At 46.0% G+C, this 55,033-nt stretch carries 68 protein-coding genes and 5 tRNA genes; 11 read left to right on the top strand and 62 right to left on the bottom strand.

Going from position 1 to position 55,033, the window contains the following annotated elements; all coding sequences use genetic code 11:
• Positions 1–180: 180 nt before the first annotated feature.
• The 52 genes from Q3O60_RS15200 to murB form a co-directional block, all read right to left on the bottom strand.
• Positions 181–1,494 (bottom strand): serine hydrolase, encoded by a 1,314-nt coding sequence (locus Q3O60_RS15200; RefSeq protein ID WP_305894793.1) that lies wholly within the window; start codon positions 1,492–1,494, stop codon positions 181–183.
• Between the two features lie 114 nt (positions 1,495–1,608).
• Complete coding sequence (gene rplQ / locus Q3O60_RS15195; RefSeq protein ID WP_305894792.1) at positions 1,609–2,010, bottom strand: 50S ribosomal protein L17; 402 nt, start codon at positions 2,008–2,010, stop codon at positions 1,609–1,611.
• 38 nt (positions 2,011–2,048) lie between these two features.
• A complete protein-coding gene (locus Q3O60_RS15190; protein ID WP_305894791.1) occupies positions 2,049–3,038 on the bottom strand; it encodes a DNA-directed RNA polymerase subunit alpha in 990 nt (329 codons plus the stop codon).
• A gap of 24 nt (positions 3,039–3,062) precedes the next feature.
• Positions 3,063–3,683, bottom strand: a complete 621-nt coding sequence (rpsD, locus tag Q3O60_RS15185) for a 30S ribosomal protein S4 (RefSeq protein WP_305894790.1) — start codon at positions 3,681–3,683, stop codon at positions 3,063–3,065.
• A gap of 33 nt (positions 3,684–3,716) precedes the next feature.
• Positions 3,717–4,106, bottom strand: coding sequence for a 30S ribosomal protein S11 (gene rpsK, locus Q3O60_RS15180; protein ID WP_305894789.1), 390 nt, complete (start codon positions 4,104–4,106; stop codon positions 3,717–3,719).
• Between the two features lie 13 nt (positions 4,107–4,119).
• Complete coding sequence (gene rpsM, locus Q3O60_RS15175; protein ID WP_305894788.1) at positions 4,120–4,476, bottom strand: 30S ribosomal protein S13; 357 nt, start codon at positions 4,474–4,476, stop codon at positions 4,120–4,122.
• 125 nt (positions 4,477–4,601) lie between these two features.
• On the bottom strand, positions 4,602–4,715 hold the full coding sequence (rpmJ, locus tag Q3O60_RS15170) for a 50S ribosomal protein L36 (RefSeq protein WP_091344871.1): 114 nt from the start codon (positions 4,713–4,715) through the stop codon (positions 4,602–4,604).
• Between the two features lie 22 nt (positions 4,716–4,737).
• Positions 4,738–6,063 (bottom strand): preprotein translocase subunit SecY, encoded by a 1,326-nt coding sequence (secY, locus tag Q3O60_RS15165; RefSeq protein ID WP_305894787.1) that lies wholly within the window; start codon positions 6,061–6,063, stop codon positions 4,738–4,740.
• 17 nt (positions 6,064–6,080) lie between these two features.
• On the bottom strand, positions 6,081–6,515 hold the full coding sequence (gene rplO / locus Q3O60_RS15160) for a 50S ribosomal protein L15 (RefSeq protein WP_305894786.1): 435 nt from the start codon (positions 6,513–6,515) through the stop codon (positions 6,081–6,083).
• 3 nt (positions 6,516–6,518) lie between these two features.
• On the bottom strand, positions 6,519–6,701 hold the full coding sequence (gene rpmD, locus Q3O60_RS15155) for a 50S ribosomal protein L30 (protein WP_305894785.1): 183 nt from the start codon (positions 6,699–6,701) through the stop codon (positions 6,519–6,521).
• Positions 6,702–6,707: 6 nt separating this feature from the next.
• Positions 6,708–7,211, bottom strand: a complete 504-nt coding sequence (gene rpsE / locus Q3O60_RS15150; RefSeq protein WP_305894784.1) for a 30S ribosomal protein S5 — start codon at positions 7,209–7,211, stop codon at positions 6,708–6,710.
• 9 nt (positions 7,212–7,220) lie between these two features.
• The gene (gene rplR, locus Q3O60_RS15145) at positions 7,221–7,571 is read right to left on the bottom strand and encodes a 50S ribosomal protein L18 (RefSeq protein WP_305894783.1); all 351 of its coding nucleotides are present in this window, start codon (positions 7,569–7,571) and stop codon (positions 7,221–7,223) included.
• A 9-nt stretch (positions 7,572–7,580) separates the two neighbouring features.
• Entirely contained in the window at positions 7,581–8,114 is a 534-nt protein-coding gene (rplF, locus tag Q3O60_RS15140; RefSeq protein ID WP_305894782.1) for a 50S ribosomal protein L6, read from the bottom strand.
• A 14-nt stretch (positions 8,115–8,128) separates the two neighbouring features.
• On the bottom strand, positions 8,129–8,521 hold the full coding sequence (gene rpsH / locus Q3O60_RS15135) for a 30S ribosomal protein S8 (RefSeq protein WP_305894781.1): 393 nt from the start codon (positions 8,519–8,521) through the stop codon (positions 8,129–8,131).
• 21 nt (positions 8,522–8,542) lie between these two features.
• Complete coding sequence (gene rpsN / locus Q3O60_RS15130) at positions 8,543–8,848, bottom strand: 30S ribosomal protein S14 (protein ID WP_305894780.1); 306 nt, start codon at positions 8,846–8,848, stop codon at positions 8,543–8,545.
• A gap of 11 nt (positions 8,849–8,859) precedes the next feature.
• The gene (rplE, locus tag Q3O60_RS15125) at positions 8,860–9,399 is read right to left on the bottom strand and encodes a 50S ribosomal protein L5 (protein ID WP_305894779.1); all 540 of its coding nucleotides are present in this window, start codon (positions 9,397–9,399) and stop codon (positions 8,860–8,862) included.
• Positions 9,400–9,418: 19 nt separating this feature from the next.
• Positions 9,419–9,733 (bottom strand): 50S ribosomal protein L24, encoded by a 315-nt coding sequence (gene rplX / locus Q3O60_RS15120; protein WP_305894778.1) that lies wholly within the window; start codon positions 9,731–9,733, stop codon positions 9,419–9,421.
• Between the two features lie 9 nt (positions 9,734–9,742).
• Complete coding sequence (rplN, locus tag Q3O60_RS15115; RefSeq protein WP_305894777.1) at positions 9,743–10,111, bottom strand: 50S ribosomal protein L14; 369 nt, start codon at positions 10,109–10,111, stop codon at positions 9,743–9,745.
• Positions 10,112–10,278: 167 nt separating this feature from the next.
• The gene (gene rpsQ, locus Q3O60_RS15110; RefSeq protein WP_305894776.1) at positions 10,279–10,533 is read right to left on the bottom strand and encodes a 30S ribosomal protein S17; all 255 of its coding nucleotides are present in this window, start codon (positions 10,531–10,533) and stop codon (positions 10,279–10,281) included.
• Positions 10,533–10,724 carry a 50S ribosomal protein L29 gene (gene rpmC / locus Q3O60_RS15105; protein WP_305894775.1) on the bottom strand — a complete coding sequence of 64 codons (192 nt, stop codon included), beginning with the start codon at positions 10,722–10,724 and terminating at the stop codon, positions 10,533–10,535. Before rpmC ends, rpsQ begins: the two co-directional genes overlap by 1 nt.
• Positions 10,724–11,137 carry a 50S ribosomal protein L16 gene (gene rplP, locus Q3O60_RS15100; RefSeq protein WP_305894774.1) on the bottom strand — a complete coding sequence of 138 codons (414 nt, stop codon included), beginning with the start codon at positions 11,135–11,137 and terminating at the stop codon, positions 10,724–10,726. The genes rpmC and rplP overlap by 1 nt, the downstream gene beginning before the upstream one ends.
• 12 nt (positions 11,138–11,149) lie before the next feature.
• The gene (gene rpsC / locus Q3O60_RS15095) at positions 11,150–11,860 is read right to left on the bottom strand and encodes a 30S ribosomal protein S3 (RefSeq protein WP_305894773.1); all 711 of its coding nucleotides are present in this window, start codon (positions 11,858–11,860) and stop codon (positions 11,150–11,152) included.
• Between the two features lie 9 nt (positions 11,861–11,869).
• On the bottom strand, positions 11,870–12,202 hold the full coding sequence (gene rplV, locus Q3O60_RS15090; protein WP_305894772.1) for a 50S ribosomal protein L22: 333 nt from the start codon (positions 12,200–12,202) through the stop codon (positions 11,870–11,872).
• A 10-nt stretch (positions 12,203–12,212) separates the two neighbouring features.
• On the bottom strand, positions 12,213–12,491 hold the full coding sequence (rpsS, locus tag Q3O60_RS15085; protein WP_019677720.1) for a 30S ribosomal protein S19: 279 nt from the start codon (positions 12,489–12,491) through the stop codon (positions 12,213–12,215).
• 16 nt (positions 12,492–12,507) lie between these two features.
• Positions 12,508–13,332 carry a 50S ribosomal protein L2 gene (gene rplB / locus Q3O60_RS15080; protein ID WP_305894771.1) on the bottom strand — a complete coding sequence of 275 codons (825 nt, stop codon included), beginning with the start codon at positions 13,330–13,332 and terminating at the stop codon, positions 12,508–12,510.
• 16 nt (positions 13,333–13,348) lie between these two features.
• Positions 13,349–13,651 carry a 50S ribosomal protein L23 gene (rplW, locus tag Q3O60_RS15075; protein ID WP_305894770.1) on the bottom strand — a complete coding sequence of 101 codons (303 nt, stop codon included), beginning with the start codon at positions 13,649–13,651 and terminating at the stop codon, positions 13,349–13,351.
• Positions 13,648–14,253 carry a 50S ribosomal protein L4 gene (gene rplD, locus Q3O60_RS15070; RefSeq protein WP_305894769.1) on the bottom strand — a complete coding sequence of 202 codons (606 nt, stop codon included), beginning with the start codon at positions 14,251–14,253 and terminating at the stop codon, positions 13,648–13,650. The genes rplW and rplD overlap by 4 nt, the downstream gene beginning before the upstream one ends.
• 19 nt (positions 14,254–14,272) lie before the next feature.
• Positions 14,273–14,911: a 50S ribosomal protein L3 gene (gene rplC, locus Q3O60_RS15065; RefSeq protein ID WP_305894768.1), complete on the bottom strand. Its 639-nt coding sequence runs from the start codon at positions 14,909–14,911 to the stop codon at positions 14,273–14,275.
• A 29-nt stretch (positions 14,912–14,940) separates the two neighbouring features.
• Positions 14,941–15,252 (bottom strand): 30S ribosomal protein S10, encoded by a 312-nt coding sequence (gene rpsJ, locus Q3O60_RS15060; RefSeq protein WP_091344848.1) that lies wholly within the window; start codon positions 15,250–15,252, stop codon positions 14,941–14,943.
• Between the two features lie 203 nt (positions 15,253–15,455).
• On the bottom strand, positions 15,456–16,319 hold the full coding sequence (locus Q3O60_RS15055) for a phospholipase A (RefSeq protein ID WP_305894767.1): 864 nt from the start codon (positions 16,317–16,319) through the stop codon (positions 15,456–15,458).
• Between the two features lie 124 nt (positions 16,320–16,443).
• The gene (locus tag Q3O60_RS15050; protein ID WP_305894766.1) at positions 16,444–18,147 is read right to left on the bottom strand and encodes an acyl-CoA dehydrogenase family protein; all 1,704 of its coding nucleotides are present in this window, start codon (positions 18,145–18,147) and stop codon (positions 16,444–16,446) included.
• A 141-nt stretch (positions 18,148–18,288) separates the two neighbouring features.
• The gene (tuf, locus tag Q3O60_RS15045) at positions 18,289–19,473 is read right to left on the bottom strand and encodes an elongation factor Tu (protein ID WP_305894765.1); all 1,185 of its coding nucleotides are present in this window, start codon (positions 19,471–19,473) and stop codon (positions 18,289–18,291) included.
• Between the two features lie 61 nt (positions 19,474–19,534).
• The gene (fusA, locus tag Q3O60_RS15040; protein WP_305894764.1) at positions 19,535–21,631 is read right to left on the bottom strand and encodes an elongation factor G; all 2,097 of its coding nucleotides are present in this window, start codon (positions 21,629–21,631) and stop codon (positions 19,535–19,537) included.
• A 30-nt stretch (positions 21,632–21,661) separates the two neighbouring features.
• Entirely contained in the window at positions 21,662–22,132 is a 471-nt protein-coding gene (gene rpsG / locus Q3O60_RS15035) for a 30S ribosomal protein S7 (RefSeq protein ID WP_091345527.1), read from the bottom strand.
• A 79-nt stretch (positions 22,133–22,211) separates the two neighbouring features.
• Positions 22,212–22,586, bottom strand: a complete 375-nt coding sequence (rpsL, locus tag Q3O60_RS15030) for a 30S ribosomal protein S12 (RefSeq protein ID WP_305894763.1) — start codon at positions 22,584–22,586, stop codon at positions 22,212–22,214.
• A gap of 145 nt (positions 22,587–22,731) precedes the next feature.
• Complete coding sequence (rpoC, locus tag Q3O60_RS15025) at positions 22,732–26,910, bottom strand: DNA-directed RNA polymerase subunit beta' (protein WP_305894762.1); 4,179 nt, start codon at positions 26,908–26,910, stop codon at positions 22,732–22,734.
• Positions 26,911–26,985: 75 nt separating this feature from the next.
• Positions 26,986–31,011 carry a DNA-directed RNA polymerase subunit beta gene (rpoB, locus tag Q3O60_RS15020; protein WP_305894761.1) on the bottom strand — a complete coding sequence of 1,342 codons (4,026 nt, stop codon included), beginning with the start codon at positions 31,009–31,011 and terminating at the stop codon, positions 26,986–26,988.
• Positions 31,012–31,189: 178 nt separating this feature from the next.
• Positions 31,190–31,558, bottom strand: coding sequence for a 50S ribosomal protein L7/L12 (gene rplL, locus Q3O60_RS15015; protein WP_305894760.1), 369 nt, complete (start codon positions 31,556–31,558; stop codon positions 31,190–31,192).
• A 65-nt stretch (positions 31,559–31,623) separates the two neighbouring features.
• On the bottom strand, positions 31,624–32,118 hold the full coding sequence (rplJ, locus tag Q3O60_RS15010) for a 50S ribosomal protein L10 (RefSeq protein ID WP_305894759.1): 495 nt from the start codon (positions 32,116–32,118) through the stop codon (positions 31,624–31,626).
• A gap of 307 nt (positions 32,119–32,425) precedes the next feature.
• Complete coding sequence (rplA, locus tag Q3O60_RS15005) at positions 32,426–33,127, bottom strand: 50S ribosomal protein L1 (protein WP_305894758.1); 702 nt, start codon at positions 33,125–33,127, stop codon at positions 32,426–32,428.
• A gap of 3 nt (positions 33,128–33,130) precedes the next feature.
• Positions 33,131–33,559 carry a 50S ribosomal protein L11 gene (rplK, locus tag Q3O60_RS15000; protein ID WP_305894757.1) on the bottom strand — a complete coding sequence of 143 codons (429 nt, stop codon included), beginning with the start codon at positions 33,557–33,559 and terminating at the stop codon, positions 33,131–33,133.
• A 121-nt stretch (positions 33,560–33,680) separates the two neighbouring features.
• The gene (gene nusG / locus Q3O60_RS14995) at positions 33,681–34,220 is read right to left on the bottom strand and encodes a transcription termination/antitermination protein NusG (RefSeq protein WP_305894756.1); all 540 of its coding nucleotides are present in this window, start codon (positions 34,218–34,220) and stop codon (positions 33,681–33,683) included.
• A gap of 3 nt (positions 34,221–34,223) precedes the next feature.
• Positions 34,224–34,598, bottom strand: coding sequence for a preprotein translocase subunit SecE (gene secE / locus Q3O60_RS14990; protein ID WP_305894755.1), 375 nt, complete (start codon positions 34,596–34,598; stop codon positions 34,224–34,226).
• Between the two features lie 72 nt (positions 34,599–34,670).
• A tRNA-Trp gene (locus Q3O60_RS14985) sits at positions 34,671–34,747 on the bottom strand.
• Between the two features lie 160 nt (positions 34,748–34,907).
• The gene (gene tuf / locus Q3O60_RS14980) at positions 34,908–36,092 is read right to left on the bottom strand and encodes an elongation factor Tu (RefSeq protein ID WP_305894754.1); all 1,185 of its coding nucleotides are present in this window, start codon (positions 36,090–36,092) and stop codon (positions 34,908–34,910) included.
• 70 nt (positions 36,093–36,162) lie between these two features.
• Positions 36,163–36,238, bottom strand: a tRNA-Thr gene (locus Q3O60_RS14975).
• A gap of 13 nt (positions 36,239–36,251) precedes the next feature.
• Positions 36,252–36,326, bottom strand: a tRNA-Gly gene (locus Q3O60_RS14970).
• 28 nt (positions 36,327–36,354) lie between these two features.
• Positions 36,355–36,439 (bottom strand) — tRNA-Tyr (locus Q3O60_RS14965).
• 5 nt (positions 36,440–36,444) lie between these two features.
• A tRNA-Thr gene (locus tag Q3O60_RS14960) sits at positions 36,445–36,520 on the bottom strand.
• Between the two features lie 108 nt (positions 36,521–36,628).
• Positions 36,629–37,324 carry a type III pantothenate kinase gene (locus Q3O60_RS14955; protein ID WP_305894753.1) on the bottom strand — a complete coding sequence of 232 codons (696 nt, stop codon included), beginning with the start codon at positions 37,322–37,324 and terminating at the stop codon, positions 36,629–36,631.
• 65 nt (positions 37,325–37,389) lie between these two features.
• A complete protein-coding gene (gene birA, locus Q3O60_RS14950; RefSeq protein ID WP_305894752.1) occupies positions 37,390–38,391 on the bottom strand; it encodes a bifunctional biotin--[acetyl-CoA-carboxylase] ligase/biotin operon repressor BirA in 1,002 nt (333 codons plus the stop codon).
• On the bottom strand, positions 38,391–39,413 hold the full coding sequence (gene murB, locus Q3O60_RS14945; RefSeq protein ID WP_305894751.1) for a UDP-N-acetylmuramate dehydrogenase: 1,023 nt from the start codon (positions 39,411–39,413) through the stop codon (positions 38,391–38,393). The genes birA and murB overlap by 1 nt, the downstream gene beginning before the upstream one ends.
• A 222-nt stretch (positions 39,414–39,635) precedes the next feature.
• Here murB and Q3O60_RS14940 point away from each other — a divergent pair, with 222 nt between their 5' ends.
• Positions 39,636–40,241, top strand: coding sequence for a YkgJ family cysteine cluster protein (locus tag Q3O60_RS14940; RefSeq protein WP_305894750.1), 606 nt, complete (start codon positions 39,636–39,638; stop codon positions 40,239–40,241).
• A gap of 107 nt (positions 40,242–40,348) precedes the next feature.
• Positions 40,349–40,687, top strand: a complete 339-nt coding sequence (locus Q3O60_RS14935) for an MGMT family protein (protein WP_305894749.1) — start codon at positions 40,349–40,351, stop codon at positions 40,685–40,687.
• A 199-nt stretch (positions 40,688–40,886) separates the two neighbouring features.
• Here Q3O60_RS14935 and Q3O60_RS14930 read toward each other — a convergent pair whose 3' ends face one another.
• The gene (locus Q3O60_RS14930) at positions 40,887–41,123 is read right to left on the bottom strand and encodes a hypothetical protein (RefSeq protein ID WP_305894748.1); all 237 of its coding nucleotides are present in this window, start codon (positions 41,121–41,123) and stop codon (positions 40,887–40,889) included.
• A 209-nt stretch (positions 41,124–41,332) separates the two neighbouring features.
• Here Q3O60_RS14930 and Q3O60_RS14925 point away from each other — a divergent pair, with 209 nt between their 5' ends.
• Complete coding sequence (locus tag Q3O60_RS14925) at positions 41,333–41,584, top strand: hypothetical protein (RefSeq protein ID WP_305894747.1); 252 nt, start codon at positions 41,333–41,335, stop codon at positions 41,582–41,584.
• Positions 41,585–41,745: 161 nt separating this feature from the next.
• Here Q3O60_RS14925 and Q3O60_RS14920 read toward each other — a convergent pair whose 3' ends face one another.
• The 4 genes from Q3O60_RS14920 to Q3O60_RS14905 all read right to left on the bottom strand — a co-directional run bounded on the left by Q3O60_RS14920 (position 41,746) and on the right by Q3O60_RS14905 (position 44,080).
• Complete coding sequence (locus tag Q3O60_RS14920) at positions 41,746–42,453, bottom strand: YEATS-associated helix-containing protein (RefSeq protein WP_305894746.1); 708 nt, start codon at positions 42,451–42,453, stop codon at positions 41,746–41,748.
• Between the two features lie 105 nt (positions 42,454–42,558).
• The gene (locus Q3O60_RS14915) at positions 42,559–43,068 is read right to left on the bottom strand and encodes a hypothetical protein (protein ID WP_305894745.1); all 510 of its coding nucleotides are present in this window, start codon (positions 43,066–43,068) and stop codon (positions 42,559–42,561) included.
• Between the two features lie 97 nt (positions 43,069–43,165).
• Positions 43,166–43,444, bottom strand: coding sequence for a hypothetical protein (locus Q3O60_RS14910; protein ID WP_305894744.1), 279 nt, complete (start codon positions 43,442–43,444; stop codon positions 43,166–43,168).
• Positions 43,445–43,549: 105 nt separating this feature from the next.
• Positions 43,550–44,080 carry a P-loop nucleotide/nucleoside kinase family protein gene (locus Q3O60_RS14905; protein ID WP_305894743.1) on the bottom strand — a complete coding sequence of 177 codons (531 nt, stop codon included), beginning with the start codon at positions 44,078–44,080 and terminating at the stop codon, positions 43,550–43,552.
• Between the two features lie 448 nt (positions 44,081–44,528).
• Here Q3O60_RS14905 and Q3O60_RS14900 point away from each other — a divergent pair, with 448 nt between their 5' ends.
• On the top strand, positions 44,529–44,996 hold the full coding sequence (locus Q3O60_RS14900; protein WP_369812676.1) for a DUF4234 domain-containing protein: 468 nt from the start codon (positions 44,529–44,531) through the stop codon (positions 44,994–44,996).
• 82 nt (positions 44,997–45,078) lie between these two features.
• Entirely contained in the window at positions 45,079–45,315 is a 237-nt protein-coding gene (locus Q3O60_RS14895) for a hypothetical protein (RefSeq protein WP_305894741.1), read from the top strand.
• A gap of 159 nt (positions 45,316–45,474) precedes the next feature.
• Here the strand turns inward: Q3O60_RS14895 and Q3O60_RS14890 are convergent, their stop codons facing one another.
• From Q3O60_RS14890 to Q3O60_RS14870, 5 genes are all read right to left on the bottom strand, one after another.
• Complete coding sequence (locus Q3O60_RS14890) at positions 45,475–46,611, bottom strand: SH3 domain-containing protein (RefSeq protein WP_305894740.1); 1,137 nt, start codon at positions 46,609–46,611, stop codon at positions 45,475–45,477.
• Between the two features lie 169 nt (positions 46,612–46,780).
• Positions 46,781–47,233 (bottom strand): ABZJ_00895 family protein, encoded by a 453-nt coding sequence (locus Q3O60_RS14885; RefSeq protein WP_305894739.1) that lies wholly within the window; start codon positions 47,231–47,233, stop codon positions 46,781–46,783.
• Between the two features lie 368 nt (positions 47,234–47,601).
• Positions 47,602–48,297 carry an SOS response-associated peptidase family protein gene (locus tag Q3O60_RS14880; protein WP_305894738.1) on the bottom strand — a complete coding sequence of 232 codons (696 nt, stop codon included), beginning with the start codon at positions 48,295–48,297 and terminating at the stop codon, positions 47,602–47,604.
• 22 nt (positions 48,298–48,319) lie between these two features.
• A complete protein-coding gene (locus tag Q3O60_RS14875) occupies positions 48,320–48,556 on the bottom strand; it encodes an AbrB/MazE/SpoVT family DNA-binding domain-containing protein (protein ID WP_305894737.1) in 237 nt (78 codons plus the stop codon).
• A gap of 101 nt (positions 48,557–48,657) precedes the next feature.
• Complete coding sequence (locus Q3O60_RS14870; protein ID WP_305894736.1) at positions 48,658–49,227, bottom strand: hypothetical protein; 570 nt, start codon at positions 49,225–49,227, stop codon at positions 48,658–48,660.
• Between the two features lie 122 nt (positions 49,228–49,349).
• Here Q3O60_RS14870 and Q3O60_RS14865 point away from each other — a divergent pair, with 122 nt between their 5' ends.
• The 6 genes from Q3O60_RS14865 to Q3O60_RS14835 all read left to right on the top strand — a co-directional run.
• Positions 49,350–49,952, top strand: a complete 603-nt coding sequence (locus Q3O60_RS14865; RefSeq protein WP_305894735.1) for an AHH domain-containing protein — start codon at positions 49,350–49,352, stop codon at positions 49,950–49,952.
• Positions 49,945–50,514: a hypothetical protein gene (locus Q3O60_RS14860; RefSeq protein ID WP_305894734.1), complete on the top strand. Its 570-nt coding sequence runs from the start codon at positions 49,945–49,947 to the stop codon at positions 50,512–50,514. The genes Q3O60_RS14865 and Q3O60_RS14860 overlap by 8 nt, the downstream gene beginning before the upstream one ends.
• Before the next feature lie 875 nt (positions 50,515–51,389).
• Entirely contained in the window at positions 51,390–51,629 is a 240-nt protein-coding gene (locus tag Q3O60_RS14850) for an HTH-like domain-containing protein (protein WP_305894733.1), read from the top strand.
• Between the two features lie 26 nt (positions 51,630–51,655).
• Entirely contained in the window at positions 51,656–53,482 is a 1,827-nt protein-coding gene (locus Q3O60_RS14845) for an AAA family ATPase (protein ID WP_305894732.1), read from the top strand.
• A 2-nt stretch (positions 53,483–53,484) separates the two neighbouring features.
• Entirely contained in the window at positions 53,485–54,369 is an 885-nt protein-coding gene (locus Q3O60_RS14840; RefSeq protein WP_305894731.1) for a sensor histidine kinase, read from the top strand.
• Positions 54,370–54,371: 2 nt separating this feature from the next.
• Positions 54,372–55,033 (top strand): response regulator (locus Q3O60_RS14835; protein ID WP_305894730.1); only part of this gene is annotated, 662 nt, incomplete at its 3' end.

Below are 55,033 nucleotides of genomic sequence, written 5' to 3'. Positions count from 1 at the left end.
CCACACAGATAATTGATTGCTTATTGTTAAAGAGCGTGCTCTGGTTAGAGAGCTGATGCGGTAGTAGGTTTGTCACCTCTCCGTCATCTGTGGAGCGCATTATAGAGATCATTCAAAGTCGATCAAGATCTTTTTTACCGGATCTCGTTCGAACGATTACTTTTTAAACGAAGCGGGGGTTTATTGCTCAAAGTCAGTGATGAATTGCTGCCAGAAGCTCAGATCGGGTGTGACTGACCGCGCGCGCTTTAATTCATAGCTATAGAGGTATTCACCCAGCTCGCGATGAAAAGGCAATCCTATCTGTTGGTATTCATAGGTATCATCATTCAAGGTTTCGTTATCATTCACATACACAGTAGCGCTAACGAAAAACTCAATATGATGCTCTAAATCGATAAAGTAGCCCGCATCTGTCAAAAAACCATAAGCACTACCAATTTTGTTGAGCCAGCGTTGCTGTGTTGGAATGGACTGAGGTGTACCTCCGAACTTGATATATTTATAGCGATTATCCGCGATACCTTTGCTTGCATAGTCAGGTTGCTGGCTTTCTGAAGGGTACTTCGCCATATAGCGTAATAGTAACTCGCGATGCTCATCACTAATTTGAAACTGTTGTTCCGCACTGAATAATTGAGGAAAGATGAGGCGTTCTATCACGCCAGAAAGATCAGCAATCGATAACCTGTTTTTATCGGTAAAATCCATCGGCGCTTCAATTAACTCACCACCAGCGAAGTAGCGCTGCCCTAACTTCGGGTTTAATATATTGGGATAGTACGACTCACTATATCTTGCTGGCAATGCATGTAGCACATGACCTTGTGCATCTAAAAATGCCATTGGATTAAAATGCCTGTTTTCTTCAACGCTCATCGGCATACTGAGGCGATGGTTGATGGTAGCGCTACTGAGCCCTTTACTGCGTAATGACTGGTTCATATGATCCAGACCAAGCAATTCATACATTCGATTAAAACCAGGGTTATCACTGACCATCATCACTTGCTTGATGTAATGATGTAAAGTTGGGCGCTGATCGATCGCATCACTATCTTTGGTCACTGCAACCTGCGACGGACGACTGGCAAAAGTGTGCCAAGTGGTATCAATATCAAGTGAAGCTTGTTGCTGCTCTAACCACTCAAGTGCCAGAATGGCGACAGGCAATTTTACGGTGCTAGCCGGGTAATGATAGATTTGGTCATCAACGCCTAGGTTATAACGAATTAAGTGAGGGGTTTGTGAGGGTTCACGGATAATCTGAGTGTATTGAATTTGTACTCGGAACTGTTTGGGGTTCGCTAGCACCTTTTGTAGCGTAGGGTAGGTGTCAGGGATCGAGGCAAATAGCTTAGTATTTGCTTGCTGACAGATCGCTTTGTTTGCTGAAAGACACTCTATCTTAGGGGATACATCGCTGGCATAGCTAACAAGGGAGACCAGGCAGAGCAACGTACAAGATATAAGCGGCACATGAGACACAGACATAAGCACGTATCCGAATAATTTATTCCAATAGCTAATGTTATAAAGAATAATCATCGTAAACGCAAGGCATAAAAAAACCGGGAACAAGTCCCGGTTTTTTAATTACGAAGTTGCTTACTCTGCAACCGCTTCTTCGACAATAGTTTCATCTTCCACTTCTGGACGATCAACTAGCTCAATGTAACACATTGGCGCATTGTCACCGCTGCGGAAGCCACACTTCATAATACGAGTGTAACCACCTGGGCGGGCATTGTAGCGAGGACCAAGTTCATTGAACAAGATGCCTACTACTTCCTTATCACGAGTCCGTGCAAACGCCAGACGGCGATTAGCCACACTGTCGTTCTTTGCTAAAGTGATCAATGGCTCGATCACACGGCGTAACTCTTTCGCTTTTGGCAATGTCGTTTTGATGATTTGATGCTTCACCAACGAACTTGCCATGTTACGGAACATTGCCTGACGGTGGCTGCTGTTCCGATTTAATTGACGACCACTCTTACGATGGCGCATGACCTATTCCTTCTTACTAAACCAGGAACTGGATCCGGTTAGTCTTTGTTTACCAGACTGGCTGGTGGCCAATTCTCTAGACGCATGCCCAGAGACAAACCACGAGATGCCAGTACGTCTTTGATTTCGGTAAGCGACTTCTTACCCAAGTTAGGAGTTTTCAATAACTCAACTTCGGTACGTTGCACCAGATCACCGATGTACTGAATTTGTTCTGCTTTCAAACAATTAGCAGAACGAACCGTTAATTCTAAATCGTCGACAGGACGTAAAAGAATAGGATCGAACTCCGGCTTCTCTTCACGTTTTTCTGGCTCGCTCTTGTCACGCAATTCTACGAAGAACTCCAGCTGTTCAGCCAGAATAGTCGCAGCACGACGAATCGCCTCTTCAGGCTCAAGCGTACCATTGGTTTCCATGTCGATAATTAGCTTATCCAAATCGGTACGTTGCTCAACCCGAGCTGCTTCAACCGTATAAGCGATACGCTCAACCGGGCTGAATGAAGCATCAAGTAGCAAACGACCAATAGGACGCTCGTCGTCATCGGAGGACAGACGGGCTGATGCAGGCACATAACCACGGCCATGCTCAACTTTCAAGCGCATACTGAATTCAGTATCGCCTGTCAGGTGGCAGATGACATGATCTGGGTTTACAATGACAACACCGTCACTGCGCTCAATATCAGCAGCAGTTACAGGGCCAGCACCTTTTTTGGTTAAAGTCAGTGTGACTTCATCTTTGTCTTCCAGGCGGAAGGCCAAGCCTTTAAGGTTCAAAAGGATATCGATGATATCTTCTTGCACACCTTCTTTCGAACTGTACTCATGGAGCACGCCTTCGATCTCTACTTCTGTGACTGCAAAACCAGGCATAGAAGACAGTAGAATACGACGAAGTGCGTTACCCAAGGTATGTCCGAAACCGCGCTCAAGTGGTTCCAAAGTAACTTTGGCACGAGTTGGATTGACTTTGTCGATACCAACTAATCTCGGCTTAAGGAATTCGGTGACAGAACCCTGCATTGTATCCTCTCTTAACATTTAGCCTTACTTAGAGTAAAGCTCGACGATTAACTGTTCGTTGATGTCAGCAGACAAATCTGAACGCTCAGGAAGACGTTTGAAAACACCTTCAAGTTTATTCGAGTCTACTTCAACCCAAGTTGGCTTTTCACGCTGGCCAGACAGCTCTAGAGCAGCAGCGATACGCGCTTGCTTTTTCGCTTTCTCGCGTACAGCAACAACTTGTTCTGGCAACACAGTGAACGATGGAACGTTAACAACACGGCCATTCACTAAGATTGCTTTGTGGCTAACCAGCTGACGTGCTTCTGCACGTGTACTAGCTAAACCCATACGGTACACCACGTTATCTAAACGCGACTCCAATAACTGAAGTAGGTTTTCGCCGGTGTTACCTTTGATACGAGCAGCGTCTTTGTAGTAATTACGGAACTGCTTCTCGAGCACACCATACATACGGCGTACTTTTTGTTTTTCGCGTAACTGAATACCGTAATCAGACAAGCGACCACGACGGGCACCATGCTGACCAGGAGCTGTAGTTAAGTTACACTTTGAGTCAATTGCCCGCACGCCGCTCTTCAGGAACAAATCTGTTCCTTCACGGCGACTCAGCTTGAGCTTAGGGCCCAAATATCTAGCCATCTTCTTTCTCCAATAATCCGTGAAGCGCTGTGATTACACGCGACGTTTTTTAGGTGGACGGCATCCATTGTGTGGGATAGGCGTCACGTCGGTGATATTCGTGATACGGAAACCTGCGCCGTTCAATGCACGGATAGCAGATTCGCGACCTGGTCCTGGACCATTCACAAACACTTCGAGGTTTTTTACACCATAATCCTGCGCCGCTACGCCAGCACGCTCCGCTGCAACCTGTGCTGCGAAAGGCGTGGACTTACGAGAGCCACGGAAACCTGAGCCACCAGCAGTTGCCCAACACAGAGCATTGCCCTGGCGGTCAGTGATGGTCACGATGGTGTTGTTAAAAGAAGCATGGATATGAGCCATACCATCTGATACTTGCTTTTTTACCCGTTTACGAGTACGAACTGGTGCTTTAGCCATGAGTTACCCTGCCTTATCGCTTAATCGGCTTGCGTGGACCTTTCCGGGTACGCGCATTTGTTTTAGTACGCTGACCACGAACAGGCAAACTACGACGGTGGCGTAAACCACGGTAACAACCTAGATCCATCAAACGTTTAATGTTTAATGTCACTTCACGGCGCAAGTCACCTTCAACGGTGTATTTTGCAACTTCTTCACGAAGCGTATCCAATTGAGCATCAGATAAAGATGCAATTTTGGTACTTTCTTCGATACCCACGGCGGCTAAAATAGCCTGAGCGCGAGTTTTACCGATACCATAAACATAGGTTAACGAGATAACCGCATGTTTATTATCGGGGATGTTAATGCCAGCTATACGGGCCACTAACCTTCTCCTTCACTTAAAATTTATAGGTGCCAATTTGAAAAGCCCGTAAGGATACTCAAATGACGTGTATTTTGCAAACAATTCGTGGGCTAATTACTTAGCCCACCAGTTTGCTTCTGCTGTTAGCCTTGGCGCTGTTTGTGCTTTGGCTCGCTGCAAATGACTCGCACAACGTTGTTGCGCTTGATGATTTTGCAGTTACGGCAGATCTTCTTAACGGAAGCACGTACTTTCATGACTTCACTCCGCAAAATTATCTTATCGGCTCACGCCTTTAAGATTTGCTTTCTTAAGCACAGAATCGTATTGATGAGACATCAAGTGAGTCTGTACCTGTGCCATAAAGTCCATAATAACTACGACGATAATCAGTAATGATGTACCACCAAAGTAAAATTGCACACTCCATGCAACCATCATGAACTCGGGAACTAAACAGATAAAGGTAATGTACAAGGCACCGGCTAGGGTTAAACGTGTCATTACTTTATCGATGTATCTGGATGTTTGCTCACCCGGACGAATACCTGGAATAAAGGCACCAGACTTCTTCAGGTTATCTGCTGTATCGCGCGGATTAAACACCAACGCAGTATAGAAGAAACAGAAGAAGATGATGGCCGCAGCATACAACATAATATACAACGGCTGCCCTGGTGATAACGTTAACGCTAGCTCCTGTAGGAAGTTAGCGGCAAAGCCTTCACCTGAACCAAACCAGGTGGCAATCGTGCCTGGGAACAAAATAATGCTCGATGCGAAAATAGGCGGAATAACACCAGCCATGTTGACTTTCAGCGGTAAATGACTGCTTTGCGCTGCAAAAACCTGACGGCCTTGCTGACGTTTGGCATAGTTCACCACGATACGACGTTGACCTCGCTCAAAGAACACCACGAAGGTCGTAATCGCGACAACAATCACAACGATAGCTACCAGTAATAAAAAGTGCAAATCGCCCTGTCGAGCTTGCTCGATGGTTCCACCAACAGCAGATGGAAGTCCAGCAACGATACCAGCAAAAATTAACAACGAAATACCATTACCAATTCCACGCTCTGTAATTTGCTCACCTAACCACATCAGGAACATGGTTCCGGTAACCAAACTAACAATTGCGGTGAAGTAAAATGCAAAGCCTGGGTTAATCACCAGACCTGGCATCATATTTGGTAAGCCGGTAGCAATACCGATCGACTGTAACGTTGCTAATGCAAGAGTACCATAACGCGTATACTGCTGAATTTTACGCTTGCCAGCCTCACCTTCTTTCTTCAACTCCGCTAAACGCGGATGCACAACGCTCAATAACTGAACGATAATCGAAGCAGAGATGTAAGGCATGATGCCAAGCGCAAACACAGATGCACGTTCCAAAGCACCACCGCTGAACATGTTAAACATTTCAACGATGGTCCCTCTTTGTTGCTCGAATAATTGAGCTAGCACGGTGGCGTCGATTCCAGGGATTGGCACAAAGGTGCCTAGCCGGAATACGACCAGGGCTAAAAGTACAAACAGCAGGCGGGCTTTGAGCTCGCCAAAACTGCCTTTACCTTTTACGTCCGAACCTGGTTTAGCCATTACGTACTATCCTTTTATTATTCTTCGACTTTTCCACCGGCAGCTTCAATGGCAGACCGGGCGCCTTTCGATACACGCAGACCTTTTACAGTCACTGGGCGTGTAACATCGCCGGACAATACCACTTTGGCAAACTTGGTAGTACGTGGGATGATATTTGCATCCATCAGGGTGCTTAAATCAACCACATCACCTTCAACTTTTGTCAGCTCATGCAAGCGTACTTCAGCAGTCACCAAGGATTTACGTGACGTAAAACCAAATTTAGGCAGACGCTGTTTCAAAGGCATTTGACCGCCTTCAAAGCCTGGACGAACTTTACCACCAGAGCGGGATTTTAAACCTTTATGGCCACGGCCAGCGGTTTTACCCAAGCCTGAGCCGATACCACGACCCACGCGTTTTTTCGCTGTTTTGGCGCCAGCTGCAGGAGAGAGTGTATTTAATAACATAGCTTACTCCTCCACTTGAACCATGTAGTACACTGCATTGATCATGCCGCGTACCGAAGGTGTATCTTCAACTTCAACCGTATGACCGATACGACGAAGACCTAAACCACGTAATGTAGCTCTATGCTTAGGTAAACGACCAATACCGGACTTGGTTTGAGTTACTTTTACTGTCTTTTTAGCCATGGCAGATTACCCCAGAATATCGTCTACACGTAAGCCACGTTTAGCAGCTATTTGTGCTGGTGACTTCACTGAAGCCAAAGCGTCAATAGTTGCACGGACTACGTTAATCGGGTTGGTAGAGCCGTAGCACTTGGACAGGATATTTTGAATCCCTGCCACTTCAAGCACTGCACGCATTGCTCCACCTGCGATCAGACCGGTACCTTCAGAGGCCGGCTGCATGTAGACATTTGAACCAGAGTGCACACCGCGAGTTGCGTGATGCAAAGTCTGTCCGTTCAATTCTACCTGAGTCATGTTGCGACGTGCTTTTTCCATTGCTTTTTGAATAGCAGCTGGAACTTCACGTGCTTTACCATAACCGTAACCTACACGGCCATTGCCGTCACCGACTACTGTCAGAGCTGTAAAGCTGAAAATACGCCCACCTTTAACAACTTTAGACACACGGTTTACAGCTACAAGCTTTTCTTGTAGATCAGATTGTTGTTTCACTTCTTCGTTAGCCATGTGCTACTCCTAGAACTGAAGACCGGCTTCACGCGCCGCGTCTGCTAAAGCTTTCACGCGACCATGATACCGGAAGCCGCTGCGGTCAAAAGCACAGGCGGTAACGCCTTTCGCTACAGCACGTTCAGCAACTGCTTTACCAACCGCTGTGGCTGCATCGACGTTACCCGAGTACTTCAGGGATTCACGAATCGTTGCTTCTACAGAAGAAGCCGCCGCAATCACTTCAGCATTTGGTGCGATCAGCTGGGCATAGATGTGACGTGGCGTACGATGCACAACCAGGCGATTCGCCCCTTGTTCGATAATATTTCTGCGTACACGCTTGGCACGACGCAGACGAGCAAGTTTCTTATCCATCTTCCTACCCTACTTTTTCTTGGCTTCTTTGCGACGCACGTTTTCATTAGCGTAACGAACACCTTTGCCTTTATATGGCTCTGGCTTACGATACGCACGAATGTTCGCTGCAACCTGACCAACCAACTGCTTGTCACTGCCTTTGACAACAACTTCAGTCTGGGTTGGTGTTTCAATCGTGATGCCTTCCGGAATAGGGAAGTTCACCGGGTGAGAGAAACCCAGGTTTAAGCTCAGCACTTTGCCTTCAGTTTTGGCACGGTAACCAACACCGACCAACTCTAGCTTGCTGCTAAAACCTTCAGTGACACCAGTCACCAGGTTATTAATCAGCGCGCGGGCAGTACCTGCTTGTGCGATAGCGTTGGCGAAACCTTCACGCGGTGAAGTACGAACCACATCACCGTCAATTACAATTTCTACCGCTGGGTTGACTGTTACAGCCAACTCGCCGTTTTTGCCCTTTACTGCTACCTTCTGGCCATCCAGATTAATCTGAACACCTGCAGGAATAGTAATGGGGGCTTTAGCTACACGAGACATAGATTACCCCTCCGTTACGCTACATAGCCGATGATTTCGCCACCGATCCCAACCTTGCGCGCAGCACGGTCAGTCATCAGCCCTTTAGATGTTGAAACGATAGCAACACCTAAACCACCCATTACCTTAGGTAACTGGTCACGTTTCTTATAGATACGTAAACCCGGACGGCTGACACGATCAATGGTTTCAATAACAGGCTTGCCCTGGAAATACTTTAACGTCACTTCCAGTTCAGGCTTCGCATCGTCTGCTACAACGAAACTATCGATGTAACCTTCGTCTTTTAATACATTCGCAATTGCAATCTTCAATTTAGAAGAAGGCATTTTAACCGCGACTTTGTTGGCCGTTTGGCCGTTGCGGATGCGAGTAAACATATCCGCTACTGGATCTTGCAAACTCATAGCTCGTTACTCCCGTGATTCTTACCAGCTAGCCTTGCGAAGGCCAGGAATTTCACCGCGCATTGCCGCTTCACGGACTTTGATCCGGCTCATGCCGAACTTGCGCAGATACCCATGCGGACGACCAGTCACACGACAACGGTTACGTTGACGGGACGGGCTAGAATCACGCGGTAATGATTGCAGTTGCAAAACAGCAGACCAACGATCTTCATCAGAAGTCGCCGGGCTGGCAATCAGATCTTTCAGTGCGTGACGCTTTTCAGCGTATTTGGTTGCCAGCTTTGCACGCTTTACTTCACGTGCTTTCATTGAATTTTTTGCCATAACCCTACACCTTATTTCTTGAATGGGAAGTTAAATGCAGAAAGCAATGCACGGCCTTCATCATCAGAAGCTGCTGACGTAGTAATGGTAATATCCAAACCACGTACTGCATCGACCTTGTCGTAATCGACTTCTGGGAAGATGATTTGCTCACGCACGCCCATGCTAAAATTCCCACGGCCGTCAAAGGACTTAGGGTTAATTCCGCGGAAGTCACGAACACGTGGAATCGCGATAGAAACCAAGCGCTCAAGGAAATCCCACATACGCTCGCCACGCAAAGTGACTTTAGCGCCGATAGGGTAGCCTTCACGGATCTTGAAACCGGCAACTGATTTGCGCGCTTTAGTGATAAGCGGCTTCTGGCCAGCAATAGCAGTTAAATCCGCTACCGCATTTTCCAGAATTTTTTTATCAGCAACTGCTTCACCAACACCCATATTGAGTGTGATTTTTTCAATCCGAGGGACTTGCATGACGCTGGTGTAGCCGAACTGTTTCATCAGTTCAGGAACTACGGTGTCTTTATAAATTTCATGCAGTTTCGCCATCGTATTACTCCAATAGCAATTAGATTACTTCATTATTCGATTTGAAGAAGCGTACTTTCTTACCATCTTCAAAACGGAAACCAACACGATCTGCCTTGCCGCTTTGCGGGTTGACAATCGCTACGTTTGATACGTGAATCGAGGCTTCTTTCTCAACGATACCACCTGGTGTATTCAAAGCCGGTACCGGCTTCTGATGTTTCTTGACCAAGTTAACGCCTGAGATATAAACACGGTTTGATTCAAGCAACACTTTCGTTACTTTGCCGCGCTTACCTTTGTCCTTACCAGTAAGAACAATAACCTCATCATCACGACGGATTTTAGTTGCCATGGTGACTCCTTACAGTACTTCTGGTGCCAAAGACACGATTTTCATAAACTTGTCGCCACGAAGTTCACGTGTCACAGGTCCGAAGATACGTGTACCGATCGGTTCCAGCTTCGTGTTTAATAACACTGCTGCATTGCGATCAAAACGGATTAATGACCCGTCCTGACGACGTACGCCTTTCCGCGTCCGCACCACCACTGCATTCAGTACGTCACCTTTCTTAACCTTACCGCGTGGAATTGCTTCCTTAACAGTAATTTTAATGACGTCACCAATTGCAGCATACCGGCGGTGAGATCCACCTAAGACCTTAATACACATTACGCTGCGAGCGCCGCTGTTATCAGCGACATCCAGCATAGATTGCATCTGGATCATCTTAGTGCTCCGTTATCCACTTAATAACCCTTTCGGGTTAAGCTGCATACAAATAAAAAAACTCCCCTCGTATAGAAGGGCGCGTGATTATAACAGCACTTTATACAAAGTGGTAGTTATTCCTAAAAAAAGCGGCCCATTCAGGGCCGCTTCGATACCATCCAGAATTAGGATGCTGCTGTTACAACAGCAACCAGCGTCCAAGATTTGGTCTTGGACAGAGGACGACATTCACGGATCGTGACGAAATCGCCTTCTTTACACTGATTGGTTTCATCATGAACATGCAATTTGGTCGTGCGCTTGATGAATTTCCCATAGATAGGGTGCTTCACCTGACGCTCGATGGCTACAACAATGGACTTGTCCATTTTGTCGCTAACCACTTTACCTTGCAGTGTACGGATGTTTTGTTCACTCATTACGCACCTGCCTTCTCAGTCAAGATTGTCTTTACACGCGCGATATCGCGACGTACGTTTTTGAGCAGATGAGTTTGAGCCAATTGACCTGTGCTGGCCTGCATGCGCATATTAAATTGCTCACGCAATAAGCTCAGGAGTTCAGCGTTCAACTCTTCAACGCTTTTTGCTTTCAGTTCGCTCGCTTTCATTACATTACCGTCCGCGTAACAAAGGTGGTCTTAAATGGAAGCTTAGCGGCGGCCAGAGTAAACGCATGGCGAGCAAGCTCTTCCGATACGCCATCCATTTCATACAAGACTTTGCCAGGTTTAATCTGACATACCCAGTAATCAACGGAACCCTTACCGCTACCCATACGTACTTCCAACGGCTTGGTCGTAATTGGCTTGTCTGGGAACACACGGATCCAGATTTTACCAACACGCTTAACAGCACGTGTCATGGCACGACGGGCAGCTTCGATTTGACGCGAGGTCATTTGACCGCGCTCAACAGCTTTCAGTGCATAGCTACCGAAACTGACTTTATCGCCAACTTGCGACAAGCCGCGGTTACGACCTTTATGCACTTTACGAAATTTAGTTCGTTTTGGTTGCAACATCGCTCAATACCCCTACTTACCTTTGCGGCCGGCGTTTTTCTTCGGCGCTTTAGGCTGATTCGTGTTGTTGGTGTTGCTGTTTGCCAGAGGCAAGTGGCCAAGGATTTCTCCTTTAAAGATCCACACTTTCACACCAATGATTCCGTAAGTGGTTAATGCTTCAGATGTTGAGTAATCAATATCAGCACGCAGTGTGTGCAAAGGTACACGACCTTCACGATACCACTCTGTACGAGCGATCTCAGCACCACCTAAACGGCCGCTTACTTCAACTTTAATACCTTTAGCACCGGTGCGCATAGCATTCTGTACCGCGCGCTTCATAGCACGACGGAACATAACGCGACGCTCTAACTGACTACTGATGTTATCAGCAACCAATTTGGCATCCAGTTCAGGCTTACGAATTTCAGAGATATTGATTTGTGCAGGCACGCCAGCAATAGCAGCTACGCGCTTACGCAATTTCTCAACATCTTCACCTTTTTTACCGATAACGATACCTGGACGAGCAGTGTGAATAGTCACACGAATACTCTTCGCTGGGCGCTCGATATCGATCCGGCTTACTGAAGCTGATTTCAGTTGTTTTGTCAGAAACTGACGCACTTTGAAATCACCGTTCAGGAAATCCGGGAAGTCTTTTGAATTCGCAAACCACGTAGAGCTCCAAGGCTTAGTGATACCTAGGCGAATCCCATTAGGATGTACTTTCTGTCCCATTTCTCACTCCTAGTTATCAGCTACGACCACGGTAATGTGGCTGGTTCGCTTGATGATTCGGTCAGCACGGCCTTTTGCACGAGGCTTGATACGCTTCATGGAAGGAGCTTCATCAACAAAGATGGTCTTCACTTTCAACGTATCAATGTCAGCACCTTCATTGTGCTCTGCGTTGGCTACGGCTGATAAAAGGACATTTTTAACCAGATGTGCAGCTTTTTTAGGGCTGTACGTCAGGATATCCAACGCCTTATCTACTGGCAATCCACGGATCTGATCAGCAACCAGACGAGCTTTCTGCGCAGAAGAACGGGCAAATTTGTGTTTAGCTAATGCTTGCATGATTCACCCCTTAGCGTTTTTTGGCCTTTTTGTCGGCCGCATGACCACGATAAGTACGAGTCGGGGCGAATTCACCCAGCTTGTGACCTACCATCTCTTCAGAGACAAATACAGGTACATGTTGACGACCATTATGGACAGCGATGGTCAATCCGATCATATCAGGTATGATCATTGAACGACGGCTCCAAGTCTTAATTGGCTTCTTGTCACCGCTTTCCAACGCTTTCTCTACCTTCTTCAGCAAGTGAAGGTCAATGAATGGACCTTTCTTGAGAGAACGTGGCATGGCAATTCCTCACAAATTATTTATCACGACGACGTACGATTAACTTATCAGTACGCTTGTTTGAACGGGTTTTGTAACCTTTAGTCGGTACACCCCAAGGTGTTACCGGATGACGGCCACCCGAAGTACGGCCTTCACCACCACCGTGTGGGTGATCGACTGGGTTCATTACCACACCACGTACAGTAGGACGAACACCACGCCAACGCGTTGCACCCGCTTTACCGTATTGACGCAGCATATGCTCCGCATTACCGATCTCACCGATGGTTGCACGGCAGTCAGCCAGTACTTTACGTGTCTCACCACTGCGTAAACGCAGCAATACATAAGCACCGTCGCGCGCGATGATTTGAATGAAAGCACCGGCAGAGCGAGCCATTTGGCCACCTTTACCTGGTTTCATTTCCACATTGTGCACAACCTGACCTACTGGAATGTTACGCATCGGCAAGGTGTTACCCGCCTTGATTGGCGCATCCACACCAGATTGAACAGCGTCACCAGCTTTCAAGCCTTTAGGGGCAAGAATATAACGACGTTCGCCATCTGCATACAGAACCAGAGCGATATTCGCAGTACGGTTTGGATCATATTCTAAACGCTCAACTTTGGCAGGAATGCCATCTTTGTTGCGTTTGAAATCGACCAGACGATAATGCTGCTTATGACCACCACCAATATGACGCGTGGTAATACGACCATTATTATTACGACCACCGGTCTTGCTTTTCTTCTCTAACAAAGGAGCATAAGGCTTGCCTTTGTACAGGTCAGGGTTAACCACTTTAATGACGTGGCGACGACCTGGTGATGTAGGTTTACACTTAACAAGTGCCATTTCCTAACTCCTCTTCTTACTCAGCGCCGCCAACGAAATCGATTTCGCTGCCTTCTTTCAGGGTGACGTAGGCTTTCTTCCAGTCACTACGCTTGCCCATGCGCATACCAGTGCGCTTGGTTTTGCCCTTCACATTGACCGTATTCACGCCAGTCACTTCAACATCAAACAACTGTTGAACAGCTGCTTTAATGTCTGCTTTAGTGGCAGTAGTGGCAACTTTGAAAACGACGGTGTTGAAGTTCTCAGCCGCAATGGTGCTCTTTTCAGATACATGCGGAGCAAGAATCACTTTCAGCAAACGTTCTTCGCGTATCATGCTAACAGCTCCTCAAGTTGTTTCACCGCAGCAGCCGTCATCAACACTTTATCAAAGGCGATCAGACTTGCCGGATCAATACCGTGTACGTCACGCACATCAACCTTGTACAGGTTGCGTGCAGATAAGAACAAGTTCTCATCAACGTCGTTGGTAACGATCAAGACATCTTTCAACTCCATTGCTTTCAGCTTACCAACCAATTCTTTGGTCTTCGGCGTTTCAACAGCAAAGTTTTCTACCACGACCAGACGTTCCTGGCGTACCAATTCAGACAGAATGCTTCTGATGGCACCACGGTACATTTTTCTGTTTACTTTCTGGCTGTGATCTTGTGGCTTAGCCGCAAATGTCACACCACCGCTGCGCCATATTGGGCTGCGGATTGTACCAGCGCGAGCGCGGCCAGTACCTTTTTGACGCCATGGCTTCTTGCCGCCACCGCGGACTTCTGAACGTGTTTTTTGCGCACGAGTACCCTGACGAGCACCTGCTGCATACGCAACAACTACTTGATGAACCAGAGATTCGTTAAATTCACGTCCAAAGGTCGCTTCGGAAACTTCAAGAACGCCTTTTGCGTCCCGTAATGCTAATTCCATCACTTATCTCCTCCAGACGTTAACTTTTGATCGCCGGCTTCACGATAACATCGCCACCAATTGCGCCAGGTACAGCACCTTTGATCAACAGAATATTACGTTCAGCATCTACACGAACCACTTCCAGAGATTGCACAGTCACGCGCTCAGCGCCCATATGACCGGCCATTTTCTTACCCTTGAATACTTTACCAGGTGATTGGTTCTGACCAATTGAACCCGGTGCACGGTGTGATAAAGAGTTACCATGCGTTGCATCCTGAGTACGGAAGTTCCAGCGTTTTACGCCACCAGCGAAACCCTTACCTTTCGATGTGCCAGACACATCGACTTTCTTGGTTTCAGCGAAAATTTCTACAGTAATCTCGCTACCCACCTGGATGTCGTTACCTTCGTTATCTGCTAAACGAAATTCCCACAGACCACGACCAGCATCAACACCTGCTTTAGCAAATTGACCGGCTTCTGGCTTGGTCAGGCGGCTTGCCTTCACAGTACCAGCAGTCACTTGCAGCGCGCTGTAACCATCAGTCTCATTCGACTTCACAGCAGTTACGCGATTTGGTGTCGCTTCGATTACGGTAACAGGAATAGAGACGCCATCTTCAGTGAAGATGCGGGTCATTCCTACTTTACGACCGACTAAACCGATAGCCATTTCCTAAACCTCTCTTAAAACCTGTCTTGTCAGCCCAGGCTGATTTGAACGTCAACACCAGCAGGCAAATCCAATCGCATCAGCGCATCAACTGTTTTATCAGTTGGTTCTACGATGTCGATCAGACGCTTGTGGGTACGGATTTCGTACTGATCACGTGCATCTTTATTGACGTGGGGAGAAATCAAGACAGTAAAACGTTCTTGACGCGTTGGTAGTGGAATTGGACCACGAACCTGAGCACCAGTACGCTTGGCTGTGTCAACGATTTCCAAAGTTGACTGATCGATCAAACGGTGATCGAACGCTTTCAGGCGGATACGTATCCTTTGATTACTCATAAATCAAAGCCTCAAAGAGCAAAAAGAGCAAAAAATAACAAAAGCACAACTCCTAAATGGAGTGAGCCTTTGCAGCGAAGTACAGTTGCTTCCCAATCGGAAGCATTGTTGTAGCAAGGTTTTACCCTTAACTAAGCCAACCTTGTAACAAGGTCGGACGCGCATTATATAGAATACTGATAAAAAATCAAGCAATTCATCAGTTATAGTACATCATTCAATTCGAACCCGATACCAAACCGGGTCACCGGCCGATCGTAATCAATTAAACTATCGCCATAGCCGGTAAATGCTTCAGCATACCAACGCAGGTATTTATTCAATGGCCTGGAATAAGAGAGCTTTAATGCCCCTTTGTTATTGCTCTTCAGGTTATTGCGTACCATGACCCGGTAAGTTTCGGTGTTATTTTTATAGGCCGCCGATAATTCGAAAAACCCCATATAGTCATTAATATCCGGATTGTCATCTCCTCTTGGATCCCCTTCAAATGCTTTAGCCGACTCAGGGATACGGTACCAAGGGCTGAAGCTGACAAACACATCACCTATCGAGCCGACCCAGTTCAGCTTAATTCGGTTCCAACTTCTGGACAGCTCTCCTGCCCGGCCATTCGACTGATGCGAAAGACTAATACTGATGATCCTGCTTGCTGCTTCGTCTACCCCATAAAAATGAGGAAATGCCAGAATCAACTCTGGCTCATAATTGGTTTCACGAAATGGTGACGATATTGCACTGTTATAGGCTTGCCAATACGCTTGCTGGGTAAACGCAAAAAATAAATAGCCTTGATCCTTATAAATACGGGTCCAAAGCGGTGTTTTTAAGCTGAGTTGATACTTCGCTTCAAAGCGCTCTGTGGGTGCGCTATCACCATCACGATCGAGCGTAGGATTTAAGCCTTTTGCATAGGACACTGGCAACAAATAATTATTTTTATGTGGTAGCAACGTAAATGGAGAATAGTTATCCCAATCCTCTTCTTTTAAGCGCTTGTCTAATGCATCCACTGCAAGCACACTGCCACAATGTACCAATAATATGAATAGGATGATCTGACGCATAATGTTGTCCTGAAGTTGATGGCTTTGGTATTGACAAGTAAAAACCGCAATGACTTGCGGTTTTATAGAGATAATCAATGTTAGCTTGCATAGTCATGCTGTCTAAACAGCTGCTATCTTAAGATTATTCGGACAGGATCACCAGCAAGCTTTCTACCCTAGGGAGAACACGCTGAAAGTAGAACTGCGCAGTGGTACGTTTCTCTTGTTGCAGCTCGTCACTTAGCTGACTAGCCGGTAAAGCCTGAAGTTGCCGTTGCCACATATAGCCATATAACACATACCCTACCAGCGTCATAAACTCATAAGCAAATGAGGCCAACAAAGCTTTGTCTTTCTGGCCGCGCTGCAGCAAACTTTCTGTCAACTTGATGCTGCGCGTAACATAGGCATGCAAGATTGCATTGTTGTTTGACTCAGTAAGCTCCTGCGCAATCTCATGCAGCAATGCTAGTAGCGTTGCGCCCTGATCCGCCGCTACTTTGCGTAACATAAAGTCAGCCGCCTGAATGCCATTAGTGCCTTCATAGATCTGAGCAATGCGAACATCACGCACCAACTGCTCCATGCCCCACTCTTTGACATAACCATGACCACCGAACACTTGCTGAGCTTGTACGGTGCATTCCAAACCTAAATCAGTCATAAAGGCCTTAGCAATCGGCGTTAATAAACTGGCTCTGCCAAGATGTACTACATCATCATTAAATTTTGCCTGATCTAATGACAAAGCAACCCAGGTCGAAAAACTACGGCCCGCTTCGTTAAGAGCTTTGATGGTCATCAGCATGCGCTCGACATCGGGATGCTGAATAATAGGCTCTGCCTGATTGGCATCTTTCAGCGTGATCCGCCCTTGCAATCGTTCATTGGCGTATTCGAAGGCATTCTGATAAGCCCGCTCTGCTGCGCCAAGGCCTTGGCTACCCATCGCCAGACGTTCGTAGTTCATCATGGTAAACATAGCGGCTAAGCCTTTATGTGGCTCACCCAACAAATACCCTTTGGCACCGTCGAAGTTCATCACACAGGTGGCAGAAGCATGGATACCCATTTTATGTTCGACCGAACCGCAATGCAGTTTATTTGGCTCGCCAGGTTCACCGTCAGCAGTCAACAATAACTTGGGTACAACAAACAATGAAATTCCCCGACTGCCAGCCGGAGCATCTGGCAGCTTGGCCAGCACTAAATGCACGATATTGTCGGTTAAGTCGTGCTCACCTGCGGTAATGAAAATTTTACTGCCACTGATCAGATAACTACCATCGGATTGTGGCCTGGCCTGAGTGCGCATTAAACCAAGGTCCGAACCTGCGTGACTCTCGGTCAGACACATGGTGGCAGACCACTCACCGCTGTATAGCTTCGGTAGATAAGCCTGTTTCATCTCTTCTGATCCGTACTGCGACAGCGTCACACAGGCACCGGCCGTTAACCCAGGATACAGTGAAAAAGCGATGTCTGCGCTGCACATCATTTCATCCAGCATCATCGATAAGACTTTCGGCATGCCCATGCCACCAAATTGCTGATCGCCACTAAAGCCAGCCCAGCCGCCTTCGCACCATGCTTTATAGGCTTCCTTGTAATGATCAGGCGTACGGACTGCACCATCCTGAAATGTCACCCCTTGCTGATCAGCTTGCTGACTAAGCGGAGCAATTTGTTGCTCACATATTTTGGCAGCCTCCTGCAGTATGGCCTGAGCAGTCTCCGGCTCCAGCATTTCAGCTAATTCCGGCACTTGTTGCCAGTGCTGGTCGGCTTGCCAGACATCGAATAAATGAAACTGCATTTCCTGAATTGGCGCTTGATACTGACTCATAACAATTCCTTACTGGACGGATCTGTTATCAGCTTCGCATATCCGCATGATTCAAACAAGTGTTTGAATTTAACTTTTAGCATAATCAGGCCAAAAAAAAGACTCCCGAAGGAGTCTTTTCTGTACATCACTTAAAGTAAATTAGGCGATGATTTTAGAAACAACACCAGCACCTACGGTACGACCACCCTCACGGATAGCGAAACGCAGACCTTCGTCCATCGCGATTGGAGCAATCAGCTCTACCACGAACTTCAGGTTGTCTCCAGGCATAACCATCTCTACGCCTTCTGGCAATTCTACTGCACCAGTTACGTCCGTTGTACGGAAGTAGAACTGTGGACGGTAACCTTTAAAGAATGGAGTATGACGGCCGCCTTCGTCTTTCGACAACACGTACACTTCACCTTCAAACTTGGTGTGTGGCTTGATTGAACCTGGCTTAGCTAGTACCTGACCACGCTCTACGTCTTCACGCTTAGTACCACGCAACAACGCACCAACGTTCTCACCAGCACGACCTTCGTCAAGCAGCTTACGGAACATTTCAACACCGGTACAAGTCGTCTTGGTCGTATCACGGATACCTACAATCTCAACTTCTTCACCAACTTTGATGATGCCCTGCTCTACACGACCAGTCACTACAGTTCCACGACCAGCAATCGAGAATACGTCTTCGATTGGCATGATGAATGGCTTATCAATCGCGCGCACTGGCTCTGGAATGTAAGTATCCAAAGCGTTGCCCAATTCGATGATTTTCTCTTCCCACTGTGCTTCGCCTTCCAATGCTTTCAGAGCTGAGCCCTGAATCACTGGCAGGTCGTCACCCGGGAAATCGTAATCAGAAAGAAGTTCACGAACTTCCATCTCTACCAGCTCTAACAGCTCTTCGTCATCGACCATGTCACACTTGTTCATGAACACGATGATGAAAGGAACACCAACCTGACGTGATAACAGGATGTGCTCACGTGTTTGTGGCATAGGACCGTCTGTCGCTGCAACAACCAGAATTGCACCATCCATCTGCGCCGCACCGGTGATCATGTTTTTCACGTAATCGGCGTGGCCTGGGCAATCTACGTGCGCGTAGTGGCGTGACGGTGTGTCATATTCTACGTGCGACGTGTTGATGGTGATACCACGGGCTTTTTCTTCCGGGGCTTTGTCGATTTGATCAAATGCAAATGCCTGACCGCCGTAAGTCTTTGCCAACACGTTGGTGATAGCTGCAGTCAGAGTTGTTTTACCGTGGTCAACGTGGCCGATCGTGCCTACGTTTACGTGCGGTTTTACGCGTTCAAATTTAGCCTTAGCCATTTATAGACCCTTCTTTAGTCAAATTGATGGCCCGGCAAACCGGGCCTAAATTAATCGTTAATCAGCTTCGCGCTGCAATAATTGCTTCTTTCACGTTGTTTGGTGCTTCTGAATAATTCAATGGCTCCATTGAATACGAAGCACGGCCCTGCGATAAAGAACGCATATGGGTTGCATAACCAAACATCTCAGACAGAGGCACATTAGCATCGATAATTTTCATACTGCCAGGTGCATCTTCCATACCATTGATTATACCGCGTCGACGATTTAAATCGCCAACCAGATCACCCATGAACTCTTCTGGCGTCACAACTTCTACTTTCATGATGGGTTCAAGGATAACAGGCGTTGCCTGCAAAGCACCTTTTTTAAAACCCATAGAAGCAGCAATTTTAAACGCCATTTCGTTGGAGTCAACATCGTGGTAAGAACCGTCAAAAACAGTTACTTTCACGTCGATGACCGGATAACCAGCAAGGATACCGTTTTTCATCTGCTCCTGGATCCCCTTATCAACAGCTGGGATATATTCTTTTGGAATAACACCACCAACCACTTCGTTGACAAAAGTATACCCAGCGCCCTCTTCCTGAGGCTCGATACGTAACCAACAGTGACCAAACTGACCACGACCACCTGACTGACGCACAAACTTACCTTCGACTTCAGTCTTACCACGAATGGTTTCACGGTAGGAAACCTGTGGTTTACCCACGTTGGCTTCTACTTTGAATTCGCGCTTCATACGATCAACCAGAATATCAAGGTGTAATTCACCCATACCTGAGATGATGGTCTGACCGGTTTCTTCGTCAGTATGTACCCGAAACGATGGATCTTCAGCAGCTAGTTTACCCAGTGCAACACCCATTTTTTCTTGGTCAGCTTTGGTTTTCGGCTCAACAGCTACCGAAATGACCGGTTCAGGAAACTCCATTCGCTCCAGAATGATTGGATGGTCGATATCACACAGAGTATCACCTGTGGTGGTATCTTTCAGACCAATCGCTGCAGCAATATCGCCAGCCAGAACTTCTTTGATCTCTTCACGGCTGTTGGCGTGCATCTGCACGATACGACCGATCCGCTCTTTTTTCTGCTTGACGGAATTGTAGACACCAGAGCCAGACTGAACCACACCGGAATAAACCCGGAAGAAAGTCAGCGTACCTACGAACGGGTCAGTAGCAATTTTAAAAGCCAGCGCGGCAAAGGGTTCATTATCGTCTGATTTCCGAACGCCTTCGCTTTCATCTGGTAAAATGCCATGAATTGCTTTTACTTCCGTTGGCGACGGCAGGAAGTAGATTACGTTGTCCAACATGGCCTGAACGCCTTTATTTTTAAAGGCAGAACCACATTGAACCAACACCACTTCGTTTCGCAGAGTCAAGTCACGCAAGGCAGCACGAATTTCTTCTTCAGTAAATTCGTCACCTTCCAAATAGCGCTCCATCAGCTCTTCATTGGCATCCGCCGCAGCTTCAATCATGTTTTGACGCCACTCCTGACACTCTTCAAGCATATCCGCGGGGATATCCTCATAAGTGAAAGTCATGCCCTGATCGTCTTCATTCCAGTTAATGGATTTCATTTTGATCAGATCAACAACACCTTTGAAGTCGTCTTCAGCACCGATAGGCAACTGAATAGGAACAATGGTGCTGTTTAAGCGGGTACGGGCCTGCTCAACAACGCGCAGGAAGTCAGCACCAGTACGATCCATCTTATTAACGAAGATCATACGTGGTACTTCATATTTGTTGGCTTGACGCCAAACTGTTTCAGTTTGCGGCTGCACACCTGATGAACCACAAAGCACCACGACTGCACCATCTAGCACACGCAGAGAACGTTCTACTTCAATGGTGAAGTCAACGTGCCCTGGCGTATCAATGATATTTACACGGTGCTCAGGAAACTGAGCTTCCATACCACGCCAAAAGGTGGTGGTGGCAGCAGAAGTGATGGTAATCCCACGCTCCTGCTCTTGCTCCATCCAGTCCATAGTAGCTGCGCCATCATGTACTTCACCGATCTTGTGAGACAGACCAGTATAAAATAGTACACGCTCCGTGGTTGTGGTTTTACCCGCATCCACGTGAGCACAGATACCAATGTTGCGGTAGCGTTCTATTGGGGTCTTGCGTGCCACAATAAACTCCTGTGTAAAATAGAGATCAGCTTACCAGCGGAAATGTGCAAACGCTTTGTTTGCTTCAGCCATACGGTGCACGTCTTCACGTTTCTTAACCGCAGAACCTTTGTTTTCAATGGCATCCAGCATCTCACCAGCTAAACGCTGGGACATCGATTTCTCACCACGTTTACGGGCCGCTTCAACTAACCAGCGCATAGCTAAGGCATTGCGACGAACCGGACGAACTTCACATGGTACCTGGTAAGTTGAACCACCTACCCGGCGTGATTTTACTTCGACCGTTGGACGAATGTTATCCAGTGCTACTTCAAACAAATCGATGTGTTCTTTTTTCGATTTGGTAGCTGCAATTTCTAATGCGCCGTATACAATTGATTCGGCGATGGACTTTTTACCGTCGACCATCACGACATTGACAAACTTAGCCAGTAACTCACTTCCGAACTTAGGATCTGGAAGGATTTTACGTTGACCTATTACGCGTCTTCTTGGCATTCGAAACTCCGATTGCTTCAGGTGATTCCAAAACTTTAATTAAAAAGTCGTTTAGTTTGGCCTTACTAACGGAGTTCCGTTACGATTTGGGCCGCTTGGCGCCGTATTTAGAACGGCCTTGCTTGCGATCTTTTACGCCTGCACAATCTAATGTGCCGCGTACGGTGTGATAACGCACACCTGGTAAGTCTTTGACCCGGCCACCACGGATCAGAACCACACTATGCTCTTGCAAGTTGTGACCTTCACCACCAATGTATGAGCTTACTTCGAAGCCATTGGTCAGACGAACACGACATACTTTACGCATAGCTGAGTTCGGCTTTTTAGGTGTAGTGGTATAAACACGGGTACAAACACCACGCTTTTGTGGACAAGCTTCCAAAGCAGGGACGTTGCTTTTTGCAAACTTGTCCTGCCGTGGCTTGCGCACGAGCTGGTTAATTGTTGCCATTAAATACTCCTGGTTAATTGATACCCAATAAACGTGAAAAATCCGCACCCCAAAAATGGGGTCGCGGAATTCTAATGGTCAAGCTTTGAGCTGTCAAGTTTATCAGTCATCTGCTGCCATTTTCAGCAGCAGATTAACAAATAACTTAATCCTCTTTACCTGACGCACCCATATTCAAGGCATCGGTTAGCGCCTGTTCAGCGACTTCTGCACTCATGGATGGTTCTGCTACCTCAGTAACAACTTTCTGGCGCTGACGCATACGGTTCTGGTGGTAAGCAAAACCAGTACCCGCAGGGATCAGACGACCAACGATGACGTTTTCTTTCAAACCGCGAAGCTGATCGATTTTGCCACCGACAGCTGCTTCAGTCAGAACACGCGTGGTTTCCTGGAATGAAGCTGCCGAGATAAAGGAATCGGTCGATAGTGATGCTTTGGTGATACCCAACAATACACGCTCGTACTGTGCAGGGATCTTGCCATCAGCTTCCAACAGACGGTTGGAAATATTCACTCGAGCCAGTTCCACTTGTTCACCTTCTAAGAACTCGCTGTCACCAGGGTTTGCGATCACACACTTACGCAGCATCTGGCGAATGATATTCTCGATGTGCTTATCGTTAATCTTAACCCCTTGCAGGCGATAAACCTCCTGCACTTCATTCACAATATAGTTCGCCACATGGTGGATACCACGTAAACGAAGAATATCGTGTGGTGACTCTGGGCCTTCCGAAATAACCTCGCCTTTTTCAATACGCTCACCTTCGAACACATTGATTTGACGCCATTTCGGGATCATCTCTTCGTGTGCATCACCTTGTTCTGGTGTGATCACTAAGCGACGTTTGCCTTTGGTTTCTTTACCGAAGCTGATAACCCCTGAGATTTCAGCCAAAATAGCTGGATCTTTTGGTTTACGCGCTTCGAATAAGTCAGCAACCCGTGGCAGACCACCGGTGATATCGCGAGTCTTCGAGCTTTCTTGCGGAATACGAGCCAACACATCGCCCGGCTGAGCGGTGGCACCATCGCGAATTTCGATGGTAGTAAAGCTTGGCAAACGAATTTCTTGCAAGCCGCCATCGTCAGTTGCCAGGATAAGTTTTGGCTCTTTGGCGTTGGCTTTAGCCAGATCTTTCACCACAGTACGGGTCAGACCAGTCAACTCGTCTTGCTGAATTTCAGTATTGGTGTCATCAACATCGCTGAAGTTCACTTTGGCGCTACGTTCAACAATGATTGGGTGGGAATGCGGATCCCAGTTCGCTACGATCTGGCCAGATTCGATTTTGCTGTTGTCATCTACAGTCAGAATCGAACCATAAGGCAGTTTGTAACGCTCTTTCTCACGACCCAACTCATCAAATACCGTTACTTCAGCAGAACGCGAGGTAATGACAATTTTGTCATTGGCATTGCGCACGAACTTGGCGTTGTGCAGCTTCAAGGTACCAGCATTTTTCACTTGCACACTGCTTTCTGCAGAGGCCCGTGATGCCGCACCACCAATGTGGAAGGTACGCATGGTTAACTGGGTACCCGGCTCACCGATAGACTGTGCAGCAACAACACCAACCGCTTCACCCTGGTTGATCAAATGACCACGTGCTAAGTCACGACCATAACACTTGGCACAAACACCAAAGTCAGTATTACAGGTAATTACAGAACGTACATGGACTTCATCAATGGAGTGCTGTTCCAGCACATCACACAAGCCTTCATCCAACATGGTGCCATCAGCAATCAGAACTTCATTGCTGGCAGGATCAACCACATCACCCAGTACAACCCGGCCAAGGACTCGCTCGCGCAAGCCTTCAACCACGTCGCCACCTTCGATAAGCGGTTTCATCCAAATCCCTTCAGTGGTACCACAGTCATCTTCGGTTACAACCAAATCCTGAGCCACATCAACCAGACGGCGAGTCAGATAACCTGAGTTCGCGGTTTTCAATGCTGTATCGGCCAAACCTTTACGCGCACCGTGGGTCGAGATGAAGTACTGCAATACGCTCAAACCTTCACGGAAGTTCGCTGTGATTGGCGTTTCAATGATGGAGCCATCTGGTTTTGCCATCAGGCCACGCATCGCAGATAACTGACGGATCTGAGCTGGTGAACCCCGAGCGCCTGAGTCGGCCATCATATAGACGGAGTTAAAGGACTGCTGTTCGGTCTCATTGCCATCGCGATCGATGACTTTCTCTTTCGATAAGTTATCCATCATCGCTTTGGACAAGGTTTCGTTGGCAGTAGACCAAATATCGATAACCTTGTTGTACTTTTCACCGCCAGTGACCAAACCTTGTTGGAATTGGTCCTGAATTTCAGCAACTTCGGCTTCAGCTGCATCGATGATGTCTTTCTTGGCATCTGGGATGACCATGTCATCAATACCAACCGAGACACCAGATAGCATGGCGTAATGGAAACCGGTATACATGATTTGGTCAGCCAGGATAACGGTATCTTTCAGACCGATCTTACGGTAAGCGCCATTCAATAATTTTGAAATTTGCTTTTTACCCATTGCCTGATTGACGGATGCAAACTCCAGCCCTACTGGCAAAATGGAGTACAAGATGGCACGACCAACCGTAGTATCAACCACAGCGGTATGCTCTGTCTTGGTGCCTTCTTCATCGGCCAGCAGTTCAGTAATACGCACTTTGACCCGGGCATGCAAAGCCGCATGTCCACCACGATAGGCTTTTTCGGCTTCTTTCGGGCTCTTGAACATCATGCCTTCGCCTTTGGCGTTTACGGCATCACGTGTCATGTAGTACAGACCCAATACAACGTCCTGTGAAGGTACGATGATAGGCTCGCCATTAGCAGGTGACAGTACGTTGTTGGTTGACATCATCAAGGCACGAGCTTCGAGCTGTGCTTCCAGCGTCAAAGGAACGTGTACAGCCATTTGGTCACCATCGAAGTCGGCGTTATAGGCCGCACAGACCAATGGGTGCAATTGAATAGCTTTACCTTCGATCAGGACCGGCTCAAACGCCTGGATACCCAATCTGTGTAGTGTTGGTGCACGGTTCAACAGTACCGGATGCTCACGAATGACTTCGTCCAGCACGTCCCAGACTGCACCTTCTTCGCGCTCAACCATTTTCTTAGCAGCTTTGATGGTAGTAGCTAAACCACGACCTTCCAATTTGCCATAGATAAACGGCTTGAACAGCTCAAGCGCCATTTTTTTCGGTAAACCACACTGATGCAAGCGCAGTGTTGGACCTACGGTAATCACCGAACGGCCTGAGTAATCGACCCGCTTACCAAGTAAGTTTTGACGGAAACGACCTTGCTTACCTTTAATCATATCGGCCAAAGATTTCAATGGACGTTTGTTGGTGCCAGTAATGGCCCGGCCACGACGACCGTTGTCCAACAAGGCATCCACAGACTCCTGCAACATACGCTTTTCGTTACGTACGATAATATCAGGTGCAGATAAGTCGAGCAGACGCTTCAGACGGTTGTTACGGTTGATCACACGACGGTATAGATCGTTTAGATCCGAGGTCGCGAAACGACCACCATCCAATGGTACTAAAGGACGTAAATCTGGTGGTAACACCGGCAGTACGGTCATGATCATCCACTCTGGCTTGTTACCAGAGGTATGGAAGGCTTCCATCAACTTCAAACGCTTGCTGATTTTCTTGCGCTTGGTTTCTGAATTGATGGTAGGCAGCTCTTCACGCATCATTTTGATTTCGTTTGGCAAATCAAGATCGCGCAGCAAATCTAATACCGCTTCTGCACCCATCTTTGCTTCAAACTCATCGCCGTGCTCTTCCAGCACGTCCAGATACTCTTCTTCAGTCAGCATCTGACGACGCTCTAAAGAAGTCATACCTGGCTCAGTCACCACGTAAGATTCAAAATACAGCACACGCTCAATATCACGTAACGTCATATCCAGCAACAAACCGATGCGGCTTGGCAGAGACTTCAAGAACCAAATATGTGCAACCGGGCTTGCCAGCTCGATATGGCCCATGCGCTCACGGCGTACCTTGGTCAGAGTGACTTCAACGCCACACTTTTCACAGATCACACCACGGTGCTTTAAGCGTTTGTACTTACCGCACAAACACTCGTAATCTTTTACCGGCCCAAAAATACGGGCACAAAACAAGCCGTCACGCTCAGGCTTAAAGGTCCGGTAGTTGATGGTTTCAGGCTTTTTCACCTCACCGAATGACCATGAACGGATCATGTCGGGCGATGATAAACCGATTTTAATCACATCAAACTCTTCGGTCTTCGTTTGTTGTTTCAGAAACTTTAATAAGTCTTTCACCTTAGCTCTCCTGTAAGAGGGTAAACCGATGGAGCCCTGAATCGCCGGGCCCCATCACGTACTGGAACGTGGGGTTTATTCCTCTTCCAATTCGATATTAATACCGAGCGAACGGATTTCTTTCATCAGTACGTTGAACGACTCTGGCATGCCAGGCTCCATCCGGTGATCGCCATCTACGATGTTTTTATACATCTTAGTACGACCATTGACGTCATCTGATTTCACCGTCAGCATTTCCTGCAGCGTATAAGCTGCACCATATGCTTCCAGTGCCCAGACTTCCATCTCACCGAATCGTTGTCCACCGAACTGTGCCTTACCACCCAGCGGTTGCTGAGTAACCAGGCTGTAAGAACCAGTAGAACGAGCATGCATCTTGTCATCAACCAAGTGGTTCAATTTCAACATGTACATATAGCCGACGGTTACTTTACGTTCAAAAGCATTACCGGTTCGGCCATCGAACAGTTCAATCTGACCACTGGAAGGCAAGTCAGCCAGTTCCAGTAACTCTTTAATTTCACTTTCTTTAGCACCATCAAATACTGGAGTTGCGATCGGGAGCCCCTTACGCAAATTACCGGCAAGACGCAGCACTTCATCATCAGTGAAGGTGGTGATATCGACCACCTGACGCGACTCCCCTAAACTGTATACACGGTTTAAGAAATCACGCAATTCGCTGAGCTTACGCTGCTCTTTCAGCATGGTATCGATTTTTTCACCAATACCACGTGCCGCCAGACCTAAGTGGGTTTCCAGTACCTGACCAATGTTCATCCGCGACGGTACACCCAATGGGTTCAGTACGATATCAACCGGACGTCCATGCTCATCGTACGGCATGTCTTCTACAGGCACGATGGTGGAAATAACACCTTTGTTACCGTGACGACCAGCCATCTTATCACCAGGCTGGATACGACGTTTCACCGCCAAATACACTTTAACAATCTTCAGAACACCAGGCGCTAAATCATCGCCCTGGATAATTTTGCGACGCTTCACTTCGAACTTTTTATCGTACTCGGTACGAATTTCTTCGTACTGAGCCGCCAATTGCTCCAGATCGCTTTGTTTCTGATCGTCAGCAACGCTCTGATTAAACAGATCATCACCTTTAAGTGTATTCAACTTGGTACGGTCTAGCCCAGAGGCTTCCAGCAAGTTGCGGGCACGGTCGAAAATGCCTTGCTCAAGGATACGGAATTCTTCATTCAGATCTTTCTTAGCCTGACGGATTTCCATGTCTTCGATTTCACGCGCACGTTGATCTTTCTCAACACCATCACGGGTGAATACTTGAACATCAATCACGGTACCGTTGACAGAGTTAGGTACACGCAGTGAGGTATCTTTCACGTCAGACGCTTTCTCACCGAAGATGGCACGAAGCAGTTTTTCTTCCGGCGTCAGCTGGCTTTCACCTTTCGGCGTTACCTTACCAACCAGAATGTCACCACTCTTCACTTCAGCACCGATATAGACGATACCGGCTTCATCCAGTTTCGATAGCGCAGATTCACCAACGTTCGGGATATCAGCGGTGATCTCTTCCGGGCCAAGTTTGGTATCACGAGAGATGCAGCTCAGCTCTTGAATGTGAATGGTGGTTAGGCGATCTTCTTGCACCAAACGCTCGGATAGCAAGATGGAATCTTCGAAGTTATAACCATTCCATGGCATAAATGCCACGCGCAAGTTTTGCCCCAGAGCCAATTCACCTAAATCGGTAGAAGGACCATCTGCCAACACATCGCCACGCTCAACCGGCTCACCACTGTCAACACAAGGGCGCTGATTGATACAGGTATTTTGGTTTGAACGGGTGTACTTGGTCAGGTTGTAGATATCGATACCCGCTTCACCAGCGACCATCTCTTCTTCATGCACCTTAACCACGATACGGCTGGCATCAACATAGTCAATAGTTCCACCACGTTTTGCCACCACAGTAACACCAGAATCTTTGGCAACCACACGCTCAACACCAGTACCAACCAATGGCTTATCAGCACGTAAGGTCGGTACCGCTTGACGTTGCATGTTCGAGCCCATCAAAGCACGGTTAGCATCATCGTGTTCTAAGAATGGGATCAAAGCTGCAGCAACGGAAACGATTTGCTGAGGCGCGACGTCCATGTATTGCACCTGATCAGCTGGCATCAAGGTGAATTCATTTTTATGGCGGCATGGTACCAGTTCTTCGGTCAGGCGATTTTCGTCACTTAAATCGGCGTTCGCCTGAGCGATGACAAAATTACCTTCTTCGATGGCGGATAAATAATCCACTTCATCGGTCACGATGCCGTCTTCAATACGACGGTAAGGTGTTTCGAGGAAACCATAAGCATTGGTTTGCGCAAACATCGATAATGAGTTGATCAGACCAATGTTTGGACCTTCTGGCGTTTCGATAGGACAAACCCGACCATAATGCGTTGGGTGTACGTCACGGACTTCAAAACCAGCACGCTCACGCGTCAGACCACCCGGGCCTAAAGCAGAAATACGACGCTTGTGGGTTACTTCCGACAGCGGGTTGTTCTGATCCATAAACTGCGACAATTGGCTGGAACCGAAAAACTCTTTCACTGCAGCCGAAATTGGTTTGGCGTTGATCAGATCCTGCGGCATGACTGCATCCAGATCACCAAGCGACAAACGCTCTTTTACTGCACGCTCAACACGGACCAGGCCGACACGGAATTGGTTTTCAGCCATTTCGCCAACGGAACGAATACGACGGTTACCTAAGTGGTCGATGTCATCGACATCGCCTTTACCGTTACGAATGTCAATTAAGACCTTCATGACAGCAAGGATGTCTTCTTTCGACAACACGCCTTCACCGGTATTTTCATCAAAATCAACGCGACGGTTGAACTTCATCCGGCCTACGGTGGATAAATCGTAGCGATCTTCTGAGAAAAACAGATTGGAAAATAAGGTTTCAGCAGCATCGCGCGTTGGTGGCTCACCAGGACGCATCATGCGGTAAATCTCAACCAGCGCTTCAATACGATTTGAGCTTGGGTCGATACGCAGGGTTTCAGAGATGTACGAACCTTGATCCAAGTCATTGATGTACAATGTCTCGAAGCTTTTGTAACCCGCAGTTGCTAACTTCTCAAGCAACTCCAGCGTCAGCTGGGTGTTGGCGTCAGCTATGACTTCACCGCTGTCTTCATCAATGTACGTCTTCGCCAGTACCCGGCCGATCAGATAATCAGCAGGCACTTCCATCAAACTCAGGCCGGTTTTTTCCAGCTGGCGCACGTGACGGGCTGTAATACGACGACCCTGTTCAACAATGACTTCACCATCGTTATCGATGATATCAAAAGCAGCCGTTTCACCACGCAAGCGATTCGGTACCACTTCCATCATGAATTTGCCGTCCTGAATATCAAAACGGGTATTCTCAAAGAAAGTGCTTAAAATGGTGTCGGTATCGAATTCCAGGGCACGTAGCAAAATAGTCGCCGGCAGTTTGCGACGACGGTCGATACGGACGAATAAATTATCTTTGGCATCGAATTCGAAATCAAGCCAGGAACCACGGTACGGGATCACCCGCGCGTTATACAGTACCTTACCTGAGGAGTGAGTTTTACCGCGATCATGGTCAAAAAACACACCAGGACTACGGTGAAGCTGAGAAACAATAACCCGCTCAGTACCATTGATGACAAAGGTACCGTTTTCAGTCATCAGCGGGATTTCACCCATGTAGACTTCTTGTTCCCGGATGTCTTTAATCGTACCTGGCGCTTCTTTGTCGAACAGCACCATCCGTAACTTCACACGCAAAGGCGCAGAGTAAGTCACACCACGGATTTGGCATTCCTTGACATCAAAAACCGGCTCGCCGATGCGGTAGCTGACATACTGCAATTCCGCACTACCTGAGTAGCTTTTGATGGGGAATACAGAGCGAAATGCCGCTTCCAGGCCATAATCACCTTCAGGATCTGGCTCAATAAATTTGTTGAATGACTCGATTTGAATCGACAACAGGTATGGCACATCCAGTACTTCCGGACGTTTGCCGAAGTCCTTACGGATACGTTTCTTCTCAGAATAAGAGTAAGTCATGGGGTTCCTCAGCTTGCTGATTTTTTTCCCAACCATCCTTTTACGGGTGGTTTTTATGGCAATAGCAGGTTGCCATCAGGGGTGGGGAAATCAAAGTCCCACAGCGCAAAAAGGCCGGTGATTATTTAATCACCAGCCCAGCCTGAAAATTCAGGCAGTAAGACGGGTCAAGCCCGAATTACTTGATTTCAACAGATGCACCAGCGGCTTCAAGTTCCGCTTTAAGCGCTTCAGCTTCATCTTTCGAAACGCCTTCTTTGATTGGAGCAGGAGCGCTCTCAACCAAATCTTTCGCTTCTTTCAGGCCTAAACCTGTAGCACCACGTACTGCTTTGATCACAGATACTTTATTGCCACCGATACCAGCCAGAACAACGTTGAACTCAGTTTGTTCTTCAGCAGCACCACCAGCATCACCAGCTACTGCAACAGCAGCGGCAGCAGCAGATACACCGAACTTTTCTTCCATAGCGCTAACCAGCTCTACTACGTCCATTACAGACATTTCAGCGATAGCGTCTAGAATTTGGTCTTTAGTCACAGACATGCTCAAATTCCTACAATTAAACGGCATTTAGCCTAAATTAAACTCTTACCACAAACAACGCAAAATTACGCTGCTTGCTGCTCTTTTTGATCGCGAACCGCGGCAATGGTACGTACCAATTTGCCAGCTGCTGCTTCTTTCATCGTGCTCATCAGACGTGCCAATGCTTCCTCGTACGTAGGTAGCGTTGCTAACACATCCACACTCACCGTTTCACCGTTGAACGCTGCACCTTTCAGCTCAAACAACTTCTCTTCTTTAGCAAAGTCTTTAAAAAGACGCGCTGCTGCACCTGGGTGCTCTGAAGAAAAAGCGATTAATGTTGGGCCTACAAAGGTATCGCTCAAACACTCGAAATCAGTGCCTTGTACTGCACGACGGGCCAAGGTATTGCGCACAACACGCATCCAAACGCCATTAGCACGGGCCAGCTTACGCAGACCAGTGATTTTATCGACAGTGACACCACGAGCATCAGCTACTACGGCAGAAAGAGCACCAGTTGCGGCTTGCTGGACTTCAGCAACAATTGCTTTTTTGTCATCAAGCTTAATCGCCATTGGCTCTTAACTCCTGGTTCTTCCAGACTTTCGTCTGGCTTTCCAACACATCATCGGCGACATGCCGATGCGCGATTTACGGTGAGAGCCAGAAGAGTTTAAATACAATTCTGGGGCTAACACCGTCTGCGTAGGCAAGTCATTAAGCAGTAATTATACTAATTTACTGCACCTACGGTCTTGGACGGAAGCTGGTTTCTTTGCAAGAAATCAACCAGCTTCTACCCTAAAAAACGAGCGCGAGATTATATAATAAAGCTCACACCCTTGTAAAGCATGCTCTAGTGAAACATGCTTTTGTAAAACATTATACCGCAGTCGTTAGTGACGACTGGTTCAATGCGATACCGGCACCCATAGTAGAAGAGATGGTCACTTTCTTAATGAACACACCCTTTGCTACTGAAGGCTTAGCACGTTTCAGTGCGCCTAATAATGCTTCTAAGTTTTCTTGCAACTGCTCAGCGTTAAAATCCACTTTACCAATGGTAGTATGGATAATACCGTTTTTGTCGTTGCGGTAACGAACCTGACCCGCTTTGGCGTTCTTAACAGCTTCGGCAACGTTTGGCGTTACAGTCCCTGTTTTTGGGTTTGGCATCAGGCCACGTGGACCTAAGATTTGACCCAGAGCGCCTACTACGCGCATTGCATCCGGAGACGCAATGACAACGTCGAAGTTCATCTCGCCTTTCTTAACTTGTTCGGCCAGCTCTTCCATACCCACAATATCAGCACCTGCTGCTTTGGCAGCTTCAGCGTTGGCACCCTGAGTGAAAACAGCAACACGAACGTCACGGCCAGTACCATGTGGTAATACGGTAGCGCCACGTACGTTTTGATCAGATTTACGTGCATCGATGCCCAGATTTACAGCAACATCAACGCTTTCAACGAACTTAGCAGTAGCCAGCTCTTTTAGTAACGTGACAGCTTCCTGGAAATCGTATTCACGAGTCACATCTACTTTAGAGCGGATCAGTTTAGCGCGCTTAGATAATTTAGCCATGTCTTATCCCTCCACCACTAGGCCCATTGAACGAGCAGTACCCGCGATAGTACGCGCGGCAGCGTCATGATCTGCAGCTGTCAGATCTGGCTCTTTCAATTTGACGATTTCGTCGATTTGCGCCTGAGTCACTTTACCAACTTTCTTGGTATTAGGTTGACCAGAGCCGCTTTTCAGACCGGCCGCTTTCAACAACAAGAACGATGCTGGTGGCGTTTTGGTTTCGAAGGTAAAAGAACGATCGCTATAGACAGTAATAACGACTGGGATCGGCATGCCTTTTTCGATGCTATCTGTCTTGGCGTTGAAGCCTTTACAGAATTCCATGATATTGACACCGTGCTGACCCAATGCTGGACCAACTGGCGGTGACGGGTTTGCCATACCGGCTTTAACCTGCAATTTAATTAATGCAGTGACTTTCTTTGCCATAGTACACCTCTGCTTAGGGTCTCAGCCTCGTAAATGCGAGGACATTTACTCAAGCGGCTCCCCTTGGTTAAAAAGGCCGCAGATCATAAAGCAATCTGCGGCCGGAATCAATGAATAAAAATTAAGCTTTTTCGACCTGACCAAATTCCAAATCAACTGGTGTAGAGCGACCAAAAATAAGTACCGAGACTTTGACTCGACTCTTTTCGTAATCGACTTCTTCAACCACACCGTTAAAGTCGGCAAATGGACCTTCAGTAACACGCACCACTTCACCCGCTTCAAACAATGTTTTCGGCTTCGGCTTGTCGGCATTATCTTGCAAGCGGTTCAGAATGGTATCGGCTTCTTTTTGAGAAATAGGCGCAGGGCGATCAGAAGTGCCACCAATAAAACCGAGCACACGTGGTACACTTTTAACCAAGTGCCAGCTTTCTTCGCACATTTCCATTTGCACCAGCACATAGCCTGGGAAGAATTTACGCTCTGATTTACGCTTTTGGCCAGCCCGCATCTCTACCACTTCTTCAGTAGGGACCAAGACTTCACCAAATTTGTCTTCCATCTCGTTCAGACGAATATGTTCACGCAACGAGGTTGCAACTTTTTGCTCAAAGCCAGAAAAAGCTTGAACGACGTACCAGCGCATCTTACCCGCCATAGCTTAAACTCCTAAACCGGTGAAGAATGAAACCACACGCAATAAAATAGCGTCGAGCCCCCACAGCATCAGACCGACAATCAAGGTGGCAACCATGACGATAATGGTGGTTTGTGTCGTTTCCTGACGGGTCGGCCAGACGACTTTGCGAACTTCTGTCCGCGCGTCTTTGGCAAAACCAATAAAGGTTTTCCCTTTCGTCGTTTGCGCTGCAACCAAACCAGCAGCTGCAATCAGAGCGACCAACGCAACGGCCCGCTCCAGCGTCGAAAATTCGAACATATAATTGCCCAACACGATCAGGGACAGCAGTACGAAGACGACCAGCCATTTGACGGTATCCAGACTGCTTTTTGGGCTCTCACTCGTTGCACTCATGCGTTCACTCACCTCAGCTTGGCTTGATGGATACAAACCAGTACAGCAGCACGGATCTAGGCTGCAAATAGTTGGCAGGGGCAGAGGGATTCGAACCCCCAACCGTCGGTTTTGGAGACCGCTGTTCTACCAATTGGAACTATGCCCCTACAAAAAACATTGTGCTGACCATGATCAGCATCGCAAATAGCCGCTCATTATACTGCCTCAGGCTCTGATGGCAAGTGTACTGGCGTGCATTCAAACTTATTTCCTACTAGCGACGTAAAAAGGGCTCAATTGAGCCCTTTTTATAGTTGCGTTGTACTGTTAGGCGATGATTTTAGAAACAACACCAGCACCTACGGTACGACCACCCTCACGGATAGCGAAACGCAGACCTTCGTCCATCGCGATTGGAGCAATCAGCTCTACCACGAACTTCAGGTTGTCTCCAGGCATAACCATCTCTACGCCTTCTGGCAATTCTACTGCACCAGTTACGTCCGTTGTACGGAAGTAGAACTGTGGACGGTAACCTTTAAAGAATGGAGTATGACGGCCGCCTTCGTCTTTCGACAACACGTACACTTCACCTTCAAACTTGGTGTGTGGCTTGATTGAACCTGGCTTAGCTAGTACCTGACCACGCTCTACGTCTTCACGCTTAGTACCACGCAACAACGCACCAACGTTCTCACCAGCACGACCTTCGTCAAGCAGCTTACGGAACATTTCAACACCGGTACAAGTCGTCTTGGTCGTATCACGGATACCTACAATCTCAACTTCTTCACCAACTTTGATGATGCCCTGCTCTACACGACCAGTCACTACAGTTCCACGACCAGCAATCGAGAATACGTCTTCGATTGGCATGATGAATGGCTTATCAATCGCGCGCACTGGCTCTGGAATGTAAGTATCCAAAGCGTTGCCCAATTCGATGATTTTCTCTTCCCACTGTGCTTCGCCTTCCAATGCTTTCAGAGCTGAGCCCTGAATCACTGGCAGGTCGTCACCCGGGAAATCGTAATCAGAAAGAAGTTCACGAACTTCCATCTCTACCAGCTCTAACAGCTCTTCGTCATCGACCATGTCACACTTGTTCATGAACACGATGATGAAAGGAACACCAACCTGACGTGATAACAGGATGTGCTCACGTGTTTGTGGCATAGGACCGTCTGTCGCTGCAACAACCAGAATTGCACCATCCATCTGCGCCGCACCGGTGATCATGTTTTTCACGTAATCGGCGTGGCCTGGGCAATCTACGTGCGCGTAGTGGCGTGACGGTGTGTCATATTCTACGTGCGACGTGTTGATGGTGATACCACGGGCTTTTTCTTCCGGGGCTTTGTCGATTTGATCAAATGCAAATGCCTGACCGCCGTAAGTCTTTGCCAACACGTTGGTGATAGCTGCAGTCAGAGTTGTTTTACCGTGGTCAACGTGGCCGATCGTGCCTACGTTTACGTGCGGTTTGTTACGTTCAAATTTAGCCTTGGCCATAATTAAAACCCTTTCTTAAACGGCGGTTCATGCGTTAAATATGATGGAGTTACGAGAGACTAATCAAAAATGGTGCTGATACCCAGAGTCGAACTGGGGACCTCATCCTTACCAAGGATGCGCTCTACCGCCTGAGCTATATCAGCATCTTAAATAGATTGGAGCGGGCAGCGGGAATCGAACCCGCGTCATCAGCTTGGAAGGCTGAGGTAATAGCCATTATACGATGCCCGCTGTCTACTCGTAGCTATGGCTGACGAAATGGTGGAGGGGGAAGGATTCGAACCTTCGAAGGCTGAGCCGGCAGATTTACAGTCTGATCCCTTTGACCACTCGGGAACCCCTCCACTAATGGTGCCGCTTATCCGAGTCGAACGGATGACCTACTGATTACAAGTCAGTTGCTCTACCAACTGAGCTAAAGCGGCACTACGTCAGTGGGTGCGAATTCTAGTAGAATGACCGGACGGGCGCAACAGAAAAAAAAAGAAATTGGTAAATTAATTGATTGAATGGCCAATTCTTAGCCAAATCGTTCAACTTTCGATAAATCGACTAAGGCCATTGAATAATAAATGGGGTTGTACATCGAGCGGATAAGCTTTCAGGTAGCCTTGCAAAAGACCAGCATCACCTCCGGTTAATACCATCTTGCTCATCGGCTTTAACTGCCAGCCCTGCGCAATAGCGCCGAGTACCGACGCCAAACAGCCATTTTGTAAACAAGACACGGTATCATTGCCATGAGCTAAACGCGCTTGATGGGTATCAGCGTTAAACACTTTGGCCGTTTTTTGCACCACACTTTGTTGTTGAAGCTTTAATCCCGGTAAAATCCAACCGCCCTGATGCTGACCGTCGGCTCCGAGCCAATCAATAGTCACGGCAGTACCGGCATCAATCACCACGCAATCAGTGTTCGGGTATAGCCAATTCGAACCCAGCATCGCCAGCCAGCGGTCGACGCCCAATAAATGCGGTTGGCTGTAACAATTACGGATACCAAAACGATATGCCTCACTTTCAATCTGACGCCATGGCTGCTCAGCTAAGGTAAATTGTTTCTTCAGCGCCTGCACCTTGTCCTGACCTGCAACCGCGGCATAATACACAGCTTGCACAGCCGCACTATCCAGCTCATCTTTTTCAACATCAAAAGGAATGAACTGCCCGGCTTGCGCCGCAAGCATCGCTTTGGTACGAGTGTTGCCTATATCTAACAGTAAATACATAACTTGCATGGCCCTTGAATGAACGTGCAGTGACTGTAGTCGCTATGATAAGCCAGTTTTAAAAGCTAATGCTGAGCATCCGCCCGAAGACTTAACTCACCACCGTGATACAGCTGTTTTTTTCCTTGATGCTCGACAATTAAGTTACCTTGAGCATCGACCCCGTGGCAAGTACCACTGATTTGCTGCGTGCCCTGCACCAGCCGTACCGGCTGACCTTGAAATAAATCGCGACGATTAAACTCTGACTGAAAAGCCTGAAAGCCATGCTGCTCAAATCGTTGCAACTGCTTTATACAGCACTGCTGCAGGTGAGCAATCAGCTGGTTGCGATCCAATGCTCCCGCTAAAGTGGTTAGATCGATCCATGGCTGGCCGATATGCTGCAGAGCAGATTGCGCAGGCATTTGTACATTGATCCCCATACCAATGACCAGCTGACACTGACCATCACTTTGGCCTGATAACTCAATCAACACACCTGCAAGCTTCTTCCCATCGCCATAAATATCATTTGGCCACTTTAGAGCTGGTTTCAGCTGGTACTGTTGCTCCAGTAGCTCTGCCACCGCTACACCAATCACCAGACTCAAGCCCATTGCTGCCTGAATGCCCTGCTCCAACTGCCAATACATGGAACAATAAAGATTGGCCGCAAAGGGTGAATGCCATACGCGGCCATGACGTCCCCGACCAGTGGTTTGCGCTTCAGCAACCAGACATTGCCCTTTCAACAGTTTGTCGCCCCGCTGTAAGCGCTGCATCAACTGACTGTTGGTGGAGTCGACGATCGATTCAACCTCAATTTGTGCACTGCCAGGCGGTTGAAAATGAACAATTTTCTCAGCACTTAGCAGTTGTAATGGTTGCGCCAACCGGTAGCCTTTCCCCTTCACTTTAAAGAGTTCAAGGCCAAACTGTTCCAGTTGTTGCATATGATTGGCTATCGCAGTCCGGCTCAGCTGCAACTGCTCGCCCAGCCAGGAGCCCGAATAAAATTGCCCATCCGCCAAATAACGGATCAGCTGCTGCTGAATTTGCCAGCCACTTTGTTGCTGCAGTGTCATCAGAGATCCTCTCGAACTGGCTGTGCTAAAGGCATTCCAACCAACTGTACTTCTGGCTCCAGCGCTACCGCAAAACGGCTATGTACCTGATGCTGAATTTGCTCAATCAAGGTGAGTAAGTCCGCTGGCTGGCCCTGTCCATAATTAACAAGCACCAATGGCTGTTTGTGATAGCAGCCGACATCGCCTACTTGTTTGCCTTTAAAACCCGCCTGATCGATCAACCAGGCAGCAGGGACTTTGCTATAGCCATTGCCTTGGGGAAACACCGGCATGAATGGGTAACGCTGCAGCAACGCCTGAGCTTCTGCATCGGTCAGCAGAGGGTTTTTGAAAAAGCTGCCGCAATTGGCTATCACCGCTGGGTCCGGCAACTTTGCTTGCCGGATCGCAACCACCTGCTGAAATACCTGCTCAAGACTGCAATCAGCAGCCAGCTGATCCAGCCCATGATAGCTCAGCACTCGCCGTGGTTGCTTTGTTAACTCCAGCCCCACTGCAACAATCACGCCCCGCCCCGCCATCTCACGCTTAAACACACTATCACGATAGCCAAAACGGCATTGCTCCACCGTCATACGCTCCAATTGCTGACTCTGCCAATGATAAAAATCAACGTACCGACAACGATCGGCCAGCTCAACGCCATAAGCACCAATGTTTTGCACCGGCGACGCCCCCACAGAACCTGGAATTAATGCCAAATTCTCCAGCCCCCACAAGCCTTGCGTCACCGTCCATTGCACTAATTGGTGCCAATTGTGACCCGCCTCCACGTGCAGCTCAGCCCGATCATCATCCAGCCATGTCAGCGTTTTTTCACTGGCTAAATAACGGCATAAGGCGGGCAAGTCGCCACCAATAAACACGGTATTACTACCTTCGCCGTGTACTCTTGGTGTCGGCGATAACGGCACCTCTGCCAAATCAGCGCTGGAGTAACAGTGATACACGGTTGGCAAGATTGCGGCTAAACGAAAGGTAGAAAGGAGACGGCCATCTTGCTGTTGAAGGATTTCCATAACGGTCCTGACACTAAAAAAACTAGCTCTATTCTAAACAAAGACATCCGCGAACACTATCACCAACATCGTTTTGTTCTTTTCGATACGGCATTTGTATTAATGTTGCTTGTAGCCTTGCCATTTGCAGCATAAAATAGCCCATCAACCTTTCGTTGGTCTCAGGGGCTTCCTGCCCTGATTGTGCTTTTTTCTTTCACTGTTTTTTCGTTTGGAGTCTTTATGCAACGGCTGCGTGATTTATCGCGTCGTGTTGAGGCTGTGTATGGCGAAATTGCGGATACGTATGCCCGTTATCAACAACAACGTGGACTCACCTGTCCAAGCGGTTGTGGTAACTGCTGCCAGTACCCAAGCATTGATGCAACGGTACTGGATATGTTACCGCTGGCGTTGCACCTGTTTGATCAGGGCAAAGCCGAATCTACACTAGCACAACTTGAAGCGGATCCGGCATCGTCCGGATGCCCGATGTACCAACGTTTGTCCTTTGATGGCATGCAAGGGCAATGCACCGTCTATGCCCAACGCCCTACTTTATGCCGGGTCTTTGGCGTGGCCGGTTATCGCAATAAGCATGGCCAACCATCGCTATCGACCTGCAAAGTACTCAAGCAGCAGCACCCTGTTGCCTTCGAGCAGACATTGATCGCGCTGGAATCTGACCCGCCACCGATGCTAACCTTGGCTAAGCAGCAAGTCGACCAATTGGATTATGACTTGAGCCGCGACAACCTGCCCATCAGCCAAGCTTTGCAAAAAGCCTTATTAAAAGTGCTGTTTCAGGCTGGTTATTCAGAAGTGGCTACCGGACAACAGATTGCCTAAGCATGAGCACCCTTTGATGCGCGGCGCTGGTACCATAGCTGCATAGTGCTTGCACTTGGCTATCAGCCTGTGTCAGGGTACCACTACACCACACTGACTTCGCTGCTATGGAAAACGTTCATTACCAAAAAATCTGGCACACCGTACTGCAAATCCCGGTCGGCAAAGTCGCCAGTTATGGCCAGATTGCCGATTTAGCTGGTTTGCCGGGGCGTGCCCGGCTGGTTGGCAAAGCGCTTGGCTATGCGCCAAAAGAACTGGCCGTGCCTTGGTATCGGGTTCTTCGTAGCGATCGCAGCCTGGCTTTTCCTGCAGGCTCCGACACAGCCAAACGCCAGCGTGAGCTGCTGCAGGATGAAGGGGTGTTGCTTCGCAACAACAGAGTCCGTAAAGAGGATCTATGGCAACCGGATTTAGCGGAGTTGTTGTTTAAGTTGAAATACTAGAAGTACTAACAATACTGCTGTCTAGCGACAAAAATGTTTGCCCGTTAACTCAATTTTCGACAAAAAAGTTTGCCCGCTAACTTCTAAATCCATGGTTGACGCGCCTAACTAAATTTTTGAGTCATTGGCAACCCTCTGAAGCAAAGTAAGAGAAATAAGCTCGGCTTTCATTAGATAAAAGCTCTCGTCTTATATAACATCACAGAGACTTAGATATGTCTGTCAAAAGACAAAAGAATGGCACAAACTTACCCTTACTTATCCTTCCAAGGGTCTTCCTGCCATCTGGAGTGATGCGTTCAAGATATGTAGGGAAAAGAGCATTCTTACCGTACAAGGTTTGCCCCTGCGACAGTAAGTCACGTGCTAATTTACCTGATTCGGAATCACGGCTAACTTCTTCTGATAAAGCCAAAACATTAAGAGGTTCCGCCAAGGTCTTTCCTTCCTGTCAGTTTCAAATCGGAGGCCTGCAACAGGCTAATGTTGCAAAGTATAACTCAGCATTTCATAAGTTTCCCTGACTAGAAGATGCAGCTTCTGTAAGAGCAAGGCGTTACAACCCATTATTTGCTATAATTGAATAAAACAAATTCAAGAGCCAGTTAGTAAATGCCTTATTGCAAAACGACGTTTCAAAAGGTAATGCCAGAGCAGGTTAGCCTAGTACTCTCGACTTTCGCCAAGGAAAATTTTGTTGGTGGACAAGCAGCTTATACATTATGTGACGGAAGTTATTCAATTGATGCTGGCGAAAATGACATCCGAGCAATTTATGATAAGGAAGCATCCACAGTAAAATTTATTTGTCGTAGTAAACGAGAAATGGCATTCTACGACAAGAAGCTTCTGTTCTTTGCCGCCAAGTACAACATACCATTAATCTTGAGCTTCTAAGCTAAATATTTAAATCACCTTATAAGTTGTAGTAGCTCACATCTGATCTTACAGATTAGACTTAATCTGACAGCCTCCTGTAAGCGAAAAGCGGACATTAAAGCTCACATTTGCGGCTTGTTTGCAGCGCAGCGGAAAACCAATCTGGCAAAATGCGCTTGTTAGGCTTTTTCATCTGACGCATTATTCAAACTTCTTAGAACTGCGCGACCTAAATTTGTTAGATACCATCGAGGTTTTGGGCTTGTAGGCTCTATTCCTTTTACCTCGTCTACGAGAGTGATATCTTTCATTTCTCTCAAGCGTCGCCCAATAATTTCTCTGCTATTTACTGCCATACCAAGCTGTTGAGCAATACCACCAGAGGTTCTTATTGTATATTTGCTCCCATCTATAGCTGACAGTATTTTTATATCTCTATCATTTAGCTTTGATTTTACTCTTTCTACTTTAAAATCATAAGCTTCGTTTGAATCAATTTCTGGCTCTTCTGACCTTTCAATAAGAGGTTTAACATGCTCTTCATAACTATCTACTTTTTTGTCGATGGATTCAGTTTTTTGTTTCAGATCGTTTAAAATCTTCGATGACACGCCATTGATAAATGATCTTGAAAAAATCGATGCAACCATGCAAAAGCCAGCCAGAATAAAATAGCTTTCAGTGCTCTTACTTGATTCAAGGAGCAAGTTGCTCGATATCATACTTAAAAATAGCGGAACCATTACCGACGCAGAAACACCTAGCACTATGCTTTTAGCAACCGTTCGGAACTCAAATTTCAAATTATCATCAGAAAGAAAATTAGCCAAGCCGCCAAGAATTCCCGTCATGGCCATTATTAATGCAACAGTTACCTCATGAGTCATAACGTTCTCTGATTCCTAGGTTAGCCTAATGCTCGCATTTGCTGCTGGTTTGCAGTGCAGCGCGAAAAAGGTGCCAGTTTACCCAAGCACTGCAAGCTACACTTGTTAGGCAGTTTCAACTGGGGAGAGCCATTCAATAATTTTTAAACGGTACAGTTCCAATTGTCCGTATGCATTGTTGAGGTCTGCTAAGTCTTTCCATAAGTGCTCTGGAAGTAGCTCCTCCTCAGATTGTTCTCGTTCACCTTTACTGCCACGTAATTTTGAGTTTTTGCGAAGTAAACCTGACTCACCAACATCAGTCGTCCAATCATAATAATTGGAATGAACAATCTCGTTCCTTCTTTCGCCTAGCCTTTGAAGCCATACAACCAGCTTGTGAAAACCAGTATTCTCTTCTTTGAAATCTCCGACTCTCACGGACGTAAAACGTCGAAAGAGAACATCAGCTGTTTTGAGTCTGGCTAAGTTATCTAGCTCGTTCATAAGTATATGTGCCATTTCTTCGTCCTTTGCTTGTACAAGCATCACTATAATTTCTTTAACACAGTCTTCCAGCTGCTGAAAAGTCACTATAAATTTTCCGAGGAGATGATATGAGTCTGAACTATTCATTTTTTATGCCTAACGCTCGCTTAAACGGCGAGCAACTTGTTGCGAGTCCAGCGGCCGTAGGCAGCGATGTTTTAGGCGATTGTTATATGCCACTTTGTTAACGATAAGACGCATATGACCTTTTACCAAAAAGATATGAAAAAAACAGACATATAATTGGAATCAGGTACAGTAGCCAAGAGAATTGCTCAAACATTGCCTCAATTGGCTTACCCGTAAAGTTTTGTTCAATTCCACGAATCCATAAAAACGACTTTATGCCCAAGAGAACAAAAAACAAGCTGACACCTAAACCAAACTGCCAGATGCACCCAGTTAAATCCCAGAGCTGATCCAGTAGCTCCTCAGGAATTGATTTATTGCGTCTGCGTCCCATGTTTAATACTCCTATCGTGCCAGTGGCATTTAACGCCGCCAGCAAGCGCGGCTTTGCAGTTCAGGCGCAGCCGCAACGAAATAGCCGTCGGTTTGACTAGCGTGGTTATGTGACGATGCGTCTTTCAATTGCAATCGCAGACTCTTGTATACTTAATTCAGTACTGTTGATGCGGAAAGTTTCAACTCCGGCAATATCCACTGAAAAATCAAACCGGTTCAGATATTCCTCAAGGTATTCTTTGGACTGGATTTTATTTGTATTTTTCCGATTATCACTGGTTACTCTACGCACATGCTCATCAAAATCGCAGGATAGCCGAACAAAATCTGCCTCAATTTCGTATTCTTTCAGCAATTCGAACAGACCGTCGATAAAATAGTTGCTTGCTGGGTATACATAACAGAATGTAAAAACAACTCCAGTGACATTCTTTTCGATCAGCGTCCTAAAAGCATCTAAGAAAATTTTGCGCTGATATTTCTCGAAGCCGTTATTCCCGAAACCCACAACAGCGCAAGCAATATCAAAAGCCAAATGCTGTGGGAATAAATGCCACCCATTCTTCTTTGCTAATTCACGAGCGATACTTTCTTTTCCAATACCTGATGGGCCGTAAATCATTACAAATTTCAAGTAAATCCTCCTTGAGTTACATAAGGCTTTTTCGTCGACCAGCGCTTAAGCACAGGTTAGATTGTCATTGTAAATTTAATGTCCAAAACATTACATCGCTTTTTTAAAACTTACAATAACTTATAGGTGCAGTTGATATTTGTGTAAACTACAAATACGGGTTAACCCGTCTAAGACGCACAGGAGGTATCAAAAACCGAACAGGATATTTTTACAGTATTGATAATGTGGCGAAAGGTTAAACACGTCCGCTTCACGAACCAATCGGTCACTACTTGTAACGGGCAGCAAGGAGCGAATAGCAGACATAACGCACACCGCAAGACTTGCGTCCCGATTTGGTATAAGTAGAGTGACATGCCCTTTTCATTCCTACGTCTTGCAATTAATTAACGCTTGATTAATTTTCTATTGTCCTCATTTAAGGTTAAGGAAATTATGCAAAGGAATGAAAATGGTACATATTAATGATATTTTTGAAACCAAATCAGTAAAAAGGACTATTGCACTATGTGTGTTCACTTTTGGGATTTATGTAATTTATCGGCTTTTTTTACTTACGAGGCAAGTTAATAGAAATGTAAAAGAACCGATATCTAGTTGGTTCGTCGCAAGCGCTGTTTCAGTACATTTGATTTCTCTTTTTGGCCTTATCATTTACTTTACCGCAATCGGAAATCCTGACCTGCTTTTATTCTCAAAGTTAATGCATCTTGTTTCATCAATTTTTCATATTACCTGGCTAATAAAAATCAGAAATAGAATTAATTTATTAACCGGTGTCGGTGAGCGAAGTAAGTTTTGGCTTAATCCTGTTTTAAGTTCATTTCTACACGTGATCTACTTTCAATATAAAATCAATCAGTTATTACAAATTAATAGCGAACAACAGCAAGCCGAGTGCCATTCGATATAGCGATGGCCATTAACAGCGCTTTAGTGACTTGAATAGACAGCATCTAATTTCATAGTTATTTTGTTTCTAATTGAGGGTTGGCATGAGTTCTCAGCTTTTTGATTTTCTACTATATCTTGCCCCTTGGATTACTCTTTCCTTGTTCCTAATAGTTTTCTTTAAGCTAACAGTTTGGGTAAAGAAAGGTAAGAGGAGTGCTATAGCTGTAGGTTTTGTACTTCAAACTTTTCTACCTAACCCAAATGTTGAACGGAGAATTGATGTGTTAGTAAAGCAAGAGCAAACGAATGAAGATAATCACGATGCCAGTAAAAACTGATTATTAACTTAGATTCTTTAGTACAACTTCCGCTTTTGGCACTAAGCTGCTTGGCGGCGAAGTTCAACGGCCACAATGAGTGAATAGCGGACGTTTAGCCGCGCAGTCGTAGAAAGGCCCCCTAGACCCGATGAGACGACAACAGCGTTTAGTTAGATTTTATCGTACAAACTTGGCTGTATATCTAGTAAATACCCAACCTGACATAGTTTTACCATCCCCGTATGAATATGTTACTTCAATCCAGTTTCTGTCTTTTGACAGTATAGTTACCACTTGTCCCAGAAGCAGTTCATCTAGTATTTCAGACTTAGTAGAAGGTTCAGACCTAAGTCGAACATTATTGCCCGTTATGAATCGTAGTCCTTCAGTCGTGACGTCATTCAAATACACAGGTATTTCTTTGATTTCTTTTACTTTTTCTCTATTGGTTAAATTGTTACCCTGCAAATACGACTCAATGACTGGCGTGAGAAAATTGGCTGATATGCTGTTAACCTGCGGCAACAAAACTTGAAGAATAATAAATAAAAATATGGCTTGTACAAGTGGGGACAGATTCCCAAATACGGCAGCTAAGGATGCTGGACTACTTACATTATTGAATTCCTCGACCGCTATCGTCAGGTCTGTCTCTAAGTTCTCTACCTCGAATGGAGAGAATTTAGATCTCTCGATTGAATCAAAAATAGCTGACAAAGAACTTGGATTTCTCAACATCATGGAACTAGTTTTGGCAAAGCTGGCAAGAGTATTTTCAATTGTAGGAAAATTTGCCATAGCAGCTATTGCATTATCAATTGCCCGATGTTGAGAACTGAATGATTCTAATGCCCTCCCTATCGCTGCGGGCCGAGCTACAGCTGCTATTACACTATCTATTAGCCGTTGTTGAGAACTTAATGATTCCAATGCCCTCCCTATCGCAGCGGGCCGAGCTACAGCTGCCATTACACTATCTATTAGCCGTTGTTGAGAACTTAATGATTCCAATGCCCTCCCTATCGCAGCGGGCCGAGCTACAGCTGCCATTACACTATCTATTGCACGCTGTTGAGAACTGAATGACTCCAATGCCCTCCCTATCGCAGCGGGCCTAGCTACAGCTGCCATTACACTATCTATTGCACGCTGTTGAGAACTGAATGATTCCAATGCCCTCCCTATCGCAGCGGGCCGAGTAACAACGCCCAGTCCTTTGTTATGAGATAGATATTGGCTAAGGTCGGTCTCGCTCCGCTCGGGCGAACCCAAGTCCTCCGCCTCCGTTAATTCATTTGATTTATTTTCAGCCATATAACTTCTCTAAAATGCAATAATAGTGAATCGCCAACAATAAACTAGACATTTTCTGGCCGCTTTTGGCACCAAGCAGTCAGAGCGCTACGAGCAATTTGCGGACGTAACGCCTCGCGAACGGTGCAAAGTAAGCAGCCAATTGCCCCGCTTGCAACTTTTTACATTTTTATGCGCTAATAGTTTTAGTTGCATGTTTTTTAGCCATCCAACCAAAAATAAGAGTTAATACAAAATAGTACAGAAGACCTATTACTAAAGTTATAGCAATCCATACCAATGGTGAGAGAGTTTTGAACAACTCTGAGATTTCTTCCCATGCACCTGAGCCTAATACGACTGGGATGACAATTAGAACCCCTAAAGCTGAGATTATAAAGGACGAAAGCAGACAGCCTAGGGAAAGGAGCCTTCTTTCTTTAGCGGACGGCGCTCTACCTAACTCTACTACAAATTTGATAGCTGCGGCGTAACCTGATCCAATCAATATGGCCATATTTGCACTGGAACCAAGATCAATATCAAATCCATAAGCCAACACATTTATTACACACATAAATGCAGCGTAGTACCCGCTAAAAACAAATACGTATCTTTTGATATTTACGTCTTCCTGACTCATTATTCAAACTCTCCTGAAATGCAACGCATCGCTAAACGGCTGCTGTAGCGTAGCCTATCCAAAAGCCTACACCAATTTATACCCATGAGTTTACCTAAAATCAATAACTTGAAAAGCCCATCATGCACAAAATCTGTTTGAAATTTAACACATTGATAAAAAGTCACAACAATACACGTGATTTTTAGTGGGGGTTAACATGGCCAGAGCACCTAAACGGTTGTCTACCGGTCTATTGAAGCTGAATCAAACGTGGGCATGTGTCTGCTGTTGGCACTTGGCTAACGAGTTAGGCGACGCTTAAGCCAACGTTGAGCTAAAATTGACTTCACCGCCTCATGTCGAACAGTGTGCCTAACTACCAGTCGTTAGATATCAGCCGAGATTTCAAACTTTGGGGCTATTAATTTTTGTGTACTGGGTTTGTCGATTTGCCAAGCAATTAAATTCACCGGTATTCTGGGCTTTAACAGATCATCAAACATCACAGGATTGGTCACACTCTCATCCAGCCAGCTATTTAGGAGTTCAGGTTGTGGCGGCAATATCAATGGCATCGATTTAGAATGAATGTCTTTCAGTTTTGTGTGAGGCGGTAAGGTGATCACTGAACAGGATAAAGCGCTCTCACCCGTTTCTGAATTAAACCACTCACGACACAAACCGCCCATGAATAAACCACCCTGTTTGGCGACCATATCGTGATAATGAATAGGTTTGCGGTTCACATATTCTGTTTCACCAAATCCTTTAACCGGTATTACGCAGCGGCTATGCCGAAAGGCCTGATAACCCGCTGAGTTTTTTACATTAAGTTTGTCGTACCGGGTGTTGAACGAGGTGTACTTAGAGGGTTTAAAGCCAGTATCCGATTTATCGAGTAGTAACCACCAGATTGCGGTATCCATCCGGCGCACGCCTTGTTTCTCACGAACGATACTGACAGGTTGAGTGGCACGGATAAACCGACTGAATATGGGCTGATTGGCAAACAAGCTTATTTGCAGACCCTCGCACAACTCAATCACATCCGGGTCGTCGATAACATTCAGTCTGCCGCACATACACCAATACCTTTATAGCCTGTTATTCTGAATCTTTATTCGGGGTGATGACGTCCGGTCGTGACTTTAGAAAATCCTCATCAGCTCGTTCAGCATCAATAAGAGATGACCAGCTTTTGCGGATCGGCGTGATAATCAGACATTGCCCCTCACGACATATATCAACCTTATCTACTCCACTGAGTTCAGCCTCAAACTCCTCCGGAATAATTAGAATGTGACTGCCATCGCTGTCTTTAACAAGTTCTGTTGTAACCATAAAGTCGCTCCACTATGCCGCCAGTAACGTATTAAACAGATACCAGCAGAATAGCAGTAAATCCGCCAAACGACAGGTTCTCATGGCAGTGCAAATTGAATTCAGAATACGCCTGCTAAATCCTCATCAAACGTTATACCGGTAAAGTCATGCTCTTCAAATGCAGATTTAAATTTGCCTGTGGCAAAAAGTGCATGACACCCATAAAGCAAAGATTTGAACACTGCTTTATTGGCGATATCGCGCCGCTTAAAAACCAGTTCGGATAGGCCGCACTCAATACCTTCCTCATACCTGTGATGTGTTTTAGCGAGATCTTCTTTTGCAAATTGCAGCGAGACGAACAGATACATGGGCAAATTGGCAACATGCAGAGGTAAAAACTCGCCTTCATTGGCAAGTACAGGACTCAGCGCTTTATAAGCACGCTTCGATAGTAGCAGGTATGAACCCCAGAACGATACGTCCGGTACATGTCGGACATTTTTATATTGAGGTGCCAGTGCACATCTGACAGGCGTCCAGCGGTCGCTCAATTTCTCGTTGGTACGAGGTTGTCGCCTGATAATAGAAAAGTCTTCATCACCAATTATATCGGCGAACTCAATCAAGCTTAATTGTGGGACTTCAACGCTATATTCCAATGGTTTTAGCCTATACACCTTTGACATGTGTTTAACCCCTCCATGGTCGTTCTTTAATAACACCATTCTGTGTTAATTTTTAATCACTATATTTACATATATTTTTCATAATGTAGACTAAGTCAGACTTATTCTGCAAGGAGCAACATGTGAAAAGTGCTGAACCGGTATACCTATCCGTAAATGAAATGGCCGAGGATTTCACCAACGTCACCGGTAATAAACAGTATGGTCAGGCAGCCGCAATGGCATACGCAATTTATTACCGTGATACCGTTATTGACACGGTGCGTTACCAGCGTGGCATTATTGACCAGCAGGCGCTAGAACGCAGCCGTCATATCCGTTGGATGCACGCACGCAAACATAATGAGAAACTGTCAAACAACATGCTTTCTGCCGGACGCCAACGACAAAAGAATATGGCAGCACATCACATTGTTGCTTGGGATCACCCTCGTGCGGCCAAATCACGAATTCGTCTGGCAGCTTACGCTATTGATATCGATAATGAGTGTAACGGCGTTTTCCTGCCCCGCTTTCAACGGCATTGCCCGCATGAGTACCTTCCGAATGCACAACCGCATTCAAAGACTCACACTGAGAAGTATTTTCTCAATGTCGAGTTCCTACTTGAAGCGACGATTGCAGAAGGCATGGGCCGCAATGCTATCATCTCAACACTGCGTGATGTTGCAGAGGAGCTTGAAGATGGCGAGTTTCCGCTTCACAAGAGGATAGCAAATGTCTGAAGTTATGGCTGAAACAAAGATTTTTAGTGTGTTTGCGGACGTGGAGCAATACGCCATGCTGCAAGAATCAGCACTTGAGCTTATTATGCAGATAGATGAGCCTGTTGGTCTTTATGGTAAACCGCTCGCAGAGAAATGGGCACCGATGGATGTCACTTGGTTTTACAATCCTGATGAGCGCGTAAAACCACAACCGGACATTGCTGCATTTGGTGCGACAGCTTTCGCTGCATCCGCAGAGACATGTGAAACACTGAAACCTTTAATTGCCGATTACGTTGAGTTTCTACCGATCAATGTCGATGGCAGGCGTTGGTACATCATTCATGTACTGGCACGAGAGAATGTTTTCAATGAAGCTGAGTCACAACGAAAGATAAAGCGCGACGGCACCCCAAGTCGAATTTTCAAAAAACTGGTATTAGATGCTGACCGAATTTCCGAGGGTGTATTGTTTCGTGTTGAAGGTTTGAGCCTCGGTATTTACAGTACTAATAGGCCGAACAGTCTTATGTCTGTAGTCCAAAAATTAGGATTAACAGGGTTGGAGTTTCAGCAATAGCTATAACTACAACGGAGTTAACGGCGGCTTTAACTTTAACGAATAGCAAAAACGCTTCGCATCGGCGGCGTGGCCGCACACGTCAGACTTAATCCGCTCCCTTGAGACTGGTCTTGCTCGTAAATAACGTTGTGCGATTTCCGACTTTAAGCGGCAATACCTTTTCTCATCGTCAGTCAGATGCAAGCATCCTGAGGACGACTATTCATACCGCCATCACTTGAACCTGAACTGGACGTCTTTAACCAAGAAACTAAGAAATGCTGTTAGAAAATCAGGCGTTCAAAGGACATAACCGCATATACTTTCGGGTATTCCTTTGCTACCCAGCTACTCAAAGCGGGAACAGACATTCGCACTGTCGGGAGCTGTCAGGACATACTGATTTGAAAACAACTCAAATATACATGCATGTTTAGGGCAGCATTCATCTGGGACAACGAGCCCGATAGTTAGGCCGTTTAGAGCTGAAACAAACCGAGATCAATGTCCGATTTGGCACTAAGCTGCTAATTAGTAAACCGGCAACGAAGAGCGTGAAACGGACATTCGCACTCCAGACCAATAGACTTAACTCATTGACCAAATCAGAAGTTAAACCAATTGTTTAGATTTCACACCAAAGAGTGGTTTATGATGCATCTACTGAACTAGTGGTAATTCACCATGGAATTAAGGTTAAAACATATCCATGATGGACAAACCTTAAGGTTTATCTGCCCCGAAGGGCCGACGTTTATAAACATAAGCCTAGTCCGTCACAAGGTTTAGCTTAATAGCGACAAATAACCTTACTAAAAAATAGGTTACTACACCTTTGCTTGCTTATATAATTTAGCTAAATTATATAACATCCTTTTATTCAGAGAGCTGCTATGCGGTCAGAAGATATATTCGAAAAAATTCGTACTGCGCTGGAACTTGCGCCTAGAAATCAGTACACGGCAGAACTGCATCTACAAATGCTAAAGTATGCTGATGAGCTAAAGAGTATAACGGCGAAGGAATTCTGTGACGGTGTCGGTATAAAAAAAAGCTTCGGAACAGAGTTCAGTAAAATGAGAAATCTGACCTCTCGTCTTAAATCGGCTGGCTTAGATACTGAGTTACTTTAAAACTAGTTTGCGTGAGGCGTAATACATTGATCATAAAAAATTTAAAAGTAGAGGAAGGCTTCTTTGGCAACCTAGACTTGTCGTTCACTAAAGGCCTTAATGTACTTATTGGAGGAAGAGGTGTCGGTAAAACCTCAATAATAGAACTACTAAGGTTTGGACTCGCTTCTGGTAACCTGTCGGTCAACTCCAATGACTCAAGCGGGCATGCAATTTCAATTTTGCAGTCTTCTGGTCGGGTTTCAATTGAACTTGAACACGAAGGTAAAATAATTAGCGTTTCTCGTTCCGCTATGGATAAGCAGCCAATCTTTTCTGAACCATTTATGCCTCCGATAGTATTCTCACAAACAGAAATCGAAACCATCGGCCTAAATGCAGAAGGAAAACTAAATCTAGTAGATAGTTTCATTCCAGAAATCCAAAGCGAAATTGGAGTAATAAATAACTTAAACAGAGAGCTAGCGAGCAACAGTGCGCAATTAATACAATTACGAAGAGAGCTAAACGAGCTAAGAGAGAAGACGGCTTCCTTAGACGCATTAAGACAGAGAGAACAATTCTTGCAGGCTCAGCAAGCTAATTTTGAAAAACAAAATCAAGCTGTTGCTAATAGTCAGAAGAACTTAAATGAGGTTCAGGGTCGATTAGCAACCTTAATGGTCGACATTCAAAACTTAGAAACAATAAAAAGCCTTTTAAACGCCAAAATTCATAGACTTTCAGCTCTAATCGCTGAGCCAGCTTTACCTCAGCTTTATACTTCAGAAGCCTCGAATTTAAATTCGTTGCTTAAAGATTCTGGGGAAAGAGATGAGCAAGCAATTAACAATGTTATTCAAAACAATATATCAACATTGAGTAACGTTGAATCTATCTATCAACAGCTTACCTCCCTCAGGTTATCCCTAGATGTCAGCGCTCGTGAAAAGAGAACCGAGGTCGAAAGTTATACCGAAGGTGCGGGAGCAGTATTAAGCGAACTAGGAAGGGTTAAGCAAGACATCGCTCGACTAGAAAATTTGAATCATCAGGTATTTAGCAAGGAAAATCAACTAGCTATTACATACCAAAAATGCCAAGACTTGCTCGAAAAAATATACAGTATCAAAAACTCTATATTTGAGAAGAGAAACGCCGTCGTACAAAAACTCAATGTAAATCTGTTCCCATCAATTAAGACTTCTATATTACGTCATGCGAACTTGGCGTCTTATGCTGAAGCACTTGAAAATACTTTAAGAGGGTCAGGATTAAAATATAAAGAATTGATTCCTGTAATTGTTGAGCGAATATCTCCAGCTTGGCTGCTTTACTACTCGCATGCGCTTAAATACGAAGATTTTTCTAGTGCAATAGGTGTTCCAATAGATAGAGCAACACGAATCGTCGCTTATTTAAATGAGAAAGATATAGTAAATGTACTTATAGCCAAAGTTGAAGATGTTATTGAATTTACTCTGTTAGATAACGGTATTTACAAAGATATTTCAGAGTTATCTATAGGCCAAAGATGCACCGTAGCTCTCTCCGTAATTCTCGAAAATCCTAGTAGAATACTTATTATTGATCAGCCCGAAGATCACTTAGATAATGAGTTTATAGCTCAAACTTTGATTAAAGCCATACAGCAAAGGGCGTCTCTCTCTCAAACAATATTATCTAGCCACAATGCCAACATACCTGTATTAGGAAACGCTGAAAATGTTGTAAACCTTGAATCAAATGGTCGACGTGGATACATCAAGTGTATGGGTTCTACGCGTGATAAACACGTTAAGGATGTTATTGAGGCGATTATGGAAGGCGGAAAGGAAGCATTTAAAAAACGTTCAGAGTTTTATAGTAAATGAGTATGGATCTTAATAAATTTTTGAGTGAGCTTCAAAGCTTAAGCCCAGAAAAACAAATTGAGGGGCTGAAAGCGTTGCGTGAAGCTGCCACGCCAGAGCAAAAGCAGCTGTTAAAACATGCTGCTGAAAACACCGGAAATTCTTGGTTTAAAAGCGCGCTACTCGAGATTACCAACTCTGGAAAACATGTCTCAGATATAGAATTGTCCCAACCACATGGAACAGGTGATGTTTTCGATATAGAAGCAGTAAAGAGCGATGCTATATCTGATAGCATCGGTCAAATGCTCCATGAGCTAGAACCAATTATTGGTTCTATTAGAGTTTTCGCTGAAAAAGATATTGTTAACTTCTTCCAATCCAAAACATGTGGCGAGTTAGAAAAATTGAATGGAGTGCTCGAAACATTTGAAAGTTGGCGAAGAGTTGAACAAAACCAGCCATCCAAAGAAGTTAATATTTATGAAGAAATAGTCAAAGAAGTTGATAGAATTTCTCAAAAGTCTCAAGTAGGTATTCATATAGATATCCCCAAAGATCTTGTATTTGTTTTGCCCCCTTCTTTACTGAGAATAATCATCTCAAACGCCCTCAGAAACGCAGTAGAGTCAAGTAATCAACCAACCGTAAGAGAAAAGCAATCGATCATGATTACAGGTAACTGCAATGACAAATTTATGTGGTTCACAATTATTGATGATGGTTTAGGCCTACAGAGCAAAACGGAAGTGCTTCTAAAGAGCAGACATACAACTAAGGCTGGGAACAGAGGTCTAGGCTTAGCTATTGTAGACAAAGCCGTTAGATCAATGGGGGGGAATTGGACTCTAACTAACTCCAAACCCTATGGAGCAGAGTTTTACTTTGAAATACCAGTAAGGGAATAGAATTGAATATTTTGCAAATAGAAGACGACGTCAATTGGTTTGAGGAAACGGTTAAACCACTTCTAATTGAACTAGGGGCAAAAACCGTACTTCACGAAGAAACTCATGATGATGCTATAAATACAATTAATTCTAATCAAATTGACTATGTGATTCTCGATCTTGCTATTCCATTGAATAATGATAACCCAGTACCTGATGCTTCGCATGGAATACAACTAGCTTCTTATATTCGCTCAAGATTCGCTGGGACACCAATTCTGATACTTACAGGTCAACAAACCGAAGATGCTGTAGTAAGATTTGTTGAAGACCAAGAGCTTACGACATTTTGGGATGGCAAACTAAAAAGTTTGGTGAAAGTAAGACCTAAAAGGTTAGTGAGTCAAGCAATAGAGCTGCTTTCAGAAGCAGCTAAAGAGTTAGAGGCTATAGACGCAATCGAAATAGATGAGTCCGGCTGCGAATTGAACGTATTAGAAAAAAGAGTTATTCGTATATTTTGTAAAGAAAATTCGGCGATTGCCGCAAGAGTGAAATCTCTCAATGGAGGTCTTTCATCGGCAAAAGTACTTCAAGTAACTTTGATCGGTAATAATGGAGATTCTCTGCCTTGGTCAGCACTCGTGAAAATTGATTCAAAGCACAATGTTGACAAAGAGAG

Source organism: Alkalimonas collagenimarina (assembly GCF_030717845.1).
In the GTDB taxonomy this organism is placed as follows: Bacteria; Pseudomonadota; Gammaproteobacteria; order Enterobacterales; family Alteromonadaceae; genus Alkalimonas; species Alkalimonas collagenimarina.
This window is presented reverse-complemented; position numbering and strand designations above follow the sequence as displayed.

What these genes read in the sequence shown, in the direction of transcription:
- nusG (WP_305894756.1), bottom strand. Translation starts at nt 34,220, where the DNA reads ATGGCGGGTAAGATGCGCTGGTACGTCGTTCAAGCTTTTTCTGGCTTT.
- tuf (WP_305894754.1), bottom strand. Translation starts at nt 36,092, where the DNA reads ATGGCCAAGGCTAAATTTGAACGTAACAAACCGCACGTAAACGTAGGC.
- birA (WP_305894752.1), bottom strand. Translation starts at nt 38,391, where the DNA reads ATGACACTGCAGCAACAAAGTGGCTGGCAAATTCAGCAGCAGCTGATC.
- rpsQ (WP_305894776.1), bottom strand. Translation starts at nt 10,533, where the DNA reads ATGAGTGAACAAAACATCCGTACACTGCAAGGTAAAGTGGTTAGCGAC.
- rplE (WP_305894779.1), bottom strand. Translation starts at nt 9,399, where the DNA reads ATGGCGAAACTGCATGAAATTTATAAAGACACCGTAGTTCCTGAACTG.
- Q3O60_RS14900 (WP_369812676.1), top strand. Translation starts at nt 44,529, where the DNA reads ATGAAAATGGTACATATTAATGATATTTTTGAAACCAAATCAGTAAAA.
- rpsK (WP_305894789.1), bottom strand. Translation starts at nt 4,106, where the DNA reads ATGGCTAAAGCACCAGTTCGTACTCGTAAACGGGTAAAAAAGCAAGTA.
- rpsC (WP_305894773.1), bottom strand. Translation starts at nt 11,860, where the DNA reads ATGGGACAGAAAGTACATCCTAATGGGATTCGCCTAGGTATCACTAAG.
- rplB (WP_305894771.1), bottom strand. Translation starts at nt 13,332, where the DNA reads ATGGCACTTGTTAAGTGTAAACCTACATCACCAGGTCGTCGCCACGTC.
- Q3O60_RS14880 (WP_305894738.1), bottom strand. Translation starts at nt 48,297, where the DNA reads ATGTGCGGCAGACTGAATGTTATCGACGACCCGGATGTGATTGAGTTG.
- rplR (WP_305894783.1), bottom strand. Translation starts at nt 7,571, where the DNA reads ATGGATAAGAAACTTGCTCGTCTGCGTCGTGCCAAGCGTGTACGCAGA.
- rplD (WP_305894769.1), bottom strand. Translation starts at nt 14,253, where the DNA reads ATGGAATTAGCATTACGGGACGCAAAAGGCGTTCTTGAAGTTTCCGAA.
- Q3O60_RS14840 (WP_305894731.1), top strand. Translation starts at nt 53,485, where the DNA reads ATGGATCTTAATAAATTTTTGAGTGAGCTTCAAAGCTTAAGCCCAGAA.
- Q3O60_RS14860 (WP_305894734.1), top strand. Translation starts at nt 49,945, where the DNA reads ATGTCTGAAGTTATGGCTGAAACAAAGATTTTTAGTGTGTTTGCGGAC.
- rplF (WP_305894782.1), bottom strand. Translation starts at nt 8,114, where the DNA reads ATGTCTCGTGTAGCTAAAGCCCCCATTACTATTCCTGCAGGTGTTCAG.
- rpoB (WP_305894761.1), bottom strand. Translation starts at nt 31,011, where the DNA reads ATGACTTACTCTTATTCTGAGAAGAAACGTATCCGTAAGGACTTCGGC.
- Q3O60_RS14955 (WP_305894753.1), bottom strand. Translation starts at nt 37,324, where the DNA reads ATGTATTTACTGTTAGATATAGGCAACACTCGTACCAAAGCGATGCTT.
- tuf (WP_305894765.1), bottom strand. Translation starts at nt 19,473, where the DNA reads ATGGCTAAGGCTAAATTTGAACGCGTAAAACCGCACGTAAACGTAGGC.
- rplO (WP_305894786.1), bottom strand. Translation starts at nt 6,515, where the DNA reads ATGTTATTAAATACACTCTCTCCTGCAGCTGGCGCCAAAACAGCGAAA.
- murB (WP_305894751.1), bottom strand. Translation starts at nt 39,413, where the DNA reads ATGGAAATCCTTCAACAGCAAGATGGCCGTCTCCTTTCTACCTTTCGT.
- rpsE (WP_305894784.1), bottom strand. Translation starts at nt 7,211, where the DNA reads ATGGCTAACGAAGAAGTGAAACAACAATCTGATCTACAAGAAAAGCTT.
- Q3O60_RS14850 (WP_305894733.1), top strand. Translation starts at nt 51,390, where the DNA reads ATGCGGTCAGAAGATATATTCGAAAAAATTCGTACTGCGCTGGAACTT.
- rplK (WP_305894757.1), bottom strand. Translation starts at nt 33,559, where the DNA reads ATGGCAAAGAAAGTCACTGCATTAATTAAATTGCAGGTTAAAGCCGGT.
- Q3O60_RS15055 (WP_305894767.1), bottom strand. Translation starts at nt 16,319, where the DNA reads ATGCGTCAGATCATCCTATTCATATTATTGGTACATTGTGGCAGTGTG.
- Q3O60_RS14890 (WP_305894740.1), bottom strand. Translation starts at nt 46,611, where the DNA reads ATGGCTGAAAATAAATCAAATGAATTAACGGAGGCGGAGGACTTGGGT.
- rpsN (WP_305894780.1), bottom strand. Translation starts at nt 8,848, where the DNA reads ATGGCAAAAAATTCAATGAAAGCACGTGAAGTAAAGCGTGCAAAGCTG.
- rplC (WP_305894768.1), bottom strand. Translation starts at nt 14,911, where the DNA reads ATGGCTATCGGTTTAGTCGGTCGTAAAGTAGGAATGACCCGCATCTTC.
- Q3O60_RS15050 (WP_305894766.1), bottom strand. Translation starts at nt 18,147, where the DNA reads ATGAGTCAGTATCAAGCGCCAATTCAGGAAATGCAGTTTCATTTATTC.
- rpmD (WP_305894785.1), bottom strand. Translation starts at nt 6,701, where the DNA reads ATGGCTAAAAAGACAGTAAAAGTAACTCAAACCAAGTCCGGTATTGGT.
- rplP (WP_305894774.1), bottom strand. Translation starts at nt 11,137, where the DNA reads ATGTTGCAACCAAAACGAACTAAATTTCGTAAAGTGCATAAAGGTCGT.
- rpmJ (WP_091344871.1), bottom strand. Translation starts at nt 4,715, where the DNA reads ATGAAAGTACGTGCTTCCGTTAAGAAGATCTGCCGTAACTGCAAAATC.
- Q3O60_RS14910 (WP_305894744.1), bottom strand. Translation starts at nt 43,444, where the DNA reads ATGGGACGCAGACGCAATAAATCAATTCCTGAGGAGCTACTGGATCAG.
- Q3O60_RS14895 (WP_305894741.1), top strand. Translation starts at nt 45,079, where the DNA reads ATGAGTTCTCAGCTTTTTGATTTTCTACTATATCTTGCCCCTTGGATT.
- rpmC (WP_305894775.1), bottom strand. Translation starts at nt 10,724, where the DNA reads ATGAAAGCGAGCGAACTGAAAGCAAAAAGCGTTGAAGAGTTGAACGCT.
- rplA (WP_305894758.1), bottom strand. Translation starts at nt 33,127, where the DNA reads ATGGCTAAATTATCTAAGCGCGCTAAACTGATCCGCTCTAAAGTAGAT.
- Q3O60_RS14940 (WP_305894750.1), top strand. Translation starts at nt 39,636, where the DNA reads ATGCAACGGCTGCGTGATTTATCGCGTCGTGTTGAGGCTGTGTATGGC.
- rplW (WP_305894770.1), bottom strand. Translation starts at nt 13,651, where the DNA reads ATGATACGCGAAGAACGTTTGCTGAAAGTGATTCTTGCTCCGCATGTA.
- rplQ (WP_305894792.1), bottom strand. Translation starts at nt 2,010, where the DNA reads ATGCGCCATCGTAAGAGTGGTCGTCAATTAAATCGGAACAGCAGCCAC.
- rpsG (WP_091345527.1), bottom strand. Translation starts at nt 22,132, where the DNA reads ATGCCAAGAAGACGCGTAATAGGTCAACGTAAAATCCTTCCAGATCCT.
- Q3O60_RS14885 (WP_305894739.1), bottom strand. Translation starts at nt 47,233, where the DNA reads ATGAGTCAGGAAGACGTAAATATCAAAAGATACGTATTTGTTTTTAGC.
- secE (WP_305894755.1), bottom strand. Translation starts at nt 34,598, where the DNA reads ATGAGTGCAACGAGTGAGAGCCCAAAAAGCAGTCTGGATACCGTCAAA.
- rpsH (WP_305894781.1), bottom strand. Translation starts at nt 8,521, where the DNA reads ATGAGTTTGCAAGATCCAGTAGCGGATATGTTTACTCGCATCCGCAAC.
- Q3O60_RS14920 (WP_305894746.1), bottom strand. Translation starts at nt 42,453, where the DNA reads ATGACTCATGAGGTAACTGTTGCATTAATAATGGCCATGACGGGAATT.
- Q3O60_RS14925 (WP_305894747.1), top strand. Translation starts at nt 41,333, where the DNA reads ATGCCAGAGCAGGTTAGCCTAGTACTCTCGACTTTCGCCAAGGAAAAT.
- Q3O60_RS14870 (WP_305894736.1), bottom strand. Translation starts at nt 49,227, where the DNA reads ATGTCAAAGGTGTATAGGCTAAAACCATTGGAATATAGCGTTGAAGTC.
- rpsD (WP_305894790.1), bottom strand. Translation starts at nt 3,683, where the DNA reads ATGGCTAGATATTTGGGCCCTAAGCTCAAGCTGAGTCGCCGTGAAGGA.
- Q3O60_RS14935 (WP_305894749.1), top strand. Translation starts at nt 40,349, where the DNA reads ATGGAAAACGTTCATTACCAAAAAATCTGGCACACCGTACTGCAAATC.
- rplN (WP_305894777.1), bottom strand. Translation starts at nt 10,111, where the DNA reads ATGATCCAGATGCAATCTATGCTGGATGTCGCTGATAACAGCGGCGCT.
- rplX (WP_305894778.1), bottom strand. Translation starts at nt 9,733, where the DNA reads ATGGCAACTAAAATCCGTCGTGATGATGAGGTTATTGTTCTTACTGGT.
- rplL (WP_305894760.1), bottom strand. Translation starts at nt 31,558, where the DNA reads ATGTCTGTGACTAAAGACCAAATTCTAGACGCTATCGCTGAAATGTCT.
- Q3O60_RS14875 (WP_305894737.1), bottom strand. Translation starts at nt 48,556, where the DNA reads ATGGTTACAACAGAACTTGTTAAAGACAGCGATGGCAGTCACATTCTA.
- secY (WP_305894787.1), bottom strand. Translation starts at nt 6,063, where the DNA reads ATGGCTAAACCAGGTTCGGACGTAAAAGGTAAAGGCAGTTTTGGCGAG.
- rpsL (WP_305894763.1), bottom strand. Translation starts at nt 22,586, where the DNA reads ATGGCAACAATTAACCAGCTCGTGCGCAAGCCACGGCAGGACAAGTTT.
- rplJ (WP_305894759.1), bottom strand. Translation starts at nt 32,118, where the DNA reads ATGGCGATTAAGCTTGATGACAAAAAAGCAATTGTTGCTGAAGTCCAG.
- rpsJ (WP_091344848.1), bottom strand. Translation starts at nt 15,252, where the DNA reads ATGAGTAATCAAAGGATACGTATCCGCCTGAAAGCGTTCGATCACCGT.
- Q3O60_RS14915 (WP_305894745.1), bottom strand. Translation starts at nt 43,068, where the DNA reads ATGAATAGTTCAGACTCATATCATCTCCTCGGAAAATTTATAGTGACT.
- rpsS (WP_019677720.1), bottom strand. Translation starts at nt 12,491, where the DNA reads ATGCCACGTTCTCTCAAGAAAGGTCCATTCATTGACCTTCACTTGCTG.
- rplV (WP_305894772.1), bottom strand. Translation starts at nt 12,202, where the DNA reads ATGCAAGCATTAGCTAAACACAAATTTGCCCGTTCTTCTGCGCAGAAA.
- Q3O60_RS15200 (WP_305894793.1), bottom strand. Translation starts at nt 1,494, where the DNA reads ATGTCTGTGTCTCATGTGCCGCTTATATCTTGTACGTTGCTCTGCCTG.
- Q3O60_RS15190 (WP_305894791.1), bottom strand. Translation starts at nt 3,038, where the DNA reads ATGCAGGGTTCTGTCACCGAATTCCTTAAGCCGAGATTAGTTGGTATC.